Origin of the sequence: Celeribacter sp., from assembly GCF_048261515.1 — a bacterium.
Taxonomy (GTDB): Bacteria; Pseudomonadota; Alphaproteobacteria; order Rhodobacterales; family Rhodobacteraceae; genus Celeribacter.
Genome location: NZ_JBLXFZ010000011.1, coordinates 1 through 56,813, shown reverse-complemented (window position 1 = coordinate 56,813; position 56,813 = coordinate 1). Strand labels below are relative to the sequence as shown.

57 protein-coding genes and 1 riboswitch (1 of these 58 running past the window's edge) are annotated in these 56,813 nt (G+C 57.9%); of the genes, 39 read left to right on the top strand and 18 right to left on the bottom strand.

What is annotated here, in order from left to right; all coding sequences use genetic code 11:
* The 6 genes in view from ACN0SC_RS15915 to ACN0SC_RS15890 are tightly spaced (at most 56 nt apart) and all read right to left on the bottom strand, a layout consistent with a single transcriptional unit that may run on beyond the window.
* On the bottom strand, positions 1-157 hold the beginning of the coding sequence (locus ACN0SC_RS15915; protein WP_417250678.1) for an ABC transporter permease. The gene continues 692 nt to the left of window position 1, outside the view; the window shows 157 of its 849 coding nt (coding positions 1-157); the start codon lies at positions 155-157; its stop codon lies beyond the left edge, outside the window.
* A gap of 56 nt (positions 158-213) precedes the next feature.
* Positions 214-1,263: an ABC transporter substrate-binding protein gene (locus ACN0SC_RS15910; RefSeq protein WP_417250677.1), complete on the bottom strand. Its 1,050-nt coding sequence runs from the start codon at positions 1,261-1,263 to the stop codon at positions 214-216.
* Positions 1,264-1,275: 12 nt separating this feature from the next.
* A complete protein-coding gene (locus tag ACN0SC_RS15905; RefSeq protein WP_417250676.1) occupies positions 1,276-2,253 on the bottom strand; it encodes a dipeptidase in 978 nt (325 codons plus the stop codon).
* Positions 2,250-2,972 (bottom strand): hypothetical protein, encoded by a 723-nt coding sequence (locus ACN0SC_RS15900; protein WP_417250675.1) that lies wholly within the window; start codon positions 2,970-2,972, stop codon positions 2,250-2,252. The genes ACN0SC_RS15905 and ACN0SC_RS15900 overlap by 4 nt, the downstream gene beginning before the upstream one ends.
* Positions 2,972-4,699 carry a hypothetical protein gene (locus tag ACN0SC_RS15895; protein ID WP_417250674.1) on the bottom strand — a complete coding sequence of 576 codons (1,728 nt, stop codon included), beginning with the start codon at positions 4,697-4,699 and terminating at the stop codon, positions 2,972-2,974. The genes ACN0SC_RS15900 and ACN0SC_RS15895 overlap by 1 nt, the downstream gene beginning before the upstream one ends.
* A complete protein-coding gene (locus ACN0SC_RS15890) occupies positions 4,696-5,472 on the bottom strand; it encodes an IclR family transcriptional regulator (RefSeq protein ID WP_417250673.1) in 777 nt (258 codons plus the stop codon). Before ACN0SC_RS15890 ends, ACN0SC_RS15895 begins: the two co-directional genes overlap by 4 nt.
* A gap of 426 nt (positions 5,473-5,898) precedes the next feature.
* Between ACN0SC_RS15890 and ACN0SC_RS15885 the strand changes: the two genes are divergently transcribed.
* The 15 genes from ACN0SC_RS15885 to ACN0SC_RS15815 all read left to right on the top strand — a co-directional run bounded on the left by ACN0SC_RS15885 (position 5,899) and on the right by ACN0SC_RS15815 (position 20,570).
* Positions 5,899-7,449 carry an acetolactate synthase large subunit gene (locus ACN0SC_RS15885; RefSeq protein ID WP_417250672.1) on the top strand — a complete coding sequence of 517 codons (1,551 nt, stop codon included), beginning with the start codon at positions 5,899-5,901 and terminating at the stop codon, positions 7,447-7,449.
* Positions 7,450-7,497: 48 nt separating this feature from the next.
* Positions 7,498-8,148 (top strand): cupin domain-containing protein, encoded by a 651-nt coding sequence (locus tag ACN0SC_RS15880; RefSeq protein WP_417250671.1) that lies wholly within the window; start codon positions 7,498-7,500, stop codon positions 8,146-8,148.
* 78 nt (positions 8,149-8,226) lie between these two features.
* Positions 8,227-9,519, top strand: a complete 1,293-nt coding sequence (gabT, locus tag ACN0SC_RS15875) for a 4-aminobutyrate--2-oxoglutarate transaminase (RefSeq protein WP_417250670.1) — start codon at positions 8,227-8,229, stop codon at positions 9,517-9,519.
* 85 nt (positions 9,520-9,604) lie between these two features.
* Positions 9,605-11,038 (top strand): NAD-dependent succinate-semialdehyde dehydrogenase, encoded by a 1,434-nt coding sequence (locus ACN0SC_RS15870; RefSeq protein WP_417250669.1) that lies wholly within the window; start codon positions 9,605-9,607, stop codon positions 11,036-11,038.
* A gap of 361 nt (positions 11,039-11,399) precedes the next feature.
* Entirely contained in the window at positions 11,400-12,575 is a 1,176-nt protein-coding gene (locus tag ACN0SC_RS15865) for a substrate-binding domain-containing protein (protein ID WP_417250668.1), read from the top strand.
* Between the two features lie 73 nt (positions 12,576-12,648).
* Positions 12,649-13,413 carry an ABC transporter ATP-binding protein gene (locus ACN0SC_RS15860; RefSeq protein WP_417250667.1) on the top strand — a complete coding sequence of 255 codons (765 nt, stop codon included), beginning with the start codon at positions 12,649-12,651 and terminating at the stop codon, positions 13,411-13,413.
* Positions 13,406-14,128 carry an ABC transporter ATP-binding protein gene (locus tag ACN0SC_RS15855; RefSeq protein WP_417250666.1) on the top strand — a complete coding sequence of 241 codons (723 nt, stop codon included), beginning with the start codon at positions 13,406-13,408 and terminating at the stop codon, positions 14,126-14,128. The genes ACN0SC_RS15860 and ACN0SC_RS15855 overlap by 8 nt, the downstream gene beginning before the upstream one ends.
* A gap of 1 nt (position 14,129) precedes the next feature.
* Positions 14,130-15,161 carry a branched-chain amino acid ABC transporter permease gene (locus ACN0SC_RS15850; RefSeq protein WP_417250665.1) on the top strand — a complete coding sequence of 344 codons (1,032 nt, stop codon included), beginning with the start codon at positions 14,130-14,132 and terminating at the stop codon, positions 15,159-15,161.
* Between the two features lies 1 nt (position 15,162).
* Positions 15,163-16,221 (top strand): branched-chain amino acid ABC transporter permease, encoded by a 1,059-nt coding sequence (locus ACN0SC_RS15845; protein WP_417250664.1) that lies wholly within the window; start codon positions 15,163-15,165, stop codon positions 16,219-16,221.
* A complete protein-coding gene (locus tag ACN0SC_RS15840) occupies positions 16,218-17,003 on the top strand; it encodes an alpha/beta fold hydrolase (RefSeq protein ID WP_417250663.1) in 786 nt (261 codons plus the stop codon). The genes ACN0SC_RS15845 and ACN0SC_RS15840 overlap by 4 nt, the downstream gene beginning before the upstream one ends.
* Positions 17,000-17,599 carry a TetR/AcrR family transcriptional regulator gene (locus ACN0SC_RS15835; RefSeq protein ID WP_417250662.1) on the top strand — a complete coding sequence of 200 codons (600 nt, stop codon included), beginning with the start codon at positions 17,000-17,002 and terminating at the stop codon, positions 17,597-17,599. Before ACN0SC_RS15840 ends, ACN0SC_RS15835 begins: the two co-directional genes overlap by 4 nt.
* A complete protein-coding gene (locus ACN0SC_RS15830; protein ID WP_417250661.1) occupies positions 17,596-18,363 on the top strand; it encodes an enoyl-CoA hydratase/isomerase family protein in 768 nt (255 codons plus the stop codon). The genes ACN0SC_RS15835 and ACN0SC_RS15830 overlap by 4 nt, the downstream gene beginning before the upstream one ends.
* A 5-nt stretch (positions 18,364-18,368) precedes the next feature.
* On the top strand, positions 18,369-19,859 hold the full coding sequence (locus ACN0SC_RS15825) for a class I adenylate-forming enzyme family protein (RefSeq protein WP_417250660.1): 1,491 nt from the start codon (positions 18,369-18,371) through the stop codon (positions 19,857-19,859).
* Positions 19,852-20,208, top strand: a complete 357-nt coding sequence (locus ACN0SC_RS15820) for a MaoC family dehydratase (RefSeq protein WP_417250659.1) — start codon at positions 19,852-19,854, stop codon at positions 20,206-20,208. Before ACN0SC_RS15825 ends, ACN0SC_RS15820 begins: the two co-directional genes overlap by 8 nt.
* Positions 20,202-20,570, top strand: coding sequence for a phosphate acetyltransferase (locus ACN0SC_RS15815; protein ID WP_417250658.1), 369 nt, complete (start codon positions 20,202-20,204; stop codon positions 20,568-20,570). The genes ACN0SC_RS15820 and ACN0SC_RS15815 overlap by 7 nt, the downstream gene beginning before the upstream one ends.
* An 86-nt stretch (positions 20,571-20,656) precedes the next feature.
* On the opposite strand, the gene ACN0SC_RS15810 is transcribed toward ACN0SC_RS15815, so the two are convergent.
* The 8 genes from ACN0SC_RS15810 to ACN0SC_RS15775 all read right to left on the bottom strand — a co-directional run bounded on the left by ACN0SC_RS15810 (position 20,657) and on the right by ACN0SC_RS15775 (position 29,409).
* Positions 20,657-21,250 (bottom strand): peptidoglycan-binding domain-containing protein, encoded by a 594-nt coding sequence (locus ACN0SC_RS15810; RefSeq protein ID WP_417250657.1) that lies wholly within the window; start codon positions 21,248-21,250, stop codon positions 20,657-20,659.
* Between the two features lie 110 nt (positions 21,251-21,360).
* On the bottom strand, positions 21,361-22,713 hold the full coding sequence (locus tag ACN0SC_RS15805; protein WP_417250656.1) for a DUF3131 domain-containing protein: 1,353 nt from the start codon (positions 22,711-22,713) through the stop codon (positions 21,361-21,363).
* The gene (locus ACN0SC_RS15800; RefSeq protein ID WP_417250655.1) at positions 22,710-24,551 is read right to left on the bottom strand and encodes a glycosyltransferase; all 1,842 of its coding nucleotides are present in this window, start codon (positions 24,549-24,551) and stop codon (positions 22,710-22,712) included. The genes ACN0SC_RS15805 and ACN0SC_RS15800 overlap by 4 nt, the downstream gene beginning before the upstream one ends.
* Positions 24,551-25,699 carry an acyltransferase gene (locus tag ACN0SC_RS15795; protein WP_417250654.1) on the bottom strand — a complete coding sequence of 383 codons (1,149 nt, stop codon included), beginning with the start codon at positions 25,697-25,699 and terminating at the stop codon, positions 24,551-24,553. The genes ACN0SC_RS15800 and ACN0SC_RS15795 overlap by 1 nt, the downstream gene beginning before the upstream one ends.
* 2 nt (positions 25,700-25,701) lie before the next feature.
* Positions 25,702-27,429, bottom strand: a complete 1,728-nt coding sequence (locus ACN0SC_RS15790; RefSeq protein WP_417250653.1) for a DUF3131 domain-containing protein — start codon at positions 27,427-27,429, stop codon at positions 25,702-25,704.
* A 53-nt stretch (positions 27,430-27,482) separates the two neighbouring features.
* The gene (locus ACN0SC_RS15785; RefSeq protein WP_417250652.1) at positions 27,483-27,875 is read right to left on the bottom strand and encodes an ATP-binding protein; all 393 of its coding nucleotides are present in this window, start codon (positions 27,873-27,875) and stop codon (positions 27,483-27,485) included.
* A 17-nt stretch (positions 27,876-27,892) separates the two neighbouring features.
* Positions 27,893-28,237 (bottom strand): STAS domain-containing protein, encoded by a 345-nt coding sequence (locus tag ACN0SC_RS15780; protein WP_417250651.1) that lies wholly within the window; start codon positions 28,235-28,237, stop codon positions 27,893-27,895.
* Positions 28,234-29,409: a PP2C family protein-serine/threonine phosphatase gene (locus ACN0SC_RS15775; RefSeq protein ID WP_417250697.1), complete on the bottom strand. Its 1,176-nt coding sequence runs from the start codon at positions 29,407-29,409 to the stop codon at positions 28,234-28,236. Before ACN0SC_RS15775 ends, ACN0SC_RS15780 begins: the two co-directional genes overlap by 4 nt.
* Positions 29,410-29,853: 444 nt before the next feature.
* Between ACN0SC_RS15775 and ACN0SC_RS15770 the strand changes: the two genes are divergently transcribed.
* From ACN0SC_RS15770 to ACN0SC_RS15760, 3 genes are all read left to right on the top strand, one after another.
* Positions 29,854-30,396 carry a heme NO-binding domain-containing protein gene (locus ACN0SC_RS15770; protein WP_417250650.1) on the top strand — a complete coding sequence of 181 codons (543 nt, stop codon included), beginning with the start codon at positions 29,854-29,856 and terminating at the stop codon, positions 30,394-30,396.
* A gap of 13 nt (positions 30,397-30,409) precedes the next feature.
* Positions 30,410-32,155 (top strand): ATP-binding protein, encoded by a 1,746-nt coding sequence (locus ACN0SC_RS15765; RefSeq protein ID WP_417250649.1) that lies wholly within the window; start codon positions 30,410-30,412, stop codon positions 32,153-32,155.
* Between the two features lie 285 nt (positions 32,156-32,440).
* A complete protein-coding gene (locus tag ACN0SC_RS15760) occupies positions 32,441-32,713 on the top strand; it encodes a helix-turn-helix domain-containing protein (RefSeq protein WP_417250648.1) in 273 nt (90 codons plus the stop codon).
* Between the two features lie 29 nt (positions 32,714-32,742).
* On the opposite strand, the gene ACN0SC_RS15755 is transcribed toward ACN0SC_RS15760, so the two are convergent.
* The 4 genes from ACN0SC_RS15755 to ACN0SC_RS15740 all read right to left on the bottom strand — a co-directional run bounded on the left by ACN0SC_RS15755 (position 32,743) and on the right by ACN0SC_RS15740 (position 36,959).
* Positions 32,743-33,420, bottom strand: a complete 678-nt coding sequence (locus ACN0SC_RS15755) for an ABC transporter ATP-binding protein (RefSeq protein ID WP_417250647.1) — start codon at positions 33,418-33,420, stop codon at positions 32,743-32,745.
* Positions 33,417-34,622 (bottom strand): ABC transporter permease, encoded by a 1,206-nt coding sequence (locus tag ACN0SC_RS15750; RefSeq protein ID WP_417250646.1) that lies wholly within the window; start codon positions 34,620-34,622, stop codon positions 33,417-33,419. Before ACN0SC_RS15750 ends, ACN0SC_RS15755 begins: the two co-directional genes overlap by 4 nt.
* Positions 34,622-35,785 (bottom strand): efflux RND transporter periplasmic adaptor subunit, encoded by a 1,164-nt coding sequence (locus ACN0SC_RS15745; protein WP_417250645.1) that lies wholly within the window; start codon positions 35,783-35,785, stop codon positions 34,622-34,624. The genes ACN0SC_RS15750 and ACN0SC_RS15745 overlap by 1 nt, the downstream gene beginning before the upstream one ends.
* Positions 35,786-36,074: 289 nt before the next feature.
* Entirely contained in the window at positions 36,075-36,959 is an 885-nt protein-coding gene (locus ACN0SC_RS15740; RefSeq protein WP_417250644.1) for an HAD-IIA family hydrolase, read from the bottom strand.
* A gap of 236 nt (positions 36,960-37,195) precedes the next feature.
* Between ACN0SC_RS15740 and ACN0SC_RS15735 the strand changes: the two genes are divergently transcribed.
* From ACN0SC_RS15735 to ACN0SC_RS15635, 21 genes are all read left to right on the top strand, one after another.
* On the top strand, positions 37,196-37,972 hold the full coding sequence (locus ACN0SC_RS15735; protein WP_417250696.1) for a DeoR/GlpR family DNA-binding transcription regulator: 777 nt from the start codon (positions 37,196-37,198) through the stop codon (positions 37,970-37,972).
* Positions 37,972-38,991 (top strand): ABC transporter ATP-binding protein, encoded by a 1,020-nt coding sequence (locus ACN0SC_RS15730; RefSeq protein WP_417250643.1) that lies wholly within the window; start codon positions 37,972-37,974, stop codon positions 38,989-38,991. The genes ACN0SC_RS15735 and ACN0SC_RS15730 overlap by 1 nt, the downstream gene beginning before the upstream one ends.
* Positions 38,992-39,038: 47 nt before the next feature.
* Positions 39,039-40,307 carry an ABC transporter substrate-binding protein gene (locus ACN0SC_RS15725; protein ID WP_417250642.1) on the top strand — a complete coding sequence of 423 codons (1,269 nt, stop codon included), beginning with the start codon at positions 39,039-39,041 and terminating at the stop codon, positions 40,305-40,307.
* Positions 40,308-40,373: 66 nt separating this feature from the next.
* Positions 40,374-41,267, top strand: a complete 894-nt coding sequence (locus ACN0SC_RS15720) for a carbohydrate ABC transporter permease (RefSeq protein WP_417250641.1) — start codon at positions 40,374-40,376, stop codon at positions 41,265-41,267.
* Positions 41,264-42,073, top strand: coding sequence for a carbohydrate ABC transporter permease (locus ACN0SC_RS15715; RefSeq protein WP_417250640.1), 810 nt, complete (start codon positions 41,264-41,266; stop codon positions 42,071-42,073). The genes ACN0SC_RS15720 and ACN0SC_RS15715 overlap by 4 nt, the downstream gene beginning before the upstream one ends.
* Positions 42,070-42,861, top strand: coding sequence for a phosphodiesterase (locus ACN0SC_RS15710; protein WP_417250639.1), 792 nt, complete (start codon positions 42,070-42,072; stop codon positions 42,859-42,861). Before ACN0SC_RS15715 ends, ACN0SC_RS15710 begins: the two co-directional genes overlap by 4 nt.
* 31 nt (positions 42,862-42,892) lie before the next feature.
* A complete protein-coding gene (locus ACN0SC_RS15705; RefSeq protein WP_417250638.1) occupies positions 42,893-44,548 on the top strand; it encodes a Na/Pi cotransporter family protein in 1,656 nt (551 codons plus the stop codon).
* A 67-nt stretch (positions 44,549-44,615) separates the two neighbouring features.
* Positions 44,616-44,835, top strand: a riboswitch (cobalamin riboswitch).
* Positions 44,836-44,955: 120 nt separating this feature from the next.
* Positions 44,956-45,363, top strand: a complete 408-nt coding sequence (locus tag ACN0SC_RS15700) for a DUF1636 family protein (protein WP_417250637.1) — start codon at positions 44,956-44,958, stop codon at positions 45,361-45,363.
* Positions 45,360-46,160 (top strand): ABC transporter ATP-binding protein, encoded by an 801-nt coding sequence (locus ACN0SC_RS15695; protein ID WP_417250636.1) that lies wholly within the window; start codon positions 45,360-45,362, stop codon positions 46,158-46,160. The genes ACN0SC_RS15700 and ACN0SC_RS15695 overlap by 4 nt, the downstream gene beginning before the upstream one ends.
* On the top strand, positions 46,157-47,092 hold the full coding sequence (locus ACN0SC_RS15690) for an ABC transporter substrate-binding protein (protein WP_417250635.1): 936 nt from the start codon (positions 46,157-46,159) through the stop codon (positions 47,090-47,092). Before ACN0SC_RS15695 ends, ACN0SC_RS15690 begins: the two co-directional genes overlap by 4 nt.
* Positions 47,092-48,156 (top strand): FecCD family ABC transporter permease, encoded by a 1,065-nt coding sequence (locus ACN0SC_RS15685; protein WP_417250634.1) that lies wholly within the window; start codon positions 47,092-47,094, stop codon positions 48,154-48,156. The genes ACN0SC_RS15690 and ACN0SC_RS15685 overlap by 1 nt, the downstream gene beginning before the upstream one ends.
* A 279-nt stretch (positions 48,157-48,435) precedes the next feature.
* Positions 48,436-49,341, top strand: a complete 906-nt coding sequence (locus ACN0SC_RS15680; RefSeq protein ID WP_417250633.1) for a metal ABC transporter substrate-binding protein — start codon at positions 48,436-48,438, stop codon at positions 49,339-49,341.
* Positions 49,342-49,434: 93 nt separating this feature from the next.
* Positions 49,435-50,337, top strand: coding sequence for a manganese/iron ABC transporter ATP-binding protein (locus ACN0SC_RS15675; protein ID WP_417250632.1), 903 nt, complete (start codon positions 49,435-49,437; stop codon positions 50,335-50,337).
* The gene (locus ACN0SC_RS15670) at positions 50,334-51,197 is read left to right on the top strand and encodes a metal ABC transporter permease (RefSeq protein ID WP_417250631.1); all 864 of its coding nucleotides are present in this window, start codon (positions 50,334-50,336) and stop codon (positions 51,195-51,197) included. The genes ACN0SC_RS15675 and ACN0SC_RS15670 overlap by 4 nt, the downstream gene beginning before the upstream one ends.
* Entirely contained in the window at positions 51,194-52,042 is an 849-nt protein-coding gene (locus ACN0SC_RS15665; protein ID WP_417250630.1) for a metal ABC transporter permease, read from the top strand. The genes ACN0SC_RS15670 and ACN0SC_RS15665 overlap by 4 nt, the downstream gene beginning before the upstream one ends.
* 216 nt (positions 52,043-52,258) lie before the next feature.
* Positions 52,259-52,405 carry a hypothetical protein gene (locus ACN0SC_RS15660; protein ID WP_417250629.1) on the top strand — a complete coding sequence of 49 codons (147 nt, stop codon included), beginning with the start codon at positions 52,259-52,261 and terminating at the stop codon, positions 52,403-52,405.
* 189 nt (positions 52,406-52,594) lie between these two features.
* Entirely contained in the window at positions 52,595-53,164 is a 570-nt protein-coding gene (locus ACN0SC_RS15655) for a hypothetical protein (RefSeq protein WP_417250628.1), read from the top strand.
* Positions 53,165-53,204: 40 nt separating this feature from the next.
* A complete protein-coding gene (locus ACN0SC_RS15650) occupies positions 53,205-54,377 on the top strand; it encodes a TMEM43 family protein (RefSeq protein WP_417250627.1) in 1,173 nt (390 codons plus the stop codon).
* 36 nt (positions 54,378-54,413) lie between these two features.
* Positions 54,414-54,881: a hypothetical protein gene (locus tag ACN0SC_RS15645; protein ID WP_417250626.1), complete on the top strand. Its 468-nt coding sequence runs from the start codon at positions 54,414-54,416 to the stop codon at positions 54,879-54,881.
* A 10-nt stretch (positions 54,882-54,891) separates the two neighbouring features.
* Positions 54,892-55,710, top strand: a complete 819-nt coding sequence (locus ACN0SC_RS15640; RefSeq protein ID WP_417250625.1) for a hypothetical protein — start codon at positions 54,892-54,894, stop codon at positions 55,708-55,710.
* 30 nt (positions 55,711-55,740) lie between these two features.
* Positions 55,741-56,643: a hypothetical protein gene (locus tag ACN0SC_RS15635; protein ID WP_417250624.1), complete on the top strand. Its 903-nt coding sequence runs from the start codon at positions 55,741-55,743 to the stop codon at positions 56,641-56,643.
* Positions 56,644-56,813: the final 170 nt, after the last annotated feature.

The window sequence follows — 56,813 nt, the reverse complement described above, 5'->3', positions numbered from 1 at the left end:
AGTTACCAAGCCCCAGTTGGGGCTCGGTGACGCTCATGATCGCCACCTGAACAAGCGGCACGAAGAAGAAAGCCAAGAGATAGGCCATGAGCGGAAGTAGCAGAAGCCAAGGTATCAGGTTCTGCCGTTTTTCTGGTGAGGCGGTTAAAATTCTCATGACAAACCTTCTAAGGAGCTAGCCAGGTGGCGAAGATACTTTCAAGAAACAGCGACTTAGTAGGCCAGCCATTCGTCAAAACGCATCGACACTTCCGCAGGATCTGCACCCCAGTTGATCATGTCTTGCTCGAATGTCAGCGGATAGTTCGCGGGCGATGTAGGCATGCGCACTTTGGCCGTATTTGCGACCAATTCAGTCGCCGCAGGGTTTAGCGCGCCATAGTTGGCCTGTTCGACGAATCCTGCCAGCGGCTCGGGAGACGTCGCGAACTCGACGAACATTTTCGCCGCTTCCATGTTCGGCGTGTTCTTGGCCACAACCCAATAAGCGCGCTCGATTTCGGCTTGGTTCCACGTCATCGCAACAGGCGCACCAGAGTCTTCGGCACGGAAATAGTTGCCATGCCAGATGCCGATCATGTCGATTTCACCATCGCGCAAAAGTTGCTCGGATTGGGCGCCAGCCGTCCACCAGACGGTGATGTGGTCCTTGATCTCATCAAGCTTGGCAAACGCACGTTCGATATCCAACGGATAGAGATCCTCCATCGCAACACCGTCAGCCAAAAGCGCCAGCGGCAGGATCCGCGCAGGATAGCGTTGCAAGCATCGCTTGCCAGGGAAACGCTCCACATCCCAGAAATCGGCCCAGCTTTGGGGCTGCTCATCGGGGAAGGCATCCGCGCGCCATGCCAGGACTGTGGCGAAGGCGTGGCTTCCCATACCGTTCTGGAACACGCCCCCCTCATAGGTCGGTGTGAGTTCCTCCAGCAAGCCGGCTGCATTCGCGCGCACAATATCGCCGCCCCCAAGAGTGGTAACGTCAAATTCATAAACACCGCTGCGCACCTGTGCTGCCAGCTTGGCAAACGAGACGGGTGAAATAGTTTTAACCTTGATGCCCGTTTCAGCTTCAAAAGGTTCAAATAGGTTCGCCGTCGCCGCCTCCAGCCAGGGCCCACCCCAAGAGTTGATGTAAAGTTCTTTGCTTTGTGCACGCGCGATATTGGGAGCGGCCAGCGCTGTGCCCGCGACAGCTGCCGTTCCCATCAGGAATTTACGACGAGGCATCATCATGCCGACATTGTTTCTTGTCAGTTTCATTGGGTATTCCTCCTACTTGTTGGATTTTGGAAAGGTCTCGCCATAAAGACGCAACCAGTTGCCGTGGGTGATTTTGTCGACCTCTTCTTCTGAGAAACCCACTTTACGGAGGCCGTTTGGAATAATTTGCATGTCTTCGAGCGTATGGAACCAATCGGGCGGCGGTGCCTTACCTGGTCGGGCAGCAGACGCCGCGCCGTAATCGACCTCGCGGGTCCAGCGCCCCATACGCATCCAGTCATAGTCAGGCTTGGTGAAATTGTGGCTGCGGTCTGTGCCAATGGCCACACTGTCGATGCCCGCGATTTCAACAGTGCGCGCAATCATTTCGCACCATTGTTCAATCGGCCCCGAGTAATAGTCGCCCGTGATGTTCCGATAAGCCGCGCATCCGATGACACCGCCGGTTTCCTTCAGCGCGTGCAGAACCTTGTCGGATTTGTTGCGCTTGTGCGGAAACAGGCTGGCGGCATTGGCATGGGTAACGGCAATAGGTTTTTCGCTGGCCTCGATCGCATCAAGCGTCGACTTGTCACCCACGTGGCTGCAATCAATCAAAATACCGTGGTGGTTCATTTCGGTGATGACCTGACGGCCGAAGCGCGCCAAACCGCTGTCTTCGTCCTCATAGCAACTTCCCGCGAGTTCGTTCTGGTTGTTGTAGGTCAGTTGCACCACACGCACGCCCAGTTCCGCGAACATCTCAACCAGACGAATGCGGCCTTCGAAAAGATTCGCGTTCTGATAGCCGAGGATGGCCGCAACCTTCCCCTCTTCCGCCGCGCGCGTGATGTCCTCGGGCGTATAGGCAAAGGCTGCAACGTCGTCGTTCCCTCGAATGAGGTCACGCCACTGCCCTAAGCTATCAAGGCTTTCGAGAGCGCCTTCCCAAAACCCGCAGGTCACAACCACGCCATGTACGCCCGCGGCTTTCAGTTTCACAAAGGACTCGCGGTCGAAATGACCACATTGCAATCCGTCTATCATCATGGGTTCGTGCTCTCGGTTGTATGGGAAATGTCAGAAATTGCCTTGCGATCTGTCTCGACTTGGGGCGAGGCAATAAAGCTGGCGTCGGTATCGTCGTCGTTGTCGGTCCGACCGATAATCTGACCGTCGTCTGTCACAATGTTGACGCCCGCATGACGGCGCGACACAGGGCTGTCAGGCGTCAGCGCCGTTTGCGCTTTGGCCCAAACCGACCACCAAAGGTCGGCAGCAATCGGGCACCCGTCATCCATGACCTTGTCAAGCACGGGGTCCGACGGAGGTGCCTTTCGGGCGCGAATACTCGACCCATCTACCTCGACGCTCAAACCAGAGCGCGCTCCTAGTCCCTCCGCGATGCCGGTTTCCTCGACATCCATGACATTCACGATTTCAACAGACGCTTCGTCGCAATCACCCAGAGCCTCTTCGAGAAGGTCCAGAACAGAAGGCACCGCAAACCACGCATGCAGCCCGCCGCCATCCAGCACAAAACGGCCGTTTTTCCTTTCTTTCATAGTCAGTATTGACGGATCAGAAGGCAACAGCGTGTCGATCCGGTCCATTAACAATTGAAAGCCGCCGAAACCCATGGCTTCCGAATACATCACAACATCTCCGACCATCAGAGCGAAGCCCTTCGGCAAGGCTGTCAAAGACAGGATACGTTCCGACATAAGCCGCATTTCTCGCGGCATCACACGTAGGATTTGATTGGTCATTAGCGGGGTTCTCCTGGGAAAAACCAGTTTGTACCGTTACCGTTGCGCAGGTCGTCCCGTGTCGGAGCGCCCTGAAACAACACGCCGCGCAGGTTTCGTTGCAAATAGTCGCGGGTTTTGTCGATGCCGTGGAAGGCCACGTTCATCAGGCGCACGAGATCAATCGGAACAAAGTCCGCGGCATTGATATTGGCCATTGGCGTGTGAAAATGAGTGCCGACAAGGCTTTGGACACGAGCAACAAACAGCCGGTGCTCAGGATGCCGCAACAGAAAGCGTGACATTTTCTGATCGTCGGGAGCTGCATTCAAATCGCGCATCAGACGCTGCATTCCGCTCGGCAGATCAATGGCGAGATCACGCGCTTCAGGAACCTCGGAGCGCAGACCGCGACGGGGTTCTTCTGCGGTTTCGGACTTGTACCAGATATAATCCTGCGCACCCTCGGCCTGCATATCTATATCCAGCGCCCAAGCGTATTGCGAACGCACCAGTTCCCGTAGATCAGCCACCGTAGCGCAGGGATCAATGACAAGTTCATCCTTGCCAGACACCTTCCTCAAACCTGCATCGGCAGCTTCGGGGACCAACTCCATGATCAGCGATAGGAAAGTCTCGTAGCTTTCCGGTGCGCATTCGGCGGCCAGTTCGAGCGCCAGACGGTCTAACGGATATTGCGCCTCACTATCATCGAGCAATCCCGTTTCGCCCAAGGCTTCGAGGCGCGGGAGGAGAGCTTCCAGTTCATCCGCGACCTGCGCCGATGATGCGAAGGTTTCATACATCATCTGATCTTCACGGCGGAATTTCACCACCTTGCGCAATAGGTCGCAAAGGCTCGCGATCCTCGGATCACCCTGCCCTAGCTCAAGAGCGAGTGCCGCCGCGACGGCTTCCTCCCTTGCCCTGATCCATGAATCCAGCAGTCGCGGGTGCTTCTGGATAAAGAAAATCAAACCCAGAGCCGAGCCGTTACCGACCCCGAGATAGCGCCTGATCTCAGGGTCCAGCGGCACTGCCTTTTCCGAGCGTTGCTTGGCCAGATGTTCCACGAGGTCGCATGATAACTCGCGCATCAGGTAGGCGTTCAAAAGCTGGGCCTCTAGCACGCCACCGAGCGGATGGTCCTGCCCCAAGGACGGAAACGATCGCGTACCGAACGTGCCGTTTCCATCCAATCCAGTATTGCGCATAAGGTAACAGACAGAGTTTAAATCTTCGATTTTCGGCTGCCGCCCCTCAGCAAGTGCCTCAAGGGTTGCGTTGAACACCCGCATCGAGCGGTTGGAACGGCACCAGACCAGAGCATTCGGCGTGGCCCGCCCTCTATAGAGCAACGGGATTTCGCGACGCGCGCTTTCGATATCTTCCTCCATCGCAGGCCCCTCGTTGAGCGTGCCCATCATGTCCCATGAGCGCCCGATGATCCGTCCTGTGCGCGCCTGGAGACTTGGCGGCGAGGAAAATGCGATAAAGCTGAACTGCTTGGCGTCAGGTTCAGAACCCGCCCGAATGGAGTAAACGATTGTTCCACGAGCGTCCGCATCGACATCCATGCGCTCCAGCCGAATATCCCAACGTTCGGAAATCATACGGTTCATCATTGCCCATGTGCCACTCAGCCGACTTGGCTGCATGGCGGCGAGCCGCTCGGGACGCATAACTTCCTGCCAATTTCGCAGAGTTGGTCGCCCGTTACTTTCGTATTGATGAAGAACAGCATTCATTTTCTGTCTTTTGTCCCTTGCAAAAGTGTGGATATCTCGGTTGCCGCCTCGATCATCGGAGCCTTGGTCAAAGCGAGATCAAAACGCCCCTCAGGCTGAACCAGAGATACAGCCGCGACAATTTTCTGATGCGCATCGAACACGGGCACCGCCAAACCGATAACGCCCGAATGGGTGTAACCTGACGAAACCGCAAAACCGTCCTCGCGCACTTTCTGCATTGTTTCTTCACTGGGCAGGGAATGCGCACCAGCACGCAAGTGCTCCAGCGCGTGCTCTTGAGCAAAGGCACAAAGCACACGACCCGATGCGGACCCATCCAGCGACAGAAACGTTCCGATCCGCTGCTCTGCGCGCAGAGGCGTATTCACCTCAACCCGCGCAACGATGCAGGGCAAGCCACGGTCGATAACCGCCAAAGAAACAGTCTCGTTGATGCGATTGGCCAGACGCCCGAGTACTGGCTCAACGCGAGTCCCAAGGTCCGCCTGCTCCAGTGCCGCCGCAGCAAGGCGCGTTGCAAACATCGTCAGGCGGTATGCTCCGTTCGTATCCTGATCAAGCCATCCCGCCTCAACGAGTGTGATGAGCCGCTGATAGGCCGTCGCTCGAGAAAGGCCGTTCTCACGCGCGACATCCGCCAAACGAGTAGGAGAAGACTGGTTCGAAAAGAAGTTGAGGAGCTCAAGTGTCTTTAGCGCCGTTGTCAACGGGCGCACGCCTCCCGAGACCTTTGCACCCTGATCCGCGGTCTGTGCGTCTTGCTCAGCCAATTTGATACTCCCGTTTTGTGTATTTTATATCAATACACTGTATTATTTATGAATACGATATTGGCCGAGTTTTCGCTCTGTCAAATACAAACCTCCAAAAAATCGTAACCCACAGAGAGAAGCAGACTTTTTGCCCACGCCACGCGCACAAAGCGATCAATGTGGATGTTTTTTTAAGCGAATCTCACGCCGAATCTCGCTCAACCTACCCGACGTCCCGCGGGAAGATTCGAGAAAACTCCGATCAATGAGCCTAAAACTTGTGTTTTTCGCCATTTTATTGGGAGCGGTAAGAACTTTGGATTTTGGTGGCCCGCAACAAAGAGTGCGTTCTTGCTTAAAATTATTGACACCTCACTCGCTCCTCGCAATGTTCGCAATGACTCGCTTTCCCACCCCGAAGCCACACATCTCACGGAGCACCACATGACCAACGGCGCCGACATCCTCGCAGCCACTCTTGCCGATCACGGCGTGGATACTTGCTTTGCAAATCCCGGCACCACGGAAATGCATCTGCTCTCAGCACTCGGACGGGAGCGCCGCATTGATCTACATCTTTGCCTGTTTGAGGGTGTGGCAACGGGTGCGGCCGACGGCTTTGCCCGCATGGCGGGAAGGCCCGCAGCCGCCCTGCTGCACCTCGGACCTGGACTGGCAAACGGGATGGCAAACCTGCACAACGCGCGCAAAGCAGCCAGCCCAGTCATTAATATCATCGGGGAGCACGCCACCTATCACTTGGAAATGGACGCGCCATTGACCACCGACATCGCAGGCATGGCCCGCACCGTTTCCGATTACGTTGTAAGCACAAAGAGCGCCGACACCATTGCCTCTGATGTCACCGTGATGATGTCTGCCATCTCAGGACCAAAAGATCGCGTCGCCACAATGATCGTCCCCAACGACGTTGCATGGTCGCCCGCCCAAGAAAGCACCAAAACACGCGCACCAGTCCCCGCGCCTACAATGAATGACGAAGCACTCCCAAACGTCATCACTTCCCTCAAGGCGGGCGACAACGCAGCACTGATCATCGGCGCCCCCCATATCACCTCCCGCATGGCCGAGCTTGCTCAGGCCATCGGCACGGCGACGGGCTGCCGTGTGTTCACCGAACCTACCGTTTCCCGCATGTCGCGCGGCAAGAACACACCTCCATTGAAGCGCCAGCCTTTCCATGTGGACTTTGCGACAGAAGCTTTCAAAGGACTATCCAAGGCGGTCCTTGTCGGTGCACGCACGCCAGTTGCCTTCTTCGCATACCCGAACCGCCCCAGCCTGCTTCTCCCCGAAGGCACGGACGTGATTGAGCTCGCGCCGCCGCTGGCTGATGTCGAGGCAGCGCTACAGGCCATCACGGACGCGCTCGGCACAGAGGCTACCACGCAAGACCCCGTAGACTTAACAATTTCAGAGTTTGACGATGCCGCACCAATTACATCTCAAACTTTGGGCTGCGCCGTTGCAACGGCGCTTCCAGAAAATGCCATCGTTGTCGATGAAACGATCACGAACGGGCTGCATATGTACGCTGAATGCGCTGCAGCCGCTCCGCATGACTGGCTCAACAATCGCGGCGGCTCCATTGGCTACTCCATGCCCGTCGCAGTTGGCGCGGCGGTGGCCTGCCCTGATCGACCCGTTCTTTGCGTCACAGGCGACGGCTCAGCGGCCTATACATTGCAAGCACTCTGGTCCATGGCACGATACGACCTCAACGTAACGGTCGTGATTCTCGCCAACCGCAGCTATCGCATTCTGGCAAACGAGATGTCCAAGATCGGTGCAGGCTCCCCAACAGACTCCACACTCCCCCTCATGAGTTTGGACGAGCCGGCACTGGACTGGGTGAAACTGGCCGAGGGTCACGGCGTCACGGCCAAACAGGTCACGGATGCGGGAACATTAAGCAGAACCATCGCGCAGGCGATGGCAACCAAAGGGCCCACACTGATCGAAGCCAGAATGTGATCACCCCGTGCTTTCGCGAACGCCTTTACGCAAATCCGCGACCTTCGTATGCTCCAAAAGGCGCGCACAATCCAAGACTTATGCGCCCCCACTGCACAACGAGGTTTAGCCATGAATGACTCAACGTTTGATATCGGCGCGCGCCTGCTCGCCATGCGCAAATCTGCGGGCTATTCGCAACGACGTCTGGCAGAGCGCGCCGGCGTCCCCCACGCACAGATCTCGATCATCGAGCAGAACAAATCCAGCCCTTCGATCGCAACTTTGCGCAAAATTCTATCCGGCCTAAATTTGACGATGGGGGACTTCTTTGAAGGGGAGCGAAGTACGCCTGAAGGCCCGTTCTTCGGCAAGGACGACCTACTCGACCTCACATCAAAGCTGCCCGCAACGGGGATGTCGGAAAGCACTGGACGGATGTCATTCCGCCAGATCGGCGACGCCCGCAAACACAACCTTCAAATCCTGCATGAGACCTATGAAGTTGGTGCTGATACTGGTGAAAACATGATAGACCACTTCTCCACAGAAGGCGGCGTTGTCATTCAGGGCGCACTGGAAGTAACGGTTGGAGATGAGGTTCGCGTCCTGCACGAAGGCGAGTCGTACCTGTTCGATTCACGCCTTCCACATCGCTTCAAAAATGTGCATGACGGCCCAACAATAGTCATTTCCGCCTGCACTCCGCCCTATCTTTAGAAGAACATATACTTTATTTATTGCTTGAAATTTTAAGCAGTGATAATCCTCGAAGCGTGTCAAGAAAAGAGGATTCCCATGTCTCACAATACTGCCCTCGAGGCTCGCCGTCGGTCCGCCGTGTCCCGCGGCGTTGCTGGTAAATCCATTTATGTCGACCACGCGAAAAACGCAGAGCTTTGGGACGTTGATGGCACGCGCTTTATTGATTTTACCGCAGGGATTGCCGTCACCAATACGGGCCATTGCCACCCCAAGGTCATGGAGGCCGTTGCAAAACAAGCGGACCTCTTCACACACACCTGCTTTCATGTCGGCCCCTCGGAAGGCTATGTTCAACTTTGTGAGCGCTTGAACGATCTCATTGATACAGGCGCCCCCAATAAATCGCTGTGCCTGACAACCGGGGTAGAGGCCGTTGAAAACGCAATCAAGATTGCCCGCTCAGCGACAGGCCGCCCTGGCGTCATCGCCTTTGGCGGCGCCTTCCATGGTCGCACAGCCATGGGGATGGCCCTGACTGGTAAGGCAAAACCCTATAAAACCAGCTTCGGCCCTCTGCCTGGCGATATCTATCACGCCCCCTTCCCCAACGAGTATCTGGGCATCTCCGTCGACGAAGCGATCCGTGGGCTTGAGCTGATCCTCGCCAGCGATATCGCCCCCGACGACGTTGCTGCATTTATTGTGGAACCGGTTCAAGGCGAAGGTGGCTTCGTGGTTGCGCCTCCCGCCTTCCTCAAGGCATTGCGCACCATTGCCGACCAGCACGGCATCGTTCTCATCATGGATGAGGTCCAAGGCGGCATGGCCCGCACGGGTCGCATGCTCTCTGGCGAGCATTCAGGAGTGAAACCGGACCTAGTTACTCTGGCCAAAGGACTTGGCGGAGGGCTGCCTATCTCTGCCGTAGTTGGTCGGGCTGATTTGGTTGACGCGCCTCACGCTGGCGGCCTTGGCGGCACCTATGCGGGCAACCCTTTGGCGGTCGCCGCGGCCAATGCTGTGCTTGATGTGATCAACGAGGAAGATCTTTGTGCACGAGCCGATGCGATTGGCACACGTTTGAAGGATGCACTCACCCAAATGGCGGGCGATTATCGGGAAATCGGTGACATTCGCGGCCTTGGCGCAATGGTTGCCTTTGAACTGGTCGAGGACGGCGACCCGTCCCGCGCATCTCCGGAATTGTGCAACGCAATTGTCGCGGAAGCACAAAAACGCGGCGTGATCCTTCTGTCCTGTGGGACCAGATACAACGTGGTACGCCTACTCCCCGCACTCACGATTGAAGACGACACTCTTGATGAAGGCATCTCTATCATGTGTGCATCGATCACTGCGGCTCTTGACGCCCACAAATCCAAGTAAGAATAGCGAGCGAGCTCGACCTGTTGCCGAGCCCTCACTTGCGCCCCAGCAGCCTGTCGGGAGCCCAACAAAAAAGGACACGCCCATGAGCTACCCAAACACCGAGCTTTTCATCAATGGCACATGGACCCCGGCCAAGGATGGTCGCACCCTGCCCGTGATCGACCCCGCGACAGCCAGCGAAGTCGGCCGTGTCGCCCATGCCAGTATCGCCGATCTGGACCTTGCACTCGACGCCGTCAGCGAAGGGTTCAAAGTGTGGTCTGAAACTGGTGCATTTGACCGTTACAAACTCATGCGCCGCGCGGCCGATCTTGTGCGCGAGCGCTGCGACACGATCGCGGACATCATGACCACCGAACAGGGCAAGCCAAACGCCCAATCCCGTATGGAAGTTCTGGCCGCCGCAGATGTGATCGACTGGTTCGCCGAAGAGGCCCGCCGCACATATGGTCAGGTCATCCCCGCACGACAGGCAGGCGTGACACAGATCACCATCAAACAGCCCGTCGGCCCCGTCGCCGCCTTCACACCGTGGAACTTCCCGATCAATCAAATGGTGCGCAAAATGTCGGCCGCGCTGGCCGCTGGCTGCTCCATCATCATCAAAGGAGCTGAAGAAACACCCGCCTCTCCCGTTGAGTTGATCCGTTGCTTTGCCGATGCTGGCCTGCCCGCTGGTGTTGCCAATCTCGTTTACGGCGACCCCGCAGAAATCTCGGGCTACCTTATTCCTCACCCGGTAATCCGCAAAATATCCTTCACGGGCTCAACCCCCGTGGGCAAACAACTGGCAGCGCTTGCTGGCGCCCACATGAAGAAGGCGACGATGGAACTGGGCGGCCATGCCCCAGTTCTGGTCTTTGAAGACGCCGATGTCGAGAAGACCGTTGCCATGATGGCAACCCACAAATTCCGCAACGCAGGACAGGTTTGCGTCTCGCCAACACGGTTTCTTGTGCAAGACAGCATAGCGGATCAGTTTACCGAGCGCTTTGTAAAGGCGGCAGAAGCTATTCGTGTGGGCCCCGGCAATGATCCTGAAAACGACATGGGGCCGCTTGCTAATGATCGCCGCATTCCAGCGCTCGAAAAAATGATCGACGATGCCGTGTCGCGCGGCGCGACATTGGCGACGGGCGGCAAACGTATAGGCAACGCCGGTTGGTTTTTCGAGCCCACAGTGCTCTGCGACGTTCCGACCGACGCAGACATTATGAACGATGAACCGTTCGGACCCGTTGCAGTGATCAACCGTTTCGACACGACGGATGCCGCATTGGAGGAAGCGAACCGACTCCCCTTTGGCTTGGCATCATATGCCTTTACCGCCTCTTCCGAGACCGCAACGCGCCTACAAAACGAAGTCCGCGCGGGAATGCTGACGATCAACCATCTCGGACTAGCCCTCCCCGAAGTCCCATTTGGCGGCATCGGGGACTCTGGCATCGGAACAGAAGGCGGGTCAGAAGCAATTGAGGCCTATCTTGACACAAGGTTTGTGTCCCGCTTGGACTGATACTTTCAGAGCAACTGTCGTGGGAACCTTTTGAACCTGTAATGGACACATTTCGCGTGATTTTCGGGCGGGACGAGCAACAGCTTGCCCCGCCTACTTTATTTGAACGTGCGGGCCGTGGACCAATTGAACCGTTCCACCGCGGGCAACCTCATACAATCAAGAACCCGCTAGCACATCCCAGACCTACGATCATCCCAGACTAACGCAACCACACCGCCCTGCCCGCTTAATCGTGCGGCAAGCGCCCATGTTGACCTTCGTAAAACAGGCAAGCGTTTCCATGGCGTCTCTCGCAGTTGACATGAATACTGATTCATGTTTCATTTCTTGCGAGGAGAACAAATAGGGAGGAGCGCACATGTTGCGTCTATTTACGTTGACGGCGGCTGCCGCATTGATGTCATCAGCGGCCACTGCCGAAATCCGCATTGCCCATGTCTATGGTAAAACCGGAGCCCTTGAGGCCTATGCGGCGCAGTCGCACAATGGCTTGATGCTGGGCCTTGAGTACGCCACGGACGGCACGATGGAGATCAATGGCGAGAAGATCGTATTGATCGAAAAAGACACCCAGCTGAAACCCGATATCGGGCGCGTCCAGCTAGAAGAGGCCTTTGGCGACGATGATGCCCATATCGCCGTTGGTCCCGTGAGTTCTGGTGTTGCTCTGGCGATGCTGCCCGTTGCCGAAGAATACGAGCGCATTCTGATCGTCGAACCTGCGGTCGCGGATTCGATTACAGGTGAAAACTACAATCCGTATCTCTTCCGCACGGGCCGCAACTCTTCACAGGATGCGATTTCCAACGCCGTTGCCTTGGGTGGCGAGGATGTGGTCGTTGCGACACTGGCGCAGGACTATGCATTCGGCCGCGATGGCGTGGCAGCCTTCAAAGAGGCGCTTGAAGCCACGGGCGCGACGGTCGCACATGAGGAATATGTCCCCACCGACACCACGGACTTCACCGCGGCGGCGGAGCGGATTTTCAACTCCATGGCCGACCTTGAGGGCGACAAGAAACTCTTCATCATCTGGGCTGGTGGCGGCAACCCGATGAGCAAAATCAATGCGATGGAACCTGATCGCTTTGGGATCGAGATCGCGACTGGCGGGAATATTCTGGCGGCACTGACGGCCTACAAAGAAATTCCTGGCATGGAAGGTGCGACCTACTACTACTACGAAATCCCGCAAAACCCGATCAACGAGTGGCTGGTCGAAACCCACTTCGAACGCTTCGACAGCCCGCCGGATTTCTTCACCGCTGGCGGTATGGCAGCAGGCCTTGCAATCGTTGAGGCGATCAAGAAGGCGGGTGGTGCCGACGATACAGAGGCGCTGATCGAAGCCATGGAAGGCATGACTTGGGAAACACCCAAAGGCACGATGAAATTCCGCGAAGACGATCATCAGGCGCTGCAATCCATGTATCACTTCCGCACCGAAATTCAGGACGGCAAGGACTACGGTGTGCCCGTTCTGGTTCGTGAGATCGGCATGGACGAGATGAACATCCCGATCCGCAACAAGTAGCACGCGCCACTTGTTCCATTCCTAGACAACCCCGAGCGGCCAACCGTGCGGCTCGGGGATAGGGAAAAGCTCAATGACCAAGACACTTCTTGAAACGGACGCACTCACTGTGCGTTTCGGTGGCCATGTGGCTGTCGATGCGGTTTCGTCAAGTTTCCACGCGGGTGAATTAACCGCCATCGTGGGGCCGAACGGCGCAGGCAAAACAACCTATTTCAACTTAATCTCAGGACAAATTCCTGCCAGTTCGGGCACGGTGAAGCTGCAAGGCGAGGACATCACGCGCCTTGGCGTTGCGGATCGGTGCCGTCGCGGGATTGGCCGCGCCTTTCAGTTAACCAACCTGTTCCCTAGCCTGTCGGCACTGGAGAATGTACGTCTGGTGATCCAGTCGCAGCAGCACAAAGGGTTTGGCCTGTTTTCCATGGCGGACAGCCATACCGAGTTGACCACCGCGGCAATGGCCATTCTCGAACGGGTCCGCCTGGACAATCAGAAAGACCAACTGGTGTCTGAGCTTTCACACGGGGATCAGCGCAAACTGGAAGTGGCGCTTCTGATCGGATTGGATCCCTTGGTCTATATGTTTGATGAGCCAACAGCGGGCATGAGCGTGGATGAGGCCCCTGTGATTTTGGATCTTATCGCGGAAATCAAAGAGGATCGCACGCGCACGGTTCTTCTGGTCGAACACAAGCTGGATGTCATCCGCAGCCTCGCCGACCGTATCATTGTTTTGCACAATGGCGCGCTTGCGGCAGATGGGGCTCCGGCCGAGGTCATGGCCTCCGCAGTGGTTCAGGAAGCCTATCTTGGCAAGGAGCTAGACCATGTCTGACATGATCCTATCCCTCGAAGGGCTCTACACGGATATTGCGCAATACCACATTCTCAAAGGTGTGGACCTAAACGTGCCACGCGGTCAGGTGACGATGCTTCTGGGTCGAAATGGCGCCGGAAAGACCACCACCCTGAAATCCATCATGGGCCAATGGGCCGCCAAGTCTGGCAAGATTATCTACGACGGGAAAGATATCACGGGCCTCTCCGTATCGGCGCGTGCGCGGGCGGGTATCGGCTTTGTTCCCGAAGACATGGGCATTTTCAGCGACCTGACCGTCGAGGAAAACATGGTGCTTGGATGCTCATCCGGGCCATTGGACCCAGAGCGCAAGGAATGGCTTCTGACCGCCTTCCCCGCTCTAAAGACCTTCTGGCACAGCGAGGCGGGCAATCTTTCTGGCGGACAGAAGCAAATGTTGTCGATTGCCCGTGCGATGGCGGAAGATCGAAAATTCTACCTGATTGACGAACCGACCAAAGGACTTGCACCCGCGATTGTGTCCACAATGGCCCAAGCATTGCGCGAGTTGAAAGCGCAAGGCGCGTCCATCCTTCTGGTGGAACAGAACTTCTCGGTTGCCAAGGCACTGGGCGACACCGCTGCCGTCATGGATGACGGACGGGTGATCTGGAATGGAGCCATGTCCGAACTGGCTGAAAACAAAGACCTTCAGGAACGTCTGATGGGTCTGACGATGGAGGCGCATTGATATGACCGCTGCTCCTGTTCATACACCGACTTTCGCGCGCATCAGCATGAAGGATCGTCTGATAAAGATGATGCCCATCTTGCTGGTCCCTATCCTGATTTTGCTCGGCTTCTTCGCGATTGGCGCGCCGTCATCGTGGCTGACCTTGACGGTCTCAGGGCTGGCCATGGGGATGATGCTTTTCATCATGGCATCAGGCCTGACGTTGGTCTTTGGTCTGATGGATGTGATCAACTTCGGACACGGCGCCTTTATCTCTGTCGGGGCTTTTGTCGGCATCTCGGTTCTGATCGCATTGGGCGAGTGGACGGGCACGGCCTCCCTACTCCTGAATATGACCGCCGTCTTTCTGGCTGTCGTTGCGGCTATGGTCGCCACAGGCGCATTGGGATGGGGGTTTGAACGGGTCATCGTGAAGCCCGTCTATGGCACCCACCTCAAGCAGATCCTCGTAACCGTTGGCGGATTGATCGTGATTGAACAGTTGATCCACGTCATCTGGGGGCCTGACGAAATTTTCATCAATCGCCCCGAAACACTCAAAGGCGCAGTCACTTTCCTTGGTGCGGCCATGGAGAAATACCGCCTCATGGCCGTCGGGATCGGACTGGTCCTGTTCGTCGTCATGCGAATGATCCTGCGCCGCACCAAGATCGGCCTGATCGTCCGCGCGGGCGTTGAGAACGGGCCAATGGTCGAAGCGCTCGGATATCGCCTGCGCATGGTTTTTATCGGCGTGTTCATCGCAGGGTCCGCACTGGCAGGTTTGGGCGGCGTGATGTGGGGCCTTTACCAAGAGGTTATCACCGCAGGCATGGGCGAAGAGATGATGGTTCTGATCTTCATCGTGGTCATCATCGGCGGGCTCGGATCGGTGGAAGGCGCGTTTATCGGCGCGTTGCTCGTGGGTGTTTTGCAAAACTACGTTGCATATCTCGAACCCAAGCTCGCGCTTGTTTCAAACATCGCGCTGATGACAGCAATCCTGATGTGGCGGCCGCAAGGCATGCTGCCAGTTGTAAAGGCGAAATAAGATGATCCTCAAACTTCTTTCAGGGGACAAACCGCGCTCTCCCGTTCTCACCGTGATCTTGCTGGGAATCCTGATTTGTCTGGTCGGTGCGCCCTTCATCTTTGACGGGGTCCGCCCGCTCGATACCGCGGCACGGATCTGCATCTTCATCGTGCTTGCCGCGAGCTACGACCTGCTGCTTGGCTATGGCGGTATTGTCAGCTTTGCGCACACTATGTTCTTCGGCCTTGGCGCCTATGGCGTCGCCCTGACCTCGACCCACATGGGACGTGGCTTTGATGCGCTGCTGATCGGGTCCGTGGTCGGCGCGCTTGCGGCGATTGTGCTGGCCCTGTTGATCGGGCTGTTCAGCTTGCGAGTGCGCGCGATTTTCTTTGCCATGATCACATTGGCGGTGGCGTCAGCTGTCGCGGTTCTGGTGTCGCAGTTCTCTAGCATCACTGGGGGCGAAGACGGCCTGACCTACAAGATCCCGCGCGCCCTGACCTCGGCCAATCGCATGGGCGAATTCATGGGAACGTCGATCAACGGGAAGGTATTGAATTACTACCTCGTTTTGATCTCTTCCGTGATCCTGTTCCTCCTGCTTCTACGCGTTGTAAACTCTCCCTTCGGGCGGGTGCTGCAAGCGATCCGCGAAAACGATTTTCGTGCCGAAGCCATCGGGTATCGCGTGGTGTGGTATCGCACGATCGCGACCTGCATGTCGGCGGCGATTGCGGCACTGGCTGGTAGCCTCTTTGCGATCTGGATCCGTTACGTTGGGCCAGATACGACGCTGAGCTTCGAGATTATGCTCGATATTCTCCTGATGGTCGTTATCGGAGGCATGGGCACGATGTATGGCGCGGTGATCGGGGCGACCCTGTTCATTCTGGCGCAAACCTACCTGCAAAACCTGATGGGCGGCGCCTCCGAGGCAACGGCGGGACTGCCATTGATCCCCGACCTTCTGAACCCGGATCGCTGGCTGATGTGGTTGGGTATTCTGTTCATCCTGAGCGTCTATTTCTTCCCCACAGGCATCGTCGGTCGGCTTCGTGAAAGACGTGCATCGTGACTATCCCTGTCCTCTTCCTGCATGGCTGGGCCATGAGCGGCGCCTATTTCGATGATCTGGCCAGCCGACTGGGCCCCGCGTTTGCCTGCCATGCACCAGACCTTCCCGGGCACGGGAGCCGCGCGCAGGACGAGCCGAGCCTTGAGAACTGCGCGGAGGTCGCAAAGGAATGGATTGACCGACTGGATCGTCCCGTTCTGGTGGGTTGGTCCATGGGGGCCGCTGTCGCGTGGCGCTATATCGCACAGCACGGCACATCGGGCCTGCGTGGACTTGTAACCATCGACATGAGCCCGCGCATGATGCCTGATGCTGACTGGAGCCTCGGACTGCTCGGCGGGACGGCCGAAACCATTCTTGCCACGTCGGAGAAAATCATTCCGAAATGGCCCGCTATGGCAGGCAGTATCGCACGCAACATGTATGCCCGCTCCAGCGACCCCATCGTGAGCCGCGATGCCGTCGAGACATTCCTGCTTGCGCAAGATCCCGCGCGGTTGCGCCCGCTTTGGGATGATCTAACCGCAATGGATGAACGTCAGACAATCGCGGGAATAGACATCCCCTATCTCGTCTGTTCAGGCGCACAAAGCAGGCTTTACAAACAGGATGCCGCTCACTGGATTGCCGCACAAGCTGGACAGGCGCGCGTAGAGAGCTTTGAAAACTCAGGGCATTCGCCACACTTGGAAGAGCCGAGTGCCTTTTGCGATGCTCTCAAACGCTTTATCGCGCAAGACGCGCTGGACACATCATCTTGCGATCAGAAAGACGCCATATGACCAAGCCGACAACAGCCAAACCGAAGACACAACGCGGAATGGAGCGCCGCGCCCAGATTCTTGCGGCGGCCGAGCAAGTGATCGGCGAAAAGGGTTTTGCCGACGCCTCCATCGCCGATATCACCCGCGCGGCCCAGACGGCACTCGGGACGTTCTATATCTACTTTTCGAGCAAGGACGAAATCTTCCGCGAACTTGTGCATGACATGGGCCACGCCACGCGGGCACAGGCGAAAGCGCGGATTGCAAATGCAACCGACCGACTTGAAGCGGAACGTGCGGGCCTTGAAGCCTATCTGAGTGTCGTGCGGGATCGCCCGATGCAGTATCGGATTGTCGAGGAAGCGCGCTTCGTCGCCCCTGAAGCCTACCGCGAGTATTATACCGAATTCGGCAAAGCCTATGCAGAGCAACTGCAACAGGCTGCCCAGAAAGGCGAAATCTCCCCTGGCGATGCCGAGGTGCGCGCATGGGCATTGATGGGGATCGCCAAGACCTTGGGCGAACGTTTCGTGCTTTGGGAAGAAGAAGAGGCAGACATCGAACGTGTCGTCACCGAAGCGCATAAATTCATTTGCGACGGATTGGCCCCATGAACAGCTTGATCTCTTACGACACCGTGGCGCTGGACAATGGCGAGCCCTGTTTCCAGATCACGATGGTGGCTCCGCGCGCCAATGCGTTGGAGCCAGATCTCCTTGCACAGTTGCACCTTGCATTCGATGCGTTGGAAAAGTCAGGTGCGCAGAAGGCGATGATCTGTGGGGGGAGAAACTTCTCCACGGGCGGCGATGTCGGACGGTTTTTCGAGGCAGCACAACAAGGCCAAGCAAAGAGCTACGCGGAACAAGTCGTTCCTGTCTTACAAGACCTCGTCCACCGTATGATCGAAATGCCCGTTCTCTTTGCCTGCGCCCTGCGCGGTGCTGCGACAGGTGGCTCGGCGGGTATTCTGTTTGCCTCGGATATCGCCGTGGCTGCACCAGATGCCTTTGTACAGCCCTACTACGCAGTCATGGGGTTTGCGCCCGATGGCGGGTGGGCGTCTGTCCTGCCCGAACTGATTGGAGTGGGGCCTGCGCAGAGTTGGCTTTCGGCAAATCAACGCCATGAGGCCGCCGATCTACAACGGATCGGATTGGTGCAGGCGGTTGATGAAGGTCCCGAAACCCGTCTTCTGGCCATGTTCGCCGAGATGGATACAGGCGCGGCTTTGGCTGCAAAATCAATCCTCTGGAATGAGAACAGGCGAGCGCGCATTCGCGCAGGGCTGGATGCCGAAACCGCCGCATTCCTCAGCTTGATCGAACGACAGGAAACCCTGTCACGTATGGAACAGTTTCTAAAACAGAGCGGATAAACACGATGTTTGATTTGATCCCTGATATGGCATCAAAGCGGGCGGAACTGTCCCCTGATGCCTTGGCGTTTCACGACAGCTCAACTGGACGCGATTGGAGCTTTTCCCAGATCAACGACTCGGCAAATGGCGTAGCGGCGGGGCTGCGGGCGCAGGGCCTCGAAGAAGGCGATCGCATTGCCATCCTATGCCAGAACAGGGCCGAGTTTTTCATCACGCTTTTTGCCTGCCAGAAGACAGGGATTATTCTGTGTCCCCTCAACTGGCGGCAACCCGTCATGGAGTTGGTGCAGACCCTCAAGACCGTGGGCATCTCGCTTATTCTCACGGATGCGGACTTCCACGACACAGCCCAGCAAACCGCCGCAGGCATCGGGGCGCGTGTCGCGACGATTGAGCAGGATATCGCAGGCTGGATCAATAAGGGCGGCCCTGCCCTGAACGCCTCTGTGCCCGCCGAGCGCCCGTGGTATCTCCTGTTCACCTCGGGCACCACGGGACTGCCTAAGTCGGTGATCCAAACCGCGCGCATGGCGTGGGCCAACGCGGTGAATATCGGGCAAGCCATTGATGTCGCCTCCACGGATCGCGCCGTGTGCTTCCTGCCGCTGTTTCATACCGCTGGCATCAATCTCTATACCTTGCCGATTTTCCTGAATGGCGGCAAATCCACGATCCTTCCAAAGTTCGATGCCAAGACGATGCGCGACCTTCTGGCTTCGGGTGAGATTAACCAGTTTTTCGGCGTCCCTGCTGTCTACCAAGAATTGTCACTCATGGCCGACATTGGCGAGGTTGACTGGTCCGTGATCAAATGTGGCTGTGGCGGCGCGCCGCTTCCTGAGCCTCTCATCCACTTTTTCGCAAAGCATGGCGCCAAGGTTCTCAACGGCATGGGAATGACAGAAACGGGCCCCACCGTTTTCTTGATGGATACGGCTGGTGCAGATCAGAAAATCGGCTCTGTCGGAAAACCCCAAAGCCTTGTCGAAGTACGCCTTTCTGGGGTGCCTGATGGTGTAGAGGGTGCAGGCGAATTGCAGGTTCGCGGGCCTGGCGTCACGCCAGGGTATTTCGCCAATCCAGAGGCCACCCAGCAGACGTTTACCGAGGATGGCTGGCTGAAAACGGGAGATATCGGGCGGCGGGATGCGGATGGATACTATTTCATCGTTGATCGCATCAAGGACATGTACATCTCCGGTGGCGAAAACGTCTACCCCGCCGAAGTCGAACAAGTCCTCAATGCCCACCCCGCCATTCTGGAAGCGGCCGTTATGGGCGTCCCTGACGAGAAATGGGGTGAAGTTGGAGCGGCCTTTGTAAGATTGCGCCCCAACCAAACCCTTTCGCTTGAAACCCTACGGCCATGGTGCCGTGAACGGCTCGCCGCATACAAGGTTCCCGCGCATGTGAAAATCGTGACGGATTTCCCGCGAACTGCTGCGGGAAAGATCAGCAAACCCAAGCTGCGCGAGGAGGCATTCGATGATTGATTTGCAGGAACAATGGACCCCGACACAGGCCGAGTTTGATGATTTCGCCGCGGTTTCGGGGGATGACAATGCGATCCATGTAGACCCTGTGTTTTGCGCCCGAACGACCTTCGGGCGGACCGTCAGCCACGGGATGTTGATCTATTCAAAACTCTGGGGAATGCTCAAACGCCATGACGCCGATATGAAGCAGGAAAGCCAAAACCTGATGTTCCCAAACCCTGCTTTCGTCGGGGAAGAGTTGACCCTACGCGTCTTTCACGACGACACGGGTCGGTTGCGGATGCTGGCCACGCGCACGTCGGATGGCGCGGAATGTTTGGTCGGAGAGGCGGTGATTGCATGCTGAAGGTTGGACAATCGGCGCGGATCACCCGCAGCTATACCCAAGAGAATTTGGCCGCCTATGTTGCCTTGAGCGGGAGCAGTTCGCAAACCGTGCCAGAACCTCTGATCGCGGCGCTCTTCTCCTACCTCTTGGGAGTGAAGCTGCCTGGCGCAGGCACCAATTACTTGAAGCAGGAGTTGGTTTTCAAAGCGGAGGCTCCTCTTGAGACAGCCTTGGAAGCCAAGGTCGAGATAACCCGTTTGCGGCCCGAAAAGCATCTGGTGGACCTTTGGGCCAGTTGCACCGCGCCTGACGGCACCGTCATTTGCGAGGGTCGCAGTCTGGTTAAGGCAAAGGACGTTGAGGGTGCGTTTGAACCCTGATTTCACTGTGTTGAGTAATAGAGCGCGATAGGTGCGTGCGGCCTGATGGATGCGGCGTCTATAGCCAGCGTTGATCAGCCCCCGCGCTACCGCGCATCGCTACACAGTAAGGCGTCCAATTCGGCAATCGTGCGCTCTATGTCGAGTGGCCCATTTATGGGGCCCAAAACCTCAGCAATGGCGCTGCGCGTTCTGGGACCAACGATCCCGTCGATCCAACCAGGGTCTGCGCCAGCTAGAACCAGCAACCGTTGCAAGTCTTGGCCCTGTGTCCCCTCTGGGAGCGTGGCGAGACCGCAAGGCGGCGCATCCACCACTTCTATCGCGCTGTCAGTGACCGCATCGGCTTCACCACCACCTTCGGCGGCATCGGCGACCACATCGATCTCTGGCCCCGCAAGCGCCTGATCCACGGCTTCGCCCGACAGCCTAGGGTCGGTCAAGCACCTCTCCAGAAGGCCCGCCACAGTATCCGCACCTTCGGGAATGCGGCCAAATACATCTTGCTGGCAAATGTCATCTCCACAACTGATGAAAATCGACCAGTCGGGTTCAGGGGGGCCGTCAGACAGGGTCGCCTCGTGATTGGCAAATATCTGGTAGAAATAGCCGCTCAGGACCCCTTCCTGCCACATCCCTGGAAAGCGAGAGGATGGCACATCGGCATGGCGCGTTTCCACGGAAACCGCCCTTGGAAACGGCGTATCGAATGCCTCCCCGACGCAGGTTTGCGCCATAACTGGGGGGGCGCTAAGACATGCGGAGGTCAGAATAAAGGCGATTGCGTGCTTCAAGGTTCCGCCCTGATCAATGGCCCAAAGGCCCGAAACGCCAGCGCGGCGAGGATCACCGCATTGGTATTGGTGGTCGTCGATCCATTGGTCGATCCATCGGCTTCATAAATCCCCTCTGGCCAGCCACGTTCAGGATCACCCAAGGGGGCCAAGGTTGCCACCAGTTCCTTCGCGTAGTCGGTGCCGAACAGCGCATACCATGCAAAGGCCGTCTTGGTCGTCACGGTGCGCTTGCTGTCGAGCCGCTCCCCTTGAAAGCTCATCACGGCCCAAGGCGCACCACCGCCCCAGACGGACGAATAGGCAAAGTACGGCGCTTCATCGAGGTGGGATTCGCTCACGGCTGTCCAGACACCGGTCTCGCGGTAGCGGGCCTCTTGCGCTTTGTAGATGGCGGTGGCGAAGCGATGCGAACGGGCGTCGAAGCCGAATTCCAGCCCGTCGAACACATAGGGTTCGCTGACGGTGAAGGCGGGGGTGACATTGCGGTGCAGACGGTCATCGACGGGAATGGGTTGCCCCATAACCTCCTTGACCATCAGATGCGCCTCCGCGTCATAGGCGCGATACATGTCGAACCCCATGAGCATCATGGCCTTGGCCCCGTATTGACCATAGCCCACGCGGCCTTCCTGATCGCGGCGCAATTTGCCGTCGGCCATGTTGCCGCCGATCAACTGGCCGTCTTCGACCATTTGTGACAGGTCCCAATGCGCCAGAATCGCACTGACCTGCGGGGCAAGGTCGGGGTAGTGCAGGGTGATCTGGTCGAGTGTGCCAACCAGCCGCGCGATGTCCAGCGCCGACCAGCCCAAGCCGCGTTCGACGGGTTTGTTCGTGTAATCCACCAACTCGCCGGTTTCGACATTATAGGCCTTATTCGGCAGGATGTCGTCAAACAGACGCATGGCGGTGAGCGTGTCCAGTGCTAGAGAAATCCGTGCGCGTGCCTCGTCTTCGGAGATGATGTCCAGCAGATCGGCGGAGATCACGGCCACGAAATAGGACCCCGTTTCCCACATGGTGGTCGAGGGGTATTGATCCGCCGAATTGACCAGACCTGTCTCGGGGTGGGTGTTGTTCTCGAAATAACGCCACGCGATTTGCGCATAGGCCAGATCCTCGTCGGAGCTTTCGCCCACAACGGCCAGCGGCAGCGGCGTGACCTCGTCGAAGGCGGTCATGGGAGAGGCGGCGGGGATCGTCTCGGCAGAAGTGTCAACTTGGGCCACGTCTTGTTTCTCCGGCATGAGGTTTTCGAGACCTATGACGATTAGGAGGCCGCAGGCAAGGGCCACCAGAAAGATGATATGGCTGCGGGCCTTGATCAGGTTTTCACGGAAACTCATGCTGTTTTCGCCTCCTCAGATGCGCCGGAGCTTTCGGCGGGACGCCAGATCGCGGCGGCAATGATGCCCCACATGGCAATGCAATTGTTCAATCCCCAAAGGATATTGGCCACCACGCCGCTCGGGGAGTGATCGGTGCCGCCAATGATGAGTGCGCCGATGGCCCAGATCGCGCCTGCAGTCGTGAGCACAAGCACAGAGATTTGCGGGCGGACAAGCGCGAGGAAATTGCCGGACTGGCGGGTTTTGGGGGTGACTTTGAATGTGACTTTCTCGCCGCGCATGATGGTCCAGATCGCCTTGAGCCCCAGCGGGAAAAAGGCAAGGTAGCTGGCCTTGGCCGGATAGCCGTCAATGCCCCAAGCTCCCACCATCATCGCCAATTCCAGCGTCACCAGAAACGGGATCAGGTGCAGGAAGAATTCCGATGAGTAGGCGGAGACGGGCGAGATGCCGGTGAGAAGATAGAGGACCGGTGCGAACAGGAAGATGACGTTCCACAACGGTGCGAGATAGGAATAGAAGGTCGTCGCATACATCAAACGCTGCGGCAGGGTCAGACCTTTGCGGAACAGCGGGTTGTCATGCACGAGGATGTCGAGACTGCCGCCGGCATATTTGAAACGCTGCACCGTCCATGTCAGAAGATCCTGCGGCGAGAGCATCTTGCTTTCGACGATCGGGTGCATCTTGGATTTCCAGCCACGCTCACGGTCCGAATGGAGCACGATGGAGGTGTAGATGTCTTCGGAGACGTGGAATTTGTAAGGGGTGAGAACCTCTGTGGCGGCCGCTTCGGTCTGAATGGCCTGCATCAATTCGGGGGAGAGATCGCGCTCTTTGCTCGACACAGTGACGGTTTCTTCCACCGCCCATGTCCGTTTCTCGACGTTGGCCCCGAAACTGCGCAGCGCGGCTTCCATCACGGCCTCGCGGCGGTGGATCGAGCCCGCGCCACAGCAGAATGACGCGTTGGCCCAGTTCCGGCGGCGCTGGATGATGTCGTAGAACATCTTTGGATCGTTCACGAAGGGATCATGACCGACCATCACCGGCCCGATCACGTTCTCCACGCGCTGGCCGATCTTCTCGCCCTTTTCGCCAAACCTCTGTGCGAGCTTGGCGGGAAGAGGTTCGCCCTCTGGCAGGTCGTAGAACCATTGCGGAGTCTGCACCCATGCCATTTTCGGATCACGGAAATAGCCCAGCGTATGTTCCAGAAGCGTCGGGAAAGGGCGTGTGTCCGCGTCACAGATGACAAGGAAATCACCGTGGGTCTCTTCCATCGCGTGACGCAGGTTGCCCGCTTTGAAGCCCTCGTTGGTGGTGCGCGAGATGTAGTTGGCACCTTCCTCCTCGGTGACGCGCCGCATCTCGGGGCGGCGCCCGTCATCAAGAATGTGGATGCGTATGTCGATGGGATGCGGATAGGTCATGCGCTTGGCGTCCTGAATGCCGAGACGGACCAGTTCGGGGTCTTCGTCATAGGTGGCAAACATCACATCGACCGATATCGGGCGGTCATGTTCGGGATGATCCGGCGCGACATCTCCCAGAACTGCGGGCGGGGTCTCGATCCGGATCGGATCGTCTTTCCACAGGTTGAAGACGAAGAGCAGCATCCCGATATAGGCGCAGGTCTCCGCGATGGCCAAGGGCACGGCAAACCACATGGCGTCGGGGTTCAGCGAACCGGTCCAGCGCCACCAGATATACCAGCCGCCAATGACCAAAGCGACCGTCGCAAGAAATTGCCAGATCCCCTCACGCAGCGCCGAATACGGTAAAGGCGGCGGCGGAACGCGATCTTCAAACTTGAGGAAATAGTCGTCCGACATCACGCGCCCGCCCCTTTTGATTTACGTGCCGCCCAAGGCATCGGACCAAGGCCGATGGTCCACGCGAGCAGGCCGACCTTGGACAGGCCCACACTAACGAGGAAGGACGCTGGCAACGCCACGGCAAACCGCACAAGCACAAGCGCCGTGGGTGTGAGTATTTCCGACACGCCTGATTTGAACAGTGCAATGTCGAACAAGTCGATCACGGCAGGATGAACGAGATAGACGCCGAAAGAATACTTGGCGTAATGGGACCAACGTGGCGACCAATCGCGATACTGACCGCCAAGGAAGATCAGGAATACACAGATCGGCATCAGGAAGTGGCCGTAAAAGTCCCATCCGCTGCGCACGCCCCACGCGCCGTTTTGCACGGCATAGGCAAAGAAGGGGATCGTCGCCACATAGGCCAGAGCCGCGAAGTAGAACCCGCCACGACGCAACAGGCGCGATTCACCGCGCGGGATGCCGTCCTTCCACAGTCCATACATCGCAAAGGCCGCCAGCCCGTAGCCGACATAACCCAGCACCTTGATCGCGCGCAGGATGTAGTCACGAAGGTCGGCCTCAAGCCCAAGGCCCCAGATAAAGCCCTGCGTGTTGTTCATAATGCCCAGCGTCACGAACAGGGTCAGCCCAAGCACAGGATAGCGCGTTGCCCCGCGCATCAGCGGATAGAAGAGAAACAGCGCGAAAAGCGTCGGCAGGAAGTGCATGTGGTATTGCACCTTGCCGAGCAGAAAGTAGCCGAACCAGTTTTTGACGTCCGTGACCTGCTCCCAAATGTAGGGCGCATAGTTAAAGGCATCGGCTTTGAGCAATCGAAAGAAGGCGTAGAATACCACCCAAAAGACAAAGGGCACCAACAACCTCTGCGCCTGCGTGCCGATTGCGCTGGAATAGCTTGGCATCTTTTTGTCGACCCGCATAGCCATCAGGAACAGCGAGAACAGGAAGAACATTTCCGAGCCAGAAAACTCCCCAAGCGAGCGGAACAGAACGGGGAACAACCGCTCCGACGGCTCCACCGAGGCGAATGGCTGGCCCGAGAAATCGGTTGTGCTGTGGATCAGCACCACACCCATAGCCGCAAAGACACGGTTCGCATCGAACCAGACCAGTCTCGTTTTACCCGCTGCGCTCATGCCTATTGCCCTTCAGGTTTCTGGCACGACGTGGCCAGAACTTTACGTGGCGCAGGAGGCGCGAGGTTGTGTTTTTCGGGCTGACACTCCGTTGCCGCTATTTCACCGTCTGTGAGCACGGGGCGGCAATAGAGGAACTCTTCCGCAGGGATGACGGGCGGGAGCTGCGTCGGGTTTTCGCAGGCACAGCACGGCACAACCTCTTCCATCATCCGAGGATGGCATTTGTTGTCGCGCAAATCCGTCCCCGCATAGGCGGTGTCCCAATACTGCGCCGAGGTGCTGACTTGCTGCAAAATTGGCCCCTGCACCTTGTAGAGAAGTGCGGCGAGGATGATGCCATTGTTGTTGGCTGTTTGCAGGGGGATGTACCCGTTACCGTTCTCGTAAAGCCCCTCGTAAAAGCCCATCTCTGGATCATAGAGGTCGGCCACGCTTTCAAACAGAAGATCCGTGTAATCCGTGTCCCAAAGCGCCCAAAGCCCGACTGCCGCCTTGGCCGCAACCGCGGCGCGATCGGGTTGGTATTCCCCTGTGGGGTCCAAGGTATTCCACGCATATCCATCCGCAAAAATACTGTCGTAAACGAAGTAGGGTTTGCCATCGACCTGATGCTCGGACCGCGCGGTAATGATGCCCGTTTGCTCGTAGCGACGCTGCTGAACGAGGTAAATCCGGTTGGCAAATTCCGCACGCCAACCGTGGCTTGCGGTCATCCCGTCATAGGAAGTGTCGGAGGGAATATCCCATCCCATCTCCAAACCGTCGAGGATATACCCCTCGGTCAGAACGTAGTTCTGGTTTTTGAAAATACGTGGGTCGCGGCCGTCATAGGGCACTTTCACGTCATAGATGGTGGTGTAATTCAACGGCTCTGGCGACAGCGCCCGATCAACATCGAACCCCCAGAGTGCAAAGCCCTTGGCAGCATATTCCTCATATCCCAACCGCCCTTCCTGGACGTATTGCGTAGAGCCATCGCCACGCTTGAACGCGCCGAACATGCGACCATCGTCATCGACCAGATTGCAGAAGTTCCACCGCATCGGCACGTTATCAACGCTGTTTGCGAGGTAAGGATTGCGTTCTTTCAGAATGCGCAACCAGACCAGCATCCGCCCGATATCAAGCGCGGACATGCCCACCTCGCCTGCCTCGTTGGCATAGTTCACCTTGTCGCCTGTCTCGGTGTTATACACTTTGTTAGGGGCTTCCCCGCCGTAGAGATCGAGGTTACGCAGCGTGTTCAATAACTTGGTCGCGCGCGTATCGAACTCTCGCTTGTCGATGATGCACAACTCTTTCGCGGCGACCAAAGCGCTGATGTAGGACGCCGTATCCCACAAAGTCGTCGACGGGTAAGACCCCACAGCATTCACAAGACCCGTTTCAGGCTGAAACCGCTTTTCGAAATAAGACCACGCGATTTTTGCCATCTCAAATTCGCGATCCGTGAGCGCCCCGGAACGGCCGAAATGCGGCGTGGAACTGGAGCCTGCGTCATGATCACATTGGCCCGCCTTCATCCCGTCAAACTCGAGTTCAAGTGGTGCCGTCGAGCGGATCGTGACGCTATTGTAGTCCGTCCCATTGATCGACACGTTGTCGATTGTCACTGACTGCGCCTCAAGCGGGACTTCACTCTGAGCAGTCACCGACATCGGAGATGCGACAGCAACAGCGAGACAGGCTCGGGCCACCACTGATTTTAGTGTAGTGTTCTGTTTCATTCGCATGCTCCGTTCTGGACATCAATTTGGTCAGAGCATCTGCCCCGACGCATTTAGCTTCGGGCCTGAAATTTCAAACTCAGACGTCTACGATTTTCTATGGGGCCGTATTCAACTCCGTCGGCACATTCCAAAATGAGCCCCAACCCGCGACCGCTTTCGGCCATGATGTCAACGTCGGACAGCGGGCGGGCCTGTGTTCTCAGATCGAATGCCTTTGTGCCTTCGGGGTCGAAAATATCGACCGTCAAAATGTCCCCATCAAGATCGAGGATCATTTCGATTGTCGCCGATTTCTGTGCCGTTTCCGCGTGCAGAACCAAATTGGCCAAGGCTTCGCTCATGCAAATATCCAAGCGCATAAGGATGTCGTCGGAAACACTGTCTTGCACATGACTTTTCAATGCCAAAACCATTGGATCAACAGCCTCTAGCTGATTGGGCATATGAAAAGTCTGCGCGCTCACAGGCTTTCACTCATGGCCTGCACGGCGACATCCACATCCGGATAGCTTTTGAACACCCGATCCATGCGACAGATCTTGAACATCTGTGTCACGTCGCCATTCAACCCGCTCACCACCAGATCACCACGATGGCCGATCCGTTTGAGCACGCCCGTCAAAGCGCCCAAACCCGATGAATCGAGGAAAGAGACTTCCGAAAAATCAATAATGAGATGCGACGCGCCATCCTCGATCAAGGCGACGACCTCTTCCTTGAACGCCTTTGAATTGATGGCCGTCAGACGCTCCACCCCTGGACGAACAGCCACGATATTTGGGCCATGCTTTGTCGTGTGAATCATGAATTTATCCTTTTCAAGACGACCACGGTGAGGTCATCTTCCAATGCGCGACCACCGCGCCATTCTTTGAGATTTTCCAAAATGATGTCTGGCAGATCACCTGCACTCGCGGAATGGTTTTGCGAGATGAGGGATTGCAACCGCGCCACGCTATATGGCGTCTCTTGTTCGTTCTCCGCTTCTACGGCGGCATCCGAGAAAAGCACCAACGATCCACCTTCGTCGAAAGAGAATGTCTCGTTGTCATAGGAGAAGTGCGCGAACATGCCGACAGGAAACCCGCCCTCACCCACAAGGGTCGCCTGCCCGTTCGCATCGACATAGGTGGGCGACGGATATCCAGCCTGACAGTAGTCCATATGGCCCGTGTCGATGTCGATGATCGCGCAGAACATGGTGAAGTAATCGTCGTTGTCGGCGGCGCTAAAGCGTTGGTTGAGATTGGACACCAGACCTGCGGGATCGGGTTTTCCATCTGGACCGCATGCGGCGTTACAAAAGAACTCCGGCGTAATCAGATGCCCGATGGCGACAGACAACAGAGACGCATGAATCCCGTGCCCCGACACATCGACGGCATAGAGACCCAGTTTGTTTTGCGGCAAGGCAAAACAGCCGAACATATCGCCAGACACCATGGCCGAGGGCACAAAGGCAGAGGCCACATGAATGCCACCGATATCGCGGTGGATCTCGGGCAAGAGTTGTCTTTGCGCATCGGCTGCAGCTTTCAGGTCGGCTTGGATGCGACTATTGACCTCTTTCAATATCCGATGCTGCTCCTGCTGCACACGCGTGTGACTAACGAGGCGGGAGGCAACACGTATGCGCGCTTTCAAGCGCGTGGGGTCGTTGCCTTTGGTCAGGAAGTCATCAGCCCCCGCATCCAAGGCTTCGGCGCTGGTTTTCGTTTGCCCCTCGCCTGTCAGCATAATGATGTGAACATAGTGATCCAGATCCATCGCTCGCACCGCGCGGGTCAATTCCACGCCGTTCAAATTCGGCATGTCGAAATCTGTGATCAAAATCTGGGCCCCCGAGGATTGGACCAACTCCAAAGCCTGTGCTCCGTCTTCTGCGACGAGCGCAGTGTGGCCCAAATGCTCAATCATCCGAGACAGGTAGGTGCGTTGAACCAAGTTGTCCTCAGCGACGATAACATCCAAGGGCACATCCATATCTCACAAGCGTCCATCGGCGCGGGCTGAAAGCGTCAAAACATACCTCAAAGTCAGGAGCGCAGACGCGCCTGACACACATCCGTTGGCATCAAGCAATGCATCAGCTTTTACTCCTCCTGTTCTACCACACCATGACCTAGATCACGCGCAGAAAAACTCAATTATCTTTCTCTTATTAGGTTTATCCCTTCCAATAGCGCCTAAATATGCACGACTTAGCGGCAAAACTGTGCTGTGTGCTCACGGACCTGACCTCCGATGATAAAATGCGGCGCGGCGTGTTAATCGTTACGCTCGAACGAAAAACGCGCTACTCTTCAACACGCATGCTCAACTTTACCCTTTCCTTATTCGGTCTGTGTTGAGGCAACGCACGCAAGCCGCTTGGTATGATCCAAGGGGCACTCATGGCGGACAGGATGAAAGGACCGATCAATGAAAGGCACGATCTTTGTTGAATTGATCAAGATGGCGGAAGATGCTTTTGGTGAGGATGCTGTAGACCGCGTTTTGGACAGCGCCGAGCTTGAGAACGATGGGGCCTATACCACGGTCGGGAACTACCCGTGTTCGGAGCTGGTCAAGATCGTCGTCGCATTCAGCGAGCATTCTGGAATTGCACCAGAAGCACTGCAAAAGATGTTCGGGCACTGGATGTTGACCCACTTCGTCGCCCATTACCCGCAATTCTTCTCGGACAAAGACGACGCGTTTTCCTTGCTGGAATCCATTGAAGGCGAAATCCATGTCGAGGTCCGAAAACTCTACCCCGAAGCGGAACTGCCGACATTCTCGACAGAGCGGACTGCGCCGAACCAGATGCTGATGGTCTACGAGTCTCCCCGCCCCTTGGCCGCGTTTTGCCACGGAATGATCGAAGCGGCACTCGCTCACTTCGACGAGGATGGCGGCATCACAAGCCAAGAAAGCCCAGCCGAACCCACCATCACTAATTTTGAAATAACACTGCAATCATAAGGCCCTATCCTAGATGAGCTCATCCGATGACACCCGCGTTTCGCGCAGCAGATATAACCGTGAACGGGCGGCACGCGCTGAGGCGGAGAGATTGCTTGAGCAAAAGAGCCGTGAACTGTTCGAGGCAAACGCCGCCCTGAGCACCCATTCCCAGCAGCTGAAGGAAGCCGTCGAAGAGCGCACGGAAGAACTCGTGCTGGCTTTGGAGCGCGCGGAGGCGGCCTCGGTTGCCCGAAGCAGGTTCATCGCCACCATGAGCCATGAGATCAGGACACCTTTGGGCGGACTCTTGGGGATGATCGACCTTCTCACGATGGATGAGGCAGACCCTGGAAAGCTGGAACTTCTGAACTACGCCAAGGCAGCGGGCGTGGGGCTGAGCCGTATCGTCAACGACGTGCTCGATTTTTCCAAAATGGAAGCGGGCGTCTTTGTATTCGAAGAAGAGAATGTCGACATCCGTGCTTTGGCAAAAAGCATCTCGATGCTCTACACGTCGCAAGGAAAGGGCATCAAGCGCACCATCACGATCCAAATCGACGATAGCGTGCCGCACCTCTTTTTGAGCGATGCCACACGCATCCGTCAGGTCATATCGAACTTGATCAGCAATGCGCTCAGATACTCCACCGATGGCCCGATTATCTTCCGCGCCACAGCCACGCCCGACCCAAAAGGCGCCCTAATGCGATGCGAGGTCGAGGATTTCGGCGTCGGCATTCCACCCGATAAATTCGACAATCTGTTCAAGGACTTTTCACAGATCGCCAATCCATTGACGGTAACCGCCCAAGGCACAGGGCTGGGCCTTGCGATCTGCAAACGCATCATGGACGGCTTGGGTGGACGCATTAGCGTGGATAGCGCGCAGGGGTCGGGCACGACATTCTGGTTCGAACTTGCGGTGACAGTCGTCAGCGAGGAGCAACCCAATTCAGCGCAAGACGCGGGCCACGACATCACGGCCGAGCCCCCTCGCCTCGAAGGCAAGCACGTCCTGATTGCCGAAGACAACATCATCAATCAGAAGATGCTGCTGGCCTATGCGCAACGCATGGGTATCACCGCGGATCTGGCCGAAAACGGACGGATCGCCGTCGAGAAATTCGTGCCCGAAAAGTATGATCTGATCTTAATGGATATCGCCATGCCAGAAATGGATGGGATCGAGGCGACCCGCTGGATCTTCTCCGAGTGGCCAAAGGAGGCCGTGCCTCCGATCCTAGCACTTACCGCCCATGTTGCGGACGCGATCGAAGACGAAGCGCAACAGGTCGGTATCTCGCAAATCCTGTGCAAGCCGATCCCTTACGACGAGTTGAAAACGGCATTGGAAACGGCACTCAGCCTATCATCTGGTGACACATCCGCGCCGCAAGGTCAGGCAAGCTCCACCGCACACATGAATGCCCCCGTCGAAGAGAGACTCCTCGCCCTGATAGACCCTGATGTTGGAGAAAACCTCGTGAGCATCTTCTCTGCGGATGGGGTGGTCGATCTGGCCGACAAATTCGTGACCGATTGCAATCAACGGATCGAGCAACTGATTTCCTCCGTCAACGCGGGCGACATCGATGCGGCTTGTAGACAAGGTCACTCAATGAAGGGCGCCAGCCTTGCCTTGGGCTTTGAAGACATGGCCGAACTCGCGAAACGCATTGAGCTTCACCAGACCACTCCCGACGAAAAGCCGATTGTCGAGATTGCTCAGGAACTTGCCGCAGCGGTCCAAAAGGTCGCTGACATTCTCAAGGCGTGATCGGCAGATCACCCGTAGACCACCTTGCGGGCTAGAGCGGCCAGCGTACCTATTCCACCCTCGAATCCATGCTCTCCACCTCCATCAGACGGAAATGGAAGAACTTCAGCGCCCCTACCCTGAATGACGCGCACGCAACCAAACCCGTGCGGGTCGCGTGAATGGTGTCCCACGTTGTGAACCGCCATAAACAGTTGTGCATCGAGCAATTGACGATCAACTGATTTGTACCGCGCGACGCATTCAGGTCGCCGCACCATTTCGATTTGAACGAAGGAAGACACCATGCTGAGCATCCCGCCCGAACGCATTCAGGAATTGCGCCGCGCCCGCGGGTTCGGGCGAACGAAACTGGCAAAACTCTCGGGCTTGACCGAACGGCAGGTCGCACGGCTGGAAGGCGCCTTGCCTTGGAAGGGCGAGTTGACCTCCGACATGACGCTGCGCCTCGCCGCTGCGTTGCAGGTTCAGCCAGAAACGCTTCTGGGCGATGAGCCCCTGACCGAACTGGACATGGCAGCCCAACAAAAAACGAGCAGCTGTAGCTGCTGCAATTAGCCATCGCGGGACGGGTTGGTAGCGATGCCCTATCCCGTCACGGCTCCATCCACGACGACGATCTGTCGCTGACACGCGGCGGCGATTTTTTCATCGTGGGTCGAGATCAGGAATGTCGTCCCCTCATCGCGATTGATCTCCGAAAGCAGTTCCATCACCTGCGTGGCAGACGCCCGATCAAGGTTGCCAGTCGGCTCGTCTGCCAGAACCAGTTCGGGACTGTTCATGAGCGCACGTGCCACCGCAACGCGCTGTTTCTGCCCGCCTGAAAGTTTGGCGGTCGGATAATCGATCCGGTCAGCCAGCCCCATGCGTTTCAACAGGTCGCGCCCGCGCGCGCGAGCTGCGGGCGTTTCACGCCCTGCCCGCACGGCGGAGGGAAAGACCACGTTTTCCAAAGCTGTGAAGTCAGGCAGAAGATTGTGAAACTGAAAGACGAAGCCGATATGGGCATTACGGAACTCCGTCAGCTCGGCATCATCGGCGGCGATCATATCCTGACCCAACATCGTATAGCTGCCTGATGTCGGCTTCATCAATGTGCCGAGGATCGTAAGCAGCGTGCTTTTGCCCGACCCCGACGGCCCAAGAAGTGCCGCCAACTCGCCCTCCTCAAGGTGCAAGGACAACCCGCGCAGCACCCGTGTCGCCGTCTCCCCCGTGCCATAAGTTTTGACAAGATTTTGAACGTCGAGAAGTGTCGTCATTGGCCGATCGCCGTCACTGGATCAACGCGCGCCGCCGCGCGTGCGGGAAGGATGGATGCGAGGATCGCCCCGATCACGGTTAGGGTAACGGCAAGGCCATAAGACCCTTGGGTAATGTCCAATGGCAAGGTGCCCGCGCGAAACGCATCACGTGTGGGAAAGGGCAAAAGTGCCAGATAGCCAAGCCCTGCCCCGACAATCCCGCCCATCAGGCCGATCATCGCGCCTTGTGTGACAAAGACAAAAAGCACAAAGCCACGTCCCGCCCCCATTGCCCGCATGATCCCGATTTCGGGGCGGCGTCGATAGGTTGAGAGCAAAAGAGCCGAGGCAACGCCGATCACAATCGTGATGAGCGCAAAGGCTTTGAGGAAATAGCCCGTCTGGGCTTGCGCATCCAATGCCTCCATCAACTGCTCCGCGTCATCCGTCCACGGCACCGCGTTCAATCCCGTCAGGGCTTGGATACGGCGCGCGGTGGTGTCGGCCGCTTTCAGGTCATCGAGCTTGATCTCGATCTGCGTCACCCCTTGAGGCATGGAGAACAGCGTGCGTGCCGTTGACAGGCTGACAAATGCACGTGCGCTGTCCATACCGCCATTACCCGTCTCGAAAATGCCACCCAAAGTCAGGTTGGCCGTAATCCCCTTCGAGCTTTCCAAGCGTAAAGCCTGTCCGATGGACAAGGCCAGATCATCCGCCAGATCGCGCCCCAGAACAATCACCCCCGAACTTACCCGCTCGTCCCCCTCGACCATATAGCTGGCCAGATCAAGGATCGCGGACTCGCGTCCCGGATCGACGCCAACAACGCTGACCTGCGCCACTTGCGCCCCACGGGTCAGAAAGCCCGCACCTGTGATCTCTGGCGAAACGGCTTTGACACCAGCGACCTCTTCGATCAGGGGGAGCCATGTTGCAGCCTCCGTCAATGTAGCATCGCGGGTGCCACCGCTCTCCGTCACGGCCAGCACATGCCCTTCGGACGAGACCAGAAGCGCAGGCTCCTCGGTCTCCGCTTCAATGGTAATATGCGACAGATCCCCGACCGTTCGCGCCAAGATAAACTCGGCCAGCCCGCCAATCAGTGCGGACATAAAGATGAAAATAAACACGCCGACCGCGACCCCTGTCACCAAGAGCGCGGTCTGGCCCTTGTTGGCGGTCAGGTATCGTGACGCAATCTTCAGGCCATAGAGCATCAGGGGGTCTCCGCCTTGATCTCTTGACCGTCCGCAACACCCGTCGCATCGACAATCACCATGTCGCCCTCGGCAAGACCATCTGTTGCGATGAGGCGGGCTGCGGGCCAGTCCACGACCGTCACGGGACGCAACTCGGCCACGCCATCCACCACCACAAAAACCTCCGCATCGTTCATCAAAGCCGTGCGCGGAAGCGTCAACGCCGCGTCCCGTTCGTCAACGATGATATTGGTTGCCACCGTCATTCCGACAGGCGCCTCGATCGGAGTGTCGAAACCGACCTTAACGGCCAACCCGCCTGTGGCCTCATCCACGCGGTTGGAGACATAGGTGACATGCCCGCCATAAGTATCACCCAACCCTGCCAGTTGCAGGAGCGCCTTTTGCCCAACGGCAATCTGCGTCGCGTAGGTTTCATCCACATCCGCCTCGACCACCAGTTCGCCGAGATCCGCCAGTGTCATCAGGCGGGTAGACGGGCTGATCGTTTGACCCACTTCCACCTCAAGCTCCAGAACCGTGCCCGCGACGGGGGCCTGAATAGTATAGTTATCAAGCGCAATCCGCGCCTGATCCAGCATCGCCGTCAATCGCGCCACTTCCTGTTCTGCCGATTGTTTGGCAAAGGCGGCAGCCTCCAAAGCGGTCTGCGAGACATTGCTGCCAAGCGACACGGCGCGGTCGTAATCCTCTGTCGCCTTCAGCTGCGCGACAAGCGTCGCATCCAGTGCCGCCATAGCCTGCCTGACAACCGCATTCTGTTGATCCGCATCGACCTGCGCGAGCGCCTGCCCCGCATCGACCTGATCCCCTTCATCCACGGAGACAGACATCAAGGTTCCCGACACGGAGGCGCTGACGTCCACCGAATGCACGGCAGCGATCCGACCATTCACGGCAAGAACGCGCGTGGCGGGGCTGCTTTGGGCAATTTCGACGACAACCGAGGTCGGTTGTGCCGACCAGAACTGCGAATAGGCCCCATAGCCAAGCCCCATAACAAGCAATGCCACTGCACCCCAAACCCAGACACGCCGCTTCGCACTTGGCGCAGGTTCGCTGGGCCGCAACGCAGGAACAGGCGGCATCCCCCCTATCCCGTTTTGCACCTCAGGTTGCTGGACGTCTTGCGTATCGTTTTCAGACTTAGATGGGGCCAAGGTCGCTCCTTCCGTGACTGCTGTGGCTTGGCTCTTTGCGCGAATGCACCGAAGAGGCCAACACAGCTAGGCTCGCATATCTCACGCAGACAGCATAGCCCCGCAGACCAGCACCGCATTGACCTATATCACGAAGGACAGGAACATTTGCGGTGCCCTCTGCATGTAGTCTCGGATAAGGGATTCACCTTCGCTCGGCTCGCAAGCGGGCAGCGCTTATGCTCGCATAGCGCGGGAAAAGATGTGAGCTGCGCGAAAAGGAACCGACAGCCCGACGATCTGGCGGGACTCAAATTCGGTTGAGGCGCCAGTCGGCGAAGAGGTTTGCTTGCTCGCAGAAGGGCTGCGTATCGTGTCCTGCAAAGAGACCGTCCTGAGTAACAAGAACAGTGCGCCATCCGCGAGCAGCCGCGCCGAGAATATCGGTGTGGAGCGTATCGCCACACATGGCGATGCGGTCGGCAGGCACGCCTGACAGCGAAGCTTCGATCAGATCATAGACCTCGGGGAATGGTTTACCGAAGAACCGCACATGGCTGGGGAAACGGTCCGCGATCTCGTGACCGAAATGCCCGGGCTCCAGCGAGAACCCGTCGTCGCGGGGAGCGGCAAGATCTGCGTTACCGATATAAAGACTGCGCGGGCGGGTTTGCATGGCGTTCATGAGGAGCGTTTGGCGCGCGGGCGTCCAGTCCGCCGACGACAGGAACAGGAAGTGTTCCACAGCGTCGTAATCGGCGGGATCATCGGTCAGACGCGTATTGCCCACAGGCAAATCACTTAAGCTATCGGAATCCGCCGTAATGACACCCCAATGCCCCTCTTTCAGATTTTGAAGGGTCGCTTCCCTGCTGGTGATGATTTCCTCATCCTCAACACGCACGCCGAGACGTTTGAATTTGTCGATGGCGCCGCTGCGATCATAGCTCGCGGCATTGGTTAGAATGCGGATAGCACAGCCCCGTTCGCGCAATTGATCCAGTCGGACATCCGCACCAGGGATCAGGGTCTCGCCGACGTTCAACACGCCGAACGCGTCGAAAACAAAAGCATCAACTTCGTCAGCCACATCCAGAAGGGACTGGATGTCGGTCGATTCACTACGGGGCTTCACTTGCGGAAAACGCTCCCTAACATCTTGATAACGATTAAAAATCGACTGCGTAGTCAGCATATGTCCCCGCCTCGTCTGCAAGCTTTAACGGTGAAACGTCTAAAACGAAAACACCAAAAGTGAAAGATAAAACAACAAAGCAACAAAATTATGACATATCCTACATTCCTTGCTCGAATTTTGTCGTTACTTCCGAAATACGCGCGTGTTTCCTGTGCAATTAGAAATAAATAATGTTGTTTTGGCGTTTTTACCTCATTAACGTTGCGGGAGAATCAATGCCAGGGGGGAGACGAATGGCATCGAAGAAACAAAAGCGACGCGAGGCAATTGCGGCCCTTGTCATGGAACAGGGCGCTGTCACCGTCGGTGCATTGGCGGAGCGCTATAACGTCTCCATGCAAACGATCCGCCGAGATGTAGATGTCCTTTGTAAAGATAGCATGATGCGCCGCGCACATGGGCGCATTGAACTGAGCAAGGAATTTCTGAATACCCCCTTTGATCAACGCACAGGCACGAACCGCACTGGAAAACGCGCCATTGGCGAGGCTGCCGCAGAACTGATCTCCGACGGCTCTACCCTGTTCATTTCCATCGGCTCGACACCGGTCAGCGTGGCGCAGTCACTCCGTCGACACAAAGGGCTAACCGTTATCACCAACAACCTGAGCGCAGCGATGGCGCTTAGCGAGGAAGTCTCCAACCGCATCATCCTACCAGGCGGCGAAGTGCGCCTGCCCGACCGTGACATTCTGGGCAACGATGTTCTGGACTTCTTCGGCCGCTTCCGTGCCGACTTCGCCCTCTGTGGCGTCGCGGGAATTGCGGAAGATGGTGGATTGCTCGAATTTCACACTTCTGAAGTAAGAGTGAGACAAAAGATTTGCAAAAACGCGCGACACTCCCTTCTCGTTGCCGACGTTTCCAAGTTCGGACGCATGGCACCCGCTTTGGGTGACAATATAGCCGACATGGATCACGTCATCATAGACCGAAGGCCGGATGATCGTTTTGCACCGTTGCTGACCAATATTGAAGAACGACTACTTGTGGCTGAAGGACGACCATGATGACAAAAACACCGTTTGTGAAACTTGACGGCGTGGCGAAACGTTGGAACGGCCAATTGGGCGTCGAAGGGATCACACTGGATATTCCCGAAGGCAGCTTCACCGCGCTTTTGGGGCCGTCAGGGTGCGGTAAGTCCACGACGCTGCGCCTTCTGGCGGGGCTCGAAATGCCCGATGAAGGACAAATCATTATCGACAACAAGGACGTAACAACCAGCGCGGCCTCGGACCGAAACCTGTCGATGGTGTTCCAGTCCTACGCACTTTTCCCGCACCTGTCTGTGGCCGAAAATGTCGTCTTCGGCCTCAAGGTCCGTCGCGTCCCGAAGGCAGAGCGGCAAGAAAAACTGGTGCGCGCACTGGAAATTACCGGCCTGCTCGGTCTCGAAGACCGCAAACCTGGCGAATTGTCAGGTGGTCAGCGCCAGCGCGTCGCCCTCGCCCGCGCCATTGTTGCGGGTCAGAAGCTCTGCCTGATGGACGAGCCCCTGTCCAACCTTGACGCGAAACTACGCAACGCCGTTCGCAAGGACATCAAGAAGCTTCAGCGCGACCTGGGGATCACGGTCATTTACGTGACCCACGACCAGACCGAAGCCATGAGCATGGCCGATACGGTCGTGTTGATGAAGGACGGGCACATCCAGCAAGTCGGCGCGCCCGACGACCTTTATAGCAAGCCCAGCAACACATTCGTTGCCGAATTCGTCGGCGCGCCGCCAATGGCCTTGCTCAAGTCAACTGTCCTTGAGGGCTTCGGCGACGACAAGACCATCGGAATCCGCGCCGAGGACATCCGCATCGTGCCCAAGGGCGAAGGCCGCCTGCGTTGCACCGTGAACGAAAGCGAGTTTTTGGGTGCCGAAACGCTTATCGGCCTGACCCACGAAGGTGCAACGGGTCTTAGCGTCCTCAAGCCGGGGCTTTCGCTCATGGACGAGGGCGCGGAAATCGACATCACCTTTAACGACGAAAACCTGCACGTCTTTGACGCTGCAGGCCAACGGCTGGCGGGATAGCTGATCGCCCGCTACGACACTGAGAGCCAACTTCAAGGGAGACAGAAATGAAACATTATTCAACAACAGGACTTGGTTTAGCCACGGCTATGGCCGTCGGTCTGGCCGCTTCGGCAAGCGCCGAAACCGAACTGACAATGTACTACCCCATTGCCGTGGGTGGCGCATTGACCGAAGTGGTGGATGGCATCGTTGCCGATTTTGAAGCCGCAAACCCCGACATCAAGGTAAACGCCATCTACTCGGGCAACTATGACGACACGCGCGTGCGTGCCCTGTCCGCACTGGCATCTGGCGAGCCTGCACAATTGGCCGTGATGTTCTCGATCGACGCTTACGACCTGATCGAACAGGATCTGATCGTTCCCTTCGACGAGGTCGCCTCGACCGACGCTGACAAGGAATGGCTCGGCGGCTTCTACCCCGCGCTCATGGCCAATGGCCAAATCGAAGGCCAGACCTGGGGCATCCCCTTCCAGCGTTCGACGATCGTCGCCTACTACAACAAAGACATGTTCCGCGACGCAGGCCTCGACCCCGAAGCCGCGCCGAAAACGTGGGACGAGATGGTCGAAATGGGCAAGGCCCTGACGAACGACGACACCTACGGCATCATGATCCCGTCCACGGGCTACCCCTACTGGATGTTTCAAGCGCTTTCGATCCAGAACGGCAAAGAGCTTATGTCCGGTGACGGGCTGACCACCTATTTCGATGATCCCGCTGTTGTCGAAGCACTGGAATTCTGGAAATCCATGTCGGTCGAGCATGGCATCATGCCCACGGGCACGGTCGAATGGGGCACCCTGCGTCAGGCATTCCTCGAAGGTCAGACCGCGATGATGTGGCACTCCACGGGCAACCTCACGGCTGTGAAGAACGCCGCGAGCTTTGACTTCGGCGTTGCCGAACTTCCCGCGAACGTGCGCCCAGGCTCCCCGACGGGTGGTGGTAACTTCTACATGTTCAAGGACACAACAGACGAAGAGCGCGCCGCTGCGCTCAAGCTGATCCAGTTCATGACATCCCCCGAGCAGGCGGCCGAATGGTCGATCGCGACGGGTTACATGGGCGTGTCTCCTGCTGCCTATGAGACCGAAGCACTCAAGGCCTACACGGAAGAATTCCCCCCTGCCCTCGTGGCACGCAACCAGCTTGAAAACGCTGTTGCAGAATTCTCGACCTTTGAGACAGCCCGCGTGCGCGATGGTCTGAACAATGCGATCCAGTCGGCTTTGACGGGCGCAAAAGAGCCCGCCGAAGCTCTGTCAGAAGCCCAAGCGGCTGCTGAACGTCTGCTTCGCGCCTACCAGTAACCTCCCCGATCGGGCCGGCACATTACGTGTGTCGGCCCGTTTGTCCCCTCGCATCGGAGTCGCACCATGTCCGCCCATGCCAACCTCGAACGTCGCAGACAGGCCATTTATGGCTGGCTCATGCTGTCCCCTGCGGCGGTTCTGTTGACGTTGTTTGCATTTTACCCGTCCATTGCGACCCTGTGGTCGAGCCTGTTTTCCCGCGGCACACGCCGCAGACCAACCGAATTTGTCGGCATCGAGAACTATGCGGATCTCTTCGCCGACCCGACGTTCTGGCTCGTGGCCAAGAACAACCTGCTTTACGCGGGCATCACGATCCCCGTTTCGATTTTCATCGCGCTTTCGATGGCGCTCTGGGCAAACGGGAAGATCCGCGCCCGCAGCTTCGTGCGCACGGCCTATTTCACACCAACCGTCTTGCCGATGATTGCTGCTGCGAACCTGTGGCTGTTCTTCTACACACCCGGCCTTGGCGTGCTGGACCAGATCGGCAGCCTTTTCGGCCTGCCATCGGTGAACTGGCTCGGCCAACCCGAAACCGCGCTCTGGGCGATCATCATCGTGACCATCTGGAAAGAGGCAGGGTTCTTTATGATCTTCTACCTCGCTGCGCTGCAAACGATCCCCGAAGATCTCAAAGAGGCCGCAGACATCGAAGGCACGAGCCGCTGGACCTATACACGCCGCATCGTGCTGCCTCTGTTGATGCCCACCACGCTGTTCATCGCCGTGAACGCGATGATCAACTCGGTCAAACTGATCGACCACCTGTTCATCCTGACGAAAGGTGGACCGTCGGACGCCTCGAAGCTCATCCTTTACTACATCTGGGAAATGGCATTCGCCTTCTTCGACGCACCAAGTGCCGCCGCAATGACGATCATCGTGATCGCTGTTTTGGGCATCGTCGCCGCAATCCAGTTCCTCTTCCTCGATAAAAGGACGCACTACCAATGAAGAGCCTGAGCAAATTCATGGACAGCTTTGGCGCGATCCTCTTGGCGATCATCTGGATTGCTCCCCTGCTGTTCGCCTTCTGGGCCGCAACACACTCTACGTCTGACGCGGTGAACCTGAACCTGTTTGCACCGTGGACCTTGGACAATTTCCGCGTTGCTTGGGCAGGTGCGCCGTGGCTGCAATACTTCTTCAACACCTTCATGTTGGTGACTGTGATCCTGATCGGGCAGTTCATCCTGACGACCCTTGCGGGTTTCGCATTTGCGCAGCTGCAATTTCCGGGCAAGGACTTCGTCTTCATTCTGGTGCTGATGCAGCTGTTCATCCTGCCTGAAGTGTTGATCGTCGAAAACTACGCCATGGTGTCCCGCCTGGGCCTCTTCGACTCCATCCTCGGCGTCGGCATGCCCTACATGGCCAGTGCCTTCGGCATCTTCCTGATGCGTCAGGCGTTCAAGGGCGTCCCCGTGGAGCTACATGAGGCCGCGCGGATCGAAGGCTGCGGCTTGCTGGGCATCCTGTGGCGGGTCTATGTGCCGCTCGCGAAGCCCACATATATCGCCTATGCGCTGGTGTCGGTGTCGACGCACTGGAACAACTTCCTTTGGCCACTGATTGTCACCAACTCGCCCGAAACACGGCCATTGACCGTCGGGTTGTCGATCTTCGGCGCGCCTGAAAACGGGGTTGATATCAGTATCATCTCCGCCGCGACGATGATGTCCGTTGCACCATTGCTGATCGCTTTCCTGATCTTCCAACGTCAGTTTGTTCAGGCCTTCTTGCGCGCGGGGATCAAATGACGACGATCCTCCAGCTATCCGACACCCATATCGTACCCCGTGACGAGCTTTGCTCGGGGCAGTTGGATACCACGGAGTCCCTGACGCGACTGGTGGAGCGGATCACAAGCATCCGCGACCAGATCGGGCAAATAGACGCGCTTCTGGTAACGGGCGATCTGACCGATGACGGAAGCGCGGCCAGCTACGCGCGGTTCAAATCTCTCGTCGCGCCACTGGACCTGCCGACCTATGTGTTGACGGGCAACCACGACGCGCGCGAGGCGATGCGGGCGGCTTTTGCCGACACGTTGCCAAAGACCGGCCTGCTGAACTGGACGCGCCGCGTGGGTGGCGTCCAGTTGATCGGGCTGGATACGCTGATCGAAGGGCAGGGCGCGGGGCGGCTCGGGGAGGACGGTCTGGCGTTCCTGAAAGATGCCCTGTCGCAAGCGGCGGGGGCACCTGTTCTCTTGGGGTTGCATCACCCGCCTTTCGCAAGCGGCATCGAATTCATGGACAAGATCGGGTTGATCGACGGGGATGCCCTGCGTGACATTCTGGCAAGCTACCATGGACCGCTACGCATCCTGTGCGGTCATATCCACAGAATGATCGTCGCCGATGTCGCGGGCCATATCGCGATCTCTGCGCCCTCGCCGGCGAGCACCTTTTCCTATGATCGCCGACAGGAGGCCCCCGTTGGCTTCATGCGACAGGAAGGTGGCGCTCTCCTGCATCGTTGGGACACAGGATTTCAGACGATTACAATCGAAGCAAACGCCGGATCAGGCCCTTTCCCGTTCTGATCCGCCAAAAATCCATAGAAGGCCGCATCCATTGAGCGAACCTCATGCGATCCAGATAGTGATTCAAATTGCGGGCGCTGCTGCCCTGTTGATCTGGGCCGTGCGCCTTGTCCGCACGGGCGTGGAGCGCGGCTTTGCAGCCCCCATGCGTATCTGGTTGCGCCATTCCGCCCGAAACCGTCTTCTCGCAGCAGGCACGGGAATGGGTGCGGCGGTCCTGCTGCAAAGCTCTACCGCCGTGGCCGTGTTGGTGTCCAATTTCGTCGCAAAAGGCGGGTTGGCGACGGCGACGGGGCTGGCCATTCTTCTGGGTGCCGATGTCGGGTCAGCGGTGGTGACGCAACTCCTTATGGTGCGCCAACCGCTTTTGATCCCCCTGTTGCTCTTGCTTGGCGTCACGGTCTTCCTGCGCAGCGACGCCAGCAGCACGCGTCAGGTCGGGCGCATCATGATCGGGCTTGCGCTGATTTTCGTCTCACTGGACATGATCCGCGCCGCAACCGAGCCGATGATCTCCAATCCCAGCACACAGGCCGTCATGGTCTATCTGGGGCGCGATCTGCTTACCGCCTTCGCGATCGGTGCCGTGTTTGCATGGGCCGTTCATTCGAGCGTCGCGGCGGTCCTGCTTTTTGTCACGCTCGCGGGGCAGTCGATCCTTCCTGCGCCCGCGGCCGCCGCAATGGTCCTCGGTGCCAACTTGGGTGGGGGCTTTATCGCCTTCGTCCTGACTTATTCCGCGCCCCTCGCCTCAAAACGCATGGTGATGGCCAACCTGATCCTGCGCGGCAGTGGCGCGTTGCTCGCCATGTTCGCAATTGCGTCGATGCCCGCACTTTTGGATCACTTTGGCACAAACGCGGCGCGGCAGACCATTAACCTGCACCTCGCATTCAATGTGGCGCTCGCTCTAATCTCCTTGCCGTTCGTGAAGCCCATCATTGCCGTGCTGTCCTACTTTATGGCCGAGAAGCCCGATCCAAACGGCACGCTGGACGATGCCAGTGCGCTTGATCCGGCTCTACTCGAAAAGCCGCAACGCGCGATTGACTGCGCCGCGCGCGAATTGCTCTCCATGGGGCAAAAGATCGAACAGATGTTGATCGCGGTGGAACCCCTTTACGACAACTGGAACGCCGCCACTGCCGAGATGATTGCCAAGCAAGACAAGGTCATCAAACAGACCCATATGGACATTAAACTGTATCTTGCCCGCCTCGCCCAAAAGGGAATGTCGGAAGACCTCAGCCGCCGCTCGATGGAGCTTGCATCAATTGCATACAGCCTCGATTCCGCCTCCGATGCGATCACGCGGGTCATGTTGGACCTCGCCAAGCGTCTCGACATGCAAAAGCTGAAGTTCTCGGAGGAAGGCCGTGAGGAAATCCGCGACTTCGCAGACCGTGTCCATAGCAATGTGCAGCTTGCCCTCAATGTCATGCTGAACCAGAACCCCGCCGAGGCGCGCGAGTTGGTTGCGGCCAAGGAAAAGCTGCGCAAAACCGAGCAGAAGTTGCAGCGCAGCCATATTGGCCGTTTGCGCCAAGGGCTCGTGGAAAGCATCGAGACAAGCAACATCCATCAGGAAACGCTGCGTGCGCTCAAACAGATCAACTCCGCCTTCTCGATGATCGGTCATCCCATCCTGTTGAAATCGGGCGACTTGTTGAAAAGCCGCCTGTCGTAAGGACACGCAGCGGTCAAGGAACGGGATGGGGGGGGAAACCCCTGCCTTGACCTGCGGCCCCGAATATTTCACAACTACGCGCGATGGTTTCCAGTCGCCGAAAATGCGTCTGGGATGAAAAGGGAATACGGTGAGGAGGAGCCAATGCGCGCCGAATCCGTAACTGCCCCCGCAACTGTGAGCGGTGAGTGACCCCGAGGAATACCACTGAGCCAGTCAGGCTCGGGAAGGTTCGGGAGAACGCTGATCCGCAAGTCAGGAGACCTGCCATCAACGGCACCATGAGGTGACGTCAATGCAACTCAACCCAGACGGGGTGTCTGGTTAGGAGATCATGATGGCAACGCGGTTTTCCCCGTGCATTCGATTGTGTCTGTCCTGCGCCCCGCATCGTCGCGGAGGGCGACATGACACCAATGCCAAACCACTCAATTACCGTCTGCACCTCATGCAGGCATAAGGGCACCACCTGCAAGCCTGGCTTCCAACTGATAGAAAAGCTCAAAGACGCGATCGAAGCCGCAGGAGATGCGGTTTCCGACGACTTCGAGATCTCGGGCGTTGCCTGTATGGCGGGCTGTGACCGCCCATGCACGGTTGCCTATCACGGCAGTCGCAAGGCGGCATATCTGTTCGGGGACATTGACCCCGACGCCGACGTTGATGCTCTCGTCACCTTTGCGCGCCAATATGCCACCCTGAACGATGGCTGGTGCAACGCGTCCGCGCGCCCGCAAAAGCTGCGCGCCGCGACCCTTGCGCGCGTTCCCGCCGCAATCATCGCGATGGAAGCCGATGTGGGGCGCGCCTCATGAGGGCAGCAGATCTTGAAGTCAGCGGCGTAAGCTGGGCCCCTGCCCGCTCCGCCCAGTCCGTCTTGCATCCGACCACCTTTCGCGTGGACGCAGGGCGGGTTCTGGGCGTGGTTGGCCCCAATGGCGCGGGCAAATCGACCTTGCTGCGCCTCCTCTATCGCTTCCACCGCCCCCACACAGGCCACGTGTGTGTGGACGGGCAAGACATCTGGTCAATGCCCGCCCGCGACGCGGCGCGAAAGGTTGCAGCGGTTTTGCAAGAACAAGCCGCTGCATTCGGCCTCACCGTGCGCGAGATCGTCCATCTGGGCCGCACGCCGCACCATTCGGGCTTTGCCGCATCTGGTGAGAGTGATGTGCGCGTCGTTGACCGTGTGCTGACCACGCTCAACCTGCATGCCCTCGCCGATCGGGACTTCGGCACATTGTCGGGGGGCGAACGTCAGCGCGTCATGGTGGCCCGTGCCTTGGCACAGGAACCTCAGGTTCTCATCCTTGACGAGCCGACCAACCATCTCGACGTGCGCCACCAACTGGAAATCGTGTCACTGATCCAGACGCTCGGCCTGACGATTGTTGTGTCGCTGCACGATCTCAACATGGCGATTGGCGTCTGCGACGATGTTCTGGTCCTCAAGAACGGGCAGTCCCAAGGGTTCGGCCCGCCGCACACGCTTCTCACCAATTCGCTCGTCTCCGACGCATTTCGCGTCGACGCGCAGCGCGAAAAACTGACCCCCAGCGGGGTCTCCCATTTTTCTTTTTCCTTACCCAAACAGGAAGGTACCCTCTCATGAAACGTACTCTTATCACCCTCGCCCTTCTCTCCAGCGCCGGCACCGCAGCCGCGCAGGCAACAGTGCAAAGCTGCGACCGTCAGGTCACATTCGACGCACCGCCGCAGGCCGCCGTTTCCAATGACGTCAACCTCACCGAGATGATGTTGGTGCTCGGCCTTGCCGACCGCATGGTGGGCTACACAGGCATTTCCGGCTGGAAAACGCTCGACGAGGGCATGCGCGAAGGCGTGGAGCAACTGCCCGAACTCGCCTCGAAATATCCGTCGAAAGAGGTGCTGATCGGGGCCGATGCGGATTTCTTCTTCGCGGGCTGGAACTACGGCATGAAGGTGGGCGGCGAAGTAACGCCCGAGACCTTGGCGCCGTTTGGCATTCAGGTCTACGAACTGACCGAAAGCTGCATCCATATCGGGGAGAAAGCCCCCGCCTCGATGGAAGATATGTATAACGACCTGCGCAATCTCGGCGCCATCTTTGACATCTCCGACAGAGCCGATGCGCTGATCGAAGATTATAAGGCAGAACTGGACGCCTTCCTTGCGCCCTTGCCCGAACTGGAAACCCCGCCGCGTGTTTTCGTCTACGACAGCGGTGAGGATGCGCCCTTCACGGCAGGTCGCTACGCAATGCCCAATGCGCTGATCGAGGCTGCGGGCGGCGTCAATATCATGAATGACTTCGAGAAGAGCTGGTCGACGGTTGGCTGGGAGGCGGTCGTGGAGCGCAATCCCGAGGTGATCGTGATCGTGAACTACGGAGAGGTTACAGCCGAGCAGAAACGCAACTTCATGATGACCAACCCTGCCTTTGCGGGCATCGACGCGGTGCGCAATGACCGTTTCGTTGTCCTCGAATACGTCGAAGCCACACCTGGTCCGCGCAACATCAGGGCGGTCAAAACCCTCGCAACGGCGTTTAGAGGCGAGTGATGGCCACCCCCGCCGCACAACATGCGAAAAAGGAACGTACCGCCCTGTCTCCCACGCGTCCATGGCTCGTGGGGCTGATCGGGATCGCGGCTCTTTGGGCATCGCTCTCGGTGGCTGTGAGTGTCGGCGCGGTGGCCGTGCCGCTCGACACAGTTTGGGGCATCGTGATTAACAAGGTGGTTCCCGACGCCGTCGCGGTTGATTGGTCGGTCGGCCGCGAGGCCATCGTGTGGGATATCCGCTTCCCGCGCGCGATCCTTGCGGGGCTGGTCGGTGCGGGGCTGGCGATTGTCGGGGCGAGCCTTCAGGCCGTAACCCGCAATCCGCTGGCCGATCCTCACTTGCTTGGCATCTCGGCGGGGGGTGCCTTCGGCGCCATTCTAGCGTTGCTCCATACGGGGCTGTTCATCGGCCTTCTGACCGTGCCGTTGCTGGCTTTCCTCGGCGCGCTCGGCGCGACACTCATCGTGCTGGCGGTGGCGAAACTTGCCTCGGCCACAAGCGCGGACCGACTGGTTCTTGCGGGCGTTGCCGTGTCCTTCATCGTCATGTCGCTGGCAAATCTCCTGATCTTTCTGGGAGATCCGCGCGCGACACATACGGTGGTGTTCTGGATGCTCGGCGGGCTTGGGCTGGCCCAGTGGGACCAACTGATCTACCCCGCACTCGTGCTAGCAGGCTGTGGTGCCTATCTTTGGCTCAGGTCTGGCTATCTCAACGCCATGACCGTTGGGGATGAAACCGCAACCACCTTCGGCATCCCCGTGGCACGGTTCCGCCTGACCGTCTTTGTCATCGGTGCGCTGGTCACGGGGGTGATGGTCGCCTTTTCGGGGATCATCGGTTTTGTTGGCCTCATGGTGCCCCATATCGTTCGCCTCGCCGTGGGCGGAAGCTATCGCCGCCTGTTACCGATCACTGCCCTGTGCGGCGCGATTTTCCTCGTCTGGGCAGATATCATTGCCCGAACCATCATGGCGCCAGATGACATGCCCATCGGCATCGTGACGGGGCTCATTGGCGGGGTGTTCTTTGTCTGGCTGCTAGGTCGACGCTCGGGCTGATACTCGCTAGGCACCCGCCTCTGGCGACAGCACCTACCTCGTCCTGAAAGACCAGCAACCCACGCAAAACGACGGGACAGGCTCAACGGCCTGTCCCCTTCCCCCCTTTCCCGCTTCACGCTCCACGGTCGTTGTCATCCAATCGCTCCTTTTTGCGAATGATTTGCATTTGCATTATTTTCAACAACAGCTATAAGTGTTGCGACTCATTCGCAATTAGAAGCCTGCGACACGATTGAGAAAGCTTGCAGGATCACAAAAACGAGGAAAGGACTTGTAATGAATTTGACGATGACACGCTTGATGGGGGCTGTGGCCGCGACCGCGCTGATGACAGGCATGGCCGCCGCCGACGAGGACCGCATGAAAGTTGTCACGACATTCACGGTTTTGGCGGATATGGCGCAGAACGTGGCGGGCGACGCGGCAGAGGTGGTTTCGATCACCAAGCCAGGCGCCGAAATCCACGGCTACGAACCGACCCCACAAGACATCGTGCGCGCACAAGGCGCGGATTTGATCCTTTGGAACGGGATGAATCTGGAACTGTGGTTCGAGCAGTTTCTAAACAATCTGGATGAAGTGCCCTCGGTCACGCTCACAGATGGCATTGATCCGATCTCGATCGCCGAAGGCGCCTATGAGGGCAAGCCGAACCCGCACGCGTGGATGGGCCTCGACAATGCGCTGGTCTACATCGACAACATTCTGGAAGCCTTTTCCGAACACGACCCCGAAAACGCGGCGATCTATGTTGCCAATGCCTCCGCCTATAAAGACGAGCTGCGCGCGACCCTTGAGCCGCTGCGGCGCGAGGTTGCCACGATCCCCGAGGCGAAACGGTGGCTGGTCACCTGCGAAGGCGCATTCAGCTATCTTGCCCGCGATTTCGGCATGAAAGAGCTTTATCTGTGGCCGATGAACGCCGATCAGATGGGTACACCGCGTCAGGTGCGCGCCGTAATTGACGGCGTTCGGGACAACGACATCCCCGTGGTCTTCTGCGAAAGCACGGTCAACACCGCCCCTGCCGAACAGGTCGCACGCGAAACAGGCGCCAACTACGGCGGCGTGCTCTACGTCGACAGCCTGTCCGAACCCGATGGTCCCGTGCCGACCTATCTCGATCTGCTTAAGGTAACATCGGAAACGGTGGCAAACGGCCTTACATCAGACATGAACTAAAAATTTCCTTCGTGGAAAGGGTCTGTCGGGCGTAACCTCGTCCGGCGGGCCTATGCCGTTTCAGGCCGCGACCTTTCTGGCAGAAAGCAGAGAATGCAACACGATACCGAGATGAAGACGACACCAGCCTCCGAGCGCACTGATCCCTCGGGCGGGATCAAAGCGCGTGATGTGACTGTCACCTACCGCAACGGCCACACCGCCCTGCACGATGCGTCCTTCGAAATCCCGCGCGGCACAGTAACCGCGCTTGTCGGGGTGAACGGCGCGGGTAAATCCACGCTTTTCAAGGCGATCATGGGGTTTGTTCCCGTCGCACGCGGGGAGATCACACTCCTTGGCCTCGACGTCAAACAGGCGCTCAAGCGCAACCTCGTGGCCTATGTGCCACAATCGGAAGAGGTCGACTGGTCCTTCCCCGTTCTCGTTGAGGACGTGGTGATGATGGGCCGCTACGGGCACATGGGGTTCTTACGCAGGCCAACACGCGCGGATCGCGAGGCGGTGGAAGCCGCACTTTGTCGCGTTAACATGCTCGACTTCCGTCACCGCCAGATCGGGGAATTGTCGGGCGGGCAAAGAAAGCGCGTCTTTCTCGCCCGCGCACTGGCGCAGGATGGTCAGGTGATCCTGCTGGACGAGCCCTTCACAGGCGTCGATGTCAAAACCGAAGAGCAGATCATCGCCCTACTGCGCGAATTGCGCGACGAAGGCAGGGTGATGCTGGTCTCGACACACAACCTCGGAACCGTCCCCGAATTCTGTGACAGGACGGTTCTGGTCAAGGGCACCGTACTGGCTTACGGCCCGACGGAAACGACCTTCTCGCGCGAGAACCTCGAAGCGGCCTTCGGCGGCGTGCTGCGCCATTTCACGCTTGGCGGCACGGATTTGCACGATGACGACGACACACGCAGCCTGTCGATCCTGACCGACGACGAGCGGCCCCTCGTGCAATATGGCGACAAGATCAAGGTCGGGGAGGCGCAAAAGTGACCACACTTCTTGAACCCTTCTCCTATGGTTACATGACCAATGCGATGTGGGTTTCGGCGCTGGTAGGAGGAGTTTGTGCGTTTCTCTCCTCCTACCTGATGCTGAAAGGCTGGTCGCTGATCGGTGACGCCCTGTCTCATGCGGTCGTGCCCGGTGTTGCGGGGGCCTACATCCTCGGTCTTCCCTTTGCGCTCGGAGCTTTCATCTCGGGCGGACTGGCGGCCACGGCCATGCTGTTCCTGTCCGACCGTTCAGGGCTGAAAGTCGATGTGATCATCGGCATCATCTTCACCTCTTTCTTCGGCTTGGGGCTGTTCATGGCGTCGATCAATCCCATGTCTGTCTCGATACAGACCATCACGATGGGCAATATTCTCGCCATCACGCCCGAAGATACGCTGCAACTGGCGATCATCGGCTTTGTGTCGCTCTCGATCCTGCTCCTGAAATGGAAAGATCTCATGGTCGTCTTCTTTGACGAAAGCCACGCACGCTCGATCGGATTGCGTCCAGGCGTGCTCAAGGCGGTGTTCTTCATCCTGCTCTCGGCCTGTGTTGTCGCGGCGATGCAGACGGTGGGGGCGTTCCTCGTTATCGCCATGGTGGTGACACCAGGGGCCACGGCCTATCTGCTGTGCGACCGCTTCTCGCGCCTGATCATGACCTCGGTTGCCATCGGCACCTTGACCAGTTTCTTCGGCGCCTATGCCAGCTATTTCCTCGACGGTGCGACAGGCGGCATTATCGTCCTGTGCCAAACGATCATCTTCCTCGCCGTTTTTGTCGGAGCCCCCAAACACGGGATCGTGGCAGCGCGGCGCAAAGCGGCGCAGGCCCTTCGCACGGAGGAACCACAATGATGGAAACACTTCTCATGCCATTCCAGTTCGGCTTCATGCAGAACGCCTTCTGGATTTCCATGATCGTCTCCGTGCCGACCGCACTGTTGTCCTGCATCCTTGTTCTCAAAGGCTGGGCACTGATGGGAGATGCCATCAGCCATGCGGTGCTGCCAGGGATCGTCTTGGCCTATATCCTCGGCTTCCCGCTAATCATCGGTGCGTTTGGCGCGGGTATGGTGACGGCGCTGGCCACGGGCTACCTCTCCGAGAACAGCCGCGTGAAGCAGGACACGGTGATGGGGGTGGTCTTCTCAGGCATGTTCGGGCTGGGGATCGTCCTTTACGTGTCGATCCACACAAATGTACATCTCGACCATATCCTCTTTGGCAACATGCTCGGTGTCGGTGCAGAAGACCTGTTGATGGCTGGACTGATTTCGGCCTTCGTCACCACTGCCCTTCTGCTGAAATGGAAAGACTTGATGCTCCATGCGTTCGACCCAGCACAGGCGCGCGCCTCGGGGTTGCCCGTTGCAGTGTTGCACTACGGGCTGCTGACCCTGATTTCACTCACCATCGTTGCGACCCTTGCGGCGACGGGGCTGATCCTTGCCGTTGGCCTGTTGATTGCACCCGGGGCAATCGCTTTCCTTACCGTGCGGCGCTTCGGCCAGATGATGGCGGTGGCGGTTGTGGTCTGCATGTTCTCCATGGTCGCGGGAGCCTACCTGAGTTTCTTCCTCGACAGTGCGCCCGCACCGACCGTCATCCTGATCCTCACCGCGATCTTTCTGGTCGCCTTCGTGCGCAGGCTTGTACAAACGCGGCGCACATCCTCCCGCCTTGCATCAGGCCAGAGCTAACCACGGACGCCCGACCGCGCTAAACCCTGCGGTCGGGTGAGCTATCCAATCCCCGTCCCCGAGCGATGCCTTTGCGGCACAGAGACACCCCGCAACCTCACGCCAGACGCACGGGGAAACAGATTCTCCAGCATGGGAATATGGGTAAATATCCATATGTTTCCAAAACCCCCAAATGGATATTTCCCATCCATATAAAGTTGGAAGGGGAAAGGAATGCAGACCACATTGGCTATTGCGCAAGGTGCGTTGATCCGGTCGACGAAAACCGACGCGCAACAGACGAGAAATGCCGCCGCGGCCAAGCAAGGCACCGCCTCACCCGCGTTAGACGCGACGGATTTCAATGTGGATATGATGTAGCCTTTTCAACCAACTGGTCGGGTATCTGGCAGGCGTGGTTATGAACCTCGTGGGAGCCTGTCAGATCCCGACTTTTGGCGCAACAAGCCGACAAATGTTTCTTCAGCGCAAAAAAATTCTGACGCATGGCTCTCATTCCGTGCAATGCTTCCACTCAAGAAAACCCATCCAGCATTCGGACGCGACGACATGAAAATCCGACATAATCAGACAGATCGCCTTGTCCTGACTGGATCTACCATGATTATCGCCGCTGCGGTGTCCGCCCTCCTACTCGGAATCCTTGTGATCGGCATGATTGTCGCCATCAAAGGGTATATCGCGCTCGGCGGCTTCGCTTTGAGTGGCGTTCTTGTTGGTACGGGTATTTTGTGGCTGGTCTATCACAAGACCGAAGTCCAGTTCGACCGCGACAACAACACGCTGACGATCCGCAAATCCATGCTGCACGGGACGCGCGAGGAGACCATTCCGCTTGAGACTGTCAGGCAAGCCGATGTCGACCTCAAGCGCAACCAACGCAACAACAACAGGCTCCACGCCAGCTACACCTACAGGCTCTGCATCGTGACGGAAGATGCGCACAACAGAAAGCGCGTCCCCCTCTCCCACGGCTACACCACGAGCAAACGCCATCTCTTCAGCGCCCGTAAGATCAATAACTGGCTGGGCGTGCCCGAAGCGCCGATTGCCGAAGGTCCGAGCATGGCGGATGTGGCCGAGGTCATCAAATCACTCGGTTTCGGCAAAGCAGCCTGAACCGCCAACGCGTATTTCTGTCTTCATAAAGGTTTAAAAAATGTCCCAATTCACTGAAACAACACGGGTAGGATTTTTCGCCCGTCTGAAGAACGCTTTCAAAGGCATCGGCATTGGCATCGGTTTCATCTGCATCGCCGTCTATTTCCTGTTCTGGAACGAAGGAAACTCGGTGCGCGCGGCGCGTGCGCTTACCGAAGGTGCGGGACAGGTGGTTTCAGTGGAGAGCTCGGCGATTGATCCCGAAAACGAAGGCCGACTTGTACATATCAACGGCCCGCTGACGCTCGCCGAACCTCTTAGCGATGAGGCGCTTGGTGTGGTGGCACCTGCGCAGGCCGTGCGCTTGGAGCGTGTCGTCGAGCAATTCGCGTGGATCGAAAGCAAAAAGACCGAAACAGACACCAAACTTGGCGGCGCACAGGAAAAGACCACGCAATACACCTATCGCATGGCTTGGACGGATGCGCCTGCCAGTGGGGCCGACTTCCAGTTTCCCGATGGGCATTTGAACCCGCCAATGCCGATCAAATCAGAAGTCATCCGCCAATCAGAAGGCGCAATCGGTGCCTTTACCGTGGATGACAAGATTTCCGATCTGGGTAGCGCAACGGCGATGCTTTTGAACGTCGCACATGCAGAAGGCATGACAGCTGCCCTGTCTTTGGAGCAGCCCGCCAATCTGGTCGCGGGACAGGTCGTCATTGGTGCGGATGTCGCGGCGCCTGTGTTGGGTGATATCAGGGTGAGCTATAAGGCCTCCGAGATCGACACGGCCAGCGTGGTCGGCGTGCAAAGCGGCAGCGAACTGGTCCCCTACACCGCGGAAAACGGACGCGAAATCTATTTGGTCGAACGGGGGCTGAAGGCCGCTGACGAGATGTTCGAGGCTGCGCAATCTGCCAACACATTCAAGACGTGGATGCTGCGTATCGGCCTGATGATCATGCTGTTCCTCGGGTTCAAGGCACTCTTCTCCCTGATTGATGTCATCTCGAGCATCCTTCCCTTCCTCGGCTGGATCTCCGCCTCTGTCACCTCCCTTGTCAGCCTTGCCCTGACCTTCGTTGTGGGTGGCGCAACGATTGCACTCGCGTGGTTCTACTTCCGCCCCCTCGTGTCGCTGGCCATCCTTGCCATCGCTCTGGCAGGTGCCGGCTTCATGGCCTACCGCGCCCGCAAAACAGCACAAGATGCCCCCCAAGGCACCTGACCATCGTCAACCTTTCCCTTTGCAAGAGGATTCCCAATGAAAAAACTTTCTCTCTCCATTGCCCTCATGATCGCCGCAGGTGCTGCGCAGGCAGGTCAGTTCTGCGAGCTTGATGGCACGGAAGTGTTTACCTGCACCATCAAAGGCGGCACGCATGGCGTCGAGGTTTGCAATGCGATTTGGGCAGATGGCACAAAGGCCGCGTACGGGTTCTTCAAATCCAACGGAACGGTGGAGAAGGAAATCCTTCAAGACATGGCAACGATCACCGCAACGCCGTGGAATGGCATGGGGAATTTCATCAGTGAATCCGTGACCTTTGAAAGTGGCGACGGCTATGCCTACGAGGTTTGGTGGGGCGGCGAACGCACGGAGGGCGCCGTCGCAATGGGCGGGATCAATGTCTTCAAAGACATCGAGTTGATTGCGGATCTCCCCTGCGATGATGGCACCGTGTACAGCGACCTCTCCGCACTCATCGAAATGATCGAAGCAGCGCAATAAGTGGGCCATCATGTTCCGCCCTGCTCTGCCCGTGGTCGCCGCGATGATGGCGACCACGTGGACCGTTCCTGTCTCTGCGCAATCTGTCTGCGGCGGCGAGGTTCTGTTTCAATGTGCAACCGACGACCCTGACGCCCGCGAGCAGATCACCGTTTGTGCGCGGGGCGAAAGCTACATCCTGGCCCGCCATGTGCTGTCATCGGGAGAAATGATCTATGATCCGCCCTTGATAGCGGATGCCAACACGACATGGTTTCACTGGTCCGAAGAGGATCAAGCGCAGTTGGAAATCGGGTTCTGGAGCACGGATTTAGGCGAGCCCGTGACCCTTTACGTTCATATGCCGTGGGACGATATGAATGAGACCGTGGCCGAGAATGGCGCCTCCGATATGTGGCTGCAATCGCCGCATTGGCGCACGCAGGTGGATCAAGTGACCTGCGCCTCCGATACGGTCTATGCTGAACCTGAGAGGCTTTGGCCCGCCCAAGCGGCGCGCGGACCGATTGGAGCCTTCTTCTCGCAAGACGATGTGATCCCGCGGATCGACACGGTTGGAGTGGCGCAGGTGACGGAGATCGCAGCGGAATCAGAAGGCGCCCCAGTCTACGCCTCAGCACGCCCCTCCGCCGCAACGCCTGTTTGGTGGATGCTCCAATCCGGAGATACCGTCGATATCCTCGACCGTCTGCAGAATTTCATCGCCGTTGCCATTCCGACCAATGGCATGAAGGCCTGCCTCATTCGCCCCGAACAGCTTGGCATGCCCTACTCTGGCCCCTGCGCCACGGGATGGGTGGATGCTGCCTTTCTTGACCCGATCCAATAACCGCACAACGCCAGTTCACGGAGACAACAGATGCGATCCTTCCTCCTGACCGCCGCCCTTATCAGCACCGCCAATGCCGCCCACGCCTTCTGCGAAGACATTCTGGCGACACAGGTGCTTTGCGTCACCGAGGAGGCAGACGAGATCAAGGTCTGCGCGAGCGAACATCCCGAAACAGGTGCGCCCGCGTTGACGCTCCATGTGACGCCGCAAATCTCGGACGGTCCCATCACACGACTGGCCGAAGACGTGCCCTTTGCCATGACACTCGGCACGGGCGGCTTTCCGTGGGACATCTACGAATTCACCTTTATCCATGAGGGCGGTCGCGCTGTTCTCGCACTCAAGACACCGATAGACAGTGACGACCCCTCGGAGACGGAGGTCTGGCTGGATCTTTTCGGACGCGGGACCGCTCCTGTGCGCAGCTTGCAATGTATGCAGCCCGCTTTGAGCGCGGAAATCGCAAACCTTCTGGAGATGCGCGGCCAATCCCCGAACGCGATGCGAACAGGGCCGAGCGGCGACAGCGCGCCCTTTTACCAGCCGAGCCAACCGATCACAGGCGCCACGCCATACGGCAGCTACGAGTGTCGCGAGGTCGCGGGCGTGTTAAGCAATGAGGGCACCGACAACGGCCAGATCGCGCTTTACGCGGCCCCCAATGAAGACGCGGCCATCCTCGGATATGCGGCCCCCGACATTCTCGGATCGGCCTTCGAATGCGCCAATGAGGGCGGCTATTCGGGCATCATCTGGATTGACCCTGACAAGGGGGACGGTGCGGGCGGGTACATGTCCGAGCTGGATTACGAGGCTCGCATGGCGGCCTGCTCCTTGTCGCCCGACGACTGGCCAGCGAACCTCGCCTACTGGGGGAAATGTTCGAGCGCATGGGTCAAGCAAGGCAATGTAGCGAGCTTCGGAGGCTAGCGTTGCGCATCCACGGCAGACCCGTGTTGCGGGCCATGCCGCCCTCCCCGACCTGCGACACCTGACAAAGTAGCAACTTTGAAAGTCCCCCGTCTGAGCTACTCCCCATTTGTTGGACAGGATCTGGCGTAAATTAAGCTACTCTTTGCTCCTGCTGATCGGGTTGTGTT

Bases quoted from the DNA above. Each gene is read 5' to 3' on its own strand.
- ACN0SC_RS15800 (WP_417250655.1), bottom strand. From the start codon at position 24,551: ATGTCGGACGACTATTTCCTCAAGTTTGAAGATCGCGTTCCGCCGCCG.
- ACN0SC_RS15860 (WP_417250667.1), top strand. From the start codon at position 12,649: ATGACCAAGACACTTCTTGAAACGGACGCACTCACTGTGCGTTTCGGT.
- ACN0SC_RS15755 (WP_417250647.1), bottom strand. From the start codon at position 33,420: ATGACGACACTTCTCGACGTTCAAAATCTTGTCAAAACTTATGGCACG.
- ACN0SC_RS15900 (WP_417250675.1), bottom strand. From the start codon at position 2,972: ATGACCAATCAAATCCTACGTGTGATGCCGCGAGAAATGCGGCTTATG.
- ACN0SC_RS15660 (WP_417250629.1), top strand. From the start codon at position 52,259: ATGCAGACCACATTGGCTATTGCGCAAGGTGCGTTGATCCGGTCGACG.
- ACN0SC_RS15655 (WP_417250628.1), top strand. From the start codon at position 52,595: ATGAAAATCCGACATAATCAGACAGATCGCCTTGTCCTGACTGGATCT.
- ACN0SC_RS15865 (WP_417250668.1), top strand. From the start codon at position 11,400: ATGTTGCGTCTATTTACGTTGACGGCGGCTGCCGCATTGATGTCATCA.
- ACN0SC_RS15650 (WP_417250627.1), top strand. From the start codon at position 53,205: ATGTCCCAATTCACTGAAACAACACGGGTAGGATTTTTCGCCCGTCTG.
- ACN0SC_RS15905 (WP_417250676.1), bottom strand. From the start codon at position 2,253: ATGATGATAGACGGATTGCAATGTGGTCATTTCGACCGCGAGTCCTTT.
- ACN0SC_RS15725 (WP_417250642.1), top strand. From the start codon at position 39,039: ATGAAACATTATTCAACAACAGGACTTGGTTTAGCCACGGCTATGGCC.
- ACN0SC_RS15645 (WP_417250626.1), top strand. From the start codon at position 54,414: ATGAAAAAACTTTCTCTCTCCATTGCCCTCATGATCGCCGCAGGTGCT.
- ACN0SC_RS15760 (WP_417250648.1), top strand. From the start codon at position 32,441: ATGCTGAGCATCCCGCCCGAACGCATTCAGGAATTGCGCCGCGCCCGC.
- ACN0SC_RS15715 (WP_417250640.1), top strand. From the start codon at position 41,264: ATGAAGAGCCTGAGCAAATTCATGGACAGCTTTGGCGCGATCCTCTTG.
- ACN0SC_RS15815 (WP_417250658.1), top strand. From the start codon at position 20,202: ATGCTGAAGGTTGGACAATCGGCGCGGATCACCCGCAGCTATACCCAA.
- ACN0SC_RS15910 (WP_417250677.1), bottom strand. From the start codon at position 1,263: ATGAAACTGACAAGAAACAATGTCGGCATGATGATGCCTCGTCGTAAA.
- ACN0SC_RS15780 (WP_417250651.1), bottom strand. From the start codon at position 28,237: ATGATTCACACGACAAAGCATGGCCCAAATATCGTGGCTGTTCGTCCA.
- ACN0SC_RS15750 (WP_417250646.1), bottom strand. From the start codon at position 34,622: ATGCTCTATGGCCTGAAGATTGCGTCACGATACCTGACCGCCAACAAG.
- ACN0SC_RS15795 (WP_417250654.1), bottom strand. From the start codon at position 25,699: ATGAGCGCAGCGGGTAAAACGAGACTGGTCTGGTTCGATGCGAACCGT.
- ACN0SC_RS15700 (WP_417250637.1), top strand. From the start codon at position 44,956: ATGACACCAATGCCAAACCACTCAATTACCGTCTGCACCTCATGCAGG.
- ACN0SC_RS15790 (WP_417250653.1), bottom strand. From the start codon at position 27,429: ATGAAACAGAACACTACACTAAAATCAGTGGTGGCCCGAGCCTGTCTC.
- ACN0SC_RS15830 (WP_417250661.1), top strand. From the start codon at position 17,596: ATGAACAGCTTGATCTCTTACGACACCGTGGCGCTGGACAATGGCGAG.
- ACN0SC_RS15885 (WP_417250672.1), top strand. From the start codon at position 5,899: ATGACCAACGGCGCCGACATCCTCGCAGCCACTCTTGCCGATCACGGC.
- ACN0SC_RS15805 (WP_417250656.1), bottom strand. From the start codon at position 22,713: ATGAGTTTCCGTGAAAACCTGATCAAGGCCCGCAGCCATATCATCTTT.
- ACN0SC_RS15870 (WP_417250669.1), top strand. From the start codon at position 9,605: ATGAGCTACCCAAACACCGAGCTTTTCATCAATGGCACATGGACCCCG.
- ACN0SC_RS15850 (WP_417250665.1), top strand. From the start codon at position 14,130: ATGACCGCTGCTCCTGTTCATACACCGACTTTCGCGCGCATCAGCATG.
- ACN0SC_RS15720 (WP_417250641.1), top strand. From the start codon at position 40,374: ATGTCCGCCCATGCCAACCTCGAACGTCGCAGACAGGCCATTTATGGC.
- ACN0SC_RS15825 (WP_417250660.1), top strand. From the start codon at position 18,369: ATGTTTGATTTGATCCCTGATATGGCATCAAAGCGGGCGGAACTGTCC.
- ACN0SC_RS15680 (WP_417250633.1), top strand. From the start codon at position 48,436: ATGAATTTGACGATGACACGCTTGATGGGGGCTGTGGCCGCGACCGCG.
- ACN0SC_RS15710 (WP_417250639.1), top strand. From the start codon at position 42,070: ATGACGACGATCCTCCAGCTATCCGACACCCATATCGTACCCCGTGAC.
- ACN0SC_RS15855 (WP_417250666.1), top strand. From the start codon at position 13,406: ATGTCTGACATGATCCTATCCCTCGAAGGGCTCTACACGGATATTGCG.
- ACN0SC_RS15785 (WP_417250652.1), bottom strand. From the start codon at position 27,875: ATGCCCAATCAGCTAGAGGCTGTTGATCCAATGGTTTTGGCATTGAAA.
- ACN0SC_RS15835 (WP_417250662.1), top strand. From the start codon at position 17,000: ATGACCAAGCCGACAACAGCCAAACCGAAGACACAACGCGGAATGGAG.
- ACN0SC_RS15675 (WP_417250632.1), top strand. From the start codon at position 49,435: ATGCAACACGATACCGAGATGAAGACGACACCAGCCTCCGAGCGCACT.
- ACN0SC_RS15665 (WP_417250630.1), top strand. From the start codon at position 51,194: ATGATGGAAACACTTCTCATGCCATTCCAGTTCGGCTTCATGCAGAAC.
- ACN0SC_RS15640 (WP_417250625.1), top strand. From the start codon at position 54,892: ATGTTCCGCCCTGCTCTGCCCGTGGTCGCCGCGATGATGGCGACCACG.
- ACN0SC_RS15845 (WP_417250664.1), top strand. From the start codon at position 15,163: ATGATCCTCAAACTTCTTTCAGGGGACAAACCGCGCTCTCCCGTTCTC.
- ACN0SC_RS15770 (WP_417250650.1), top strand. From the start codon at position 29,854: ATGAAAGGCACGATCTTTGTTGAATTGATCAAGATGGCGGAAGATGCT.
- ACN0SC_RS15735 (WP_417250696.1), top strand. From the start codon at position 37,196: ATGGCATCGAAGAAACAAAAGCGACGCGAGGCAATTGCGGCCCTTGTC.
- ACN0SC_RS15695 (WP_417250636.1), top strand. From the start codon at position 45,360: ATGAGGGCAGCAGATCTTGAAGTCAGCGGCGTAAGCTGGGCCCCTGCC.
- gabT (WP_417250670.1), top strand. From the start codon at position 8,227: ATGTCTCACAATACTGCCCTCGAGGCTCGCCGTCGGTCCGCCGTGTCC.
- ACN0SC_RS15765 (WP_417250649.1), top strand. From the start codon at position 30,410: ATGAGCTCATCCGATGACACCCGCGTTTCGCGCAGCAGATATAACCGT.
- ACN0SC_RS15740 (WP_417250644.1), bottom strand. From the start codon at position 36,959: ATGCTGACTACGCAGTCGATTTTTAATCGTTATCAAGATGTTAGGGAG.
- ACN0SC_RS15730 (WP_417250643.1), top strand. From the start codon at position 37,972: ATGACAAAAACACCGTTTGTGAAACTTGACGGCGTGGCGAAACGTTGG.
- ACN0SC_RS15690 (WP_417250635.1), top strand. From the start codon at position 46,157: ATGAAACGTACTCTTATCACCCTCGCCCTTCTCTCCAGCGCCGGCACC.
- ACN0SC_RS15880 (WP_417250671.1), top strand. From the start codon at position 7,498: ATGCTCCAAAAGGCGCGCACAATCCAAGACTTATGCGCCCCCACTGCA.
- ACN0SC_RS15895 (WP_417250674.1), bottom strand. From the start codon at position 4,699: ATGAATGCTGTTCTTCATCAATACGAAAGTAACGGGCGACCAACTCTG.
- ACN0SC_RS15635 (WP_417250624.1), top strand. From the start codon at position 55,741: ATGCGATCCTTCCTCCTGACCGCCGCCCTTATCAGCACCGCCAATGCC.
- ACN0SC_RS15685 (WP_417250634.1), top strand. From the start codon at position 47,092: ATGGCCACCCCCGCCGCACAACATGCGAAAAAGGAACGTACCGCCCTG.
- ACN0SC_RS15820 (WP_417250659.1), top strand. From the start codon at position 19,852: ATGATTGATTTGCAGGAACAATGGACCCCGACACAGGCCGAGTTTGAT.